52 protein-coding genes (2 of these 52 cut by a window edge) are annotated in these 57671 nt (G+C 57.3%); 17 read left to right on the forward strand and 35 right to left on the reverse strand.

Features of this window, described 5'->3' with window-relative positions; translation table 11 throughout:
* On the forward strand, positions 1 to 143 hold the end of the coding sequence (locus tag ACIQT8_RS22430) for an antibiotic biosynthesis monooxygenase (protein ID WP_400969950.1). 223 nt of this gene lie to the left of the window's left edge; 143 of the gene's 366 nt are visible here — the last part of the coding sequence; its start codon lies off the left edge, out of view; the stop codon is at positions 141 to 143.
* Positions 140 to 1336, forward strand: coding sequence for an MFS transporter (locus ACIQT8_RS22435; RefSeq protein ID WP_400969953.1), 1197 nt, complete (start codon positions 140 to 142; stop codon positions 1334 to 1336). Before ACIQT8_RS22430 ends, ACIQT8_RS22435 begins: the two co-directional genes overlap by 4 nt.
* A gap of 60 nt (positions 1337 to 1396) precedes the next feature.
* Here the strand turns inward: ACIQT8_RS22435 and ACIQT8_RS22440 are convergent, their stop codons facing one another.
* From ACIQT8_RS22440 to ACIQT8_RS22475, 8 genes are all read right to left on the reverse strand, one after another.
* Entirely contained in the window at positions 1397 to 2209 is an 813-nt protein-coding gene (locus tag ACIQT8_RS22440; protein WP_400969956.1) for an inositol monophosphatase family protein, read from the reverse strand.
* Positions 2206 to 3042: a glycerophosphodiester phosphodiesterase gene (locus ACIQT8_RS22445; RefSeq protein ID WP_400969959.1), complete on the reverse strand. Its 837-nt coding sequence runs from the start codon at positions 3040 to 3042 to the stop codon at positions 2206 to 2208. The genes ACIQT8_RS22440 and ACIQT8_RS22445 overlap by 4 nt, the downstream gene beginning before the upstream one ends.
* Complete coding sequence (locus tag ACIQT8_RS22450; protein WP_400969961.1) at positions 3039 to 4079, reverse strand: ABC transporter ATP-binding protein; 1041 nt, start codon at positions 4077 to 4079, stop codon at positions 3039 to 3041. The genes ACIQT8_RS22445 and ACIQT8_RS22450 overlap by 4 nt, the downstream gene beginning before the upstream one ends.
* Before the next feature lie 8 nt (positions 4080 to 4087).
* Complete coding sequence (locus ACIQT8_RS22455; RefSeq protein WP_400969964.1) at positions 4088 to 4912, reverse strand: ABC transporter permease; 825 nt, start codon at positions 4910 to 4912, stop codon at positions 4088 to 4090.
* Position 4913: 1 nt separating this feature from the next.
* Positions 4914 to 5798 carry an ABC transporter permease gene (locus tag ACIQT8_RS22460; protein WP_400969967.1) on the reverse strand — a complete coding sequence of 295 codons (885 nt, stop codon included), beginning with the start codon at positions 5796 to 5798 and terminating at the stop codon, positions 4914 to 4916.
* On the reverse strand, positions 5795 to 6946 hold the full coding sequence (locus tag ACIQT8_RS22465; protein WP_262526486.1) for an extracellular solute-binding protein: 1152 nt from the start codon (positions 6944 to 6946) through the stop codon (positions 5795 to 5797). Before ACIQT8_RS22465 ends, ACIQT8_RS22460 begins: the two co-directional genes overlap by 4 nt.
* A gap of 218 nt (positions 6947 to 7164) precedes the next feature.
* Positions 7165 to 8178 (reverse strand): substrate-binding domain-containing protein, encoded by a 1014-nt coding sequence (locus ACIQT8_RS22470; protein WP_400969970.1) that lies wholly within the window; start codon positions 8176 to 8178, stop codon positions 7165 to 7167.
* A 119-nt stretch (positions 8179 to 8297) separates the two neighbouring features.
* Positions 8298 to 8768: a winged helix-turn-helix transcriptional regulator gene (locus tag ACIQT8_RS22475; protein ID WP_400969972.1), complete on the reverse strand. Its 471-nt coding sequence runs from the start codon at positions 8766 to 8768 to the stop codon at positions 8298 to 8300.
* Positions 8769 to 8874: 106 nt separating this feature from the next.
* Here ACIQT8_RS22475 and ACIQT8_RS22480 point away from each other — a divergent pair, with 106 nt between their 5' ends.
* Together ACIQT8_RS22480 and ACIQT8_RS22485 are read left to right on the forward strand one after the other, a co-directional pair.
* Positions 8875 to 10107, forward strand: coding sequence for an MFS transporter (locus tag ACIQT8_RS22480; RefSeq protein WP_400969975.1), 1233 nt, complete (start codon positions 8875 to 8877; stop codon positions 10105 to 10107).
* A gap of 208 nt (positions 10108 to 10315) precedes the next feature.
* On the forward strand, positions 10316 to 11191 hold the full coding sequence (locus ACIQT8_RS22485; RefSeq protein ID WP_400969978.1) for a diguanylate cyclase: 876 nt from the start codon (positions 10316 to 10318) through the stop codon (positions 11189 to 11191).
* A 130-nt stretch (positions 11192 to 11321) separates the two neighbouring features.
* Here the strand turns inward: ACIQT8_RS22485 and ACIQT8_RS22490 are convergent, their stop codons facing one another.
* From ACIQT8_RS22490 to ACIQT8_RS22515, 6 genes are all read right to left on the reverse strand, one after another.
* Positions 11322 to 12695, reverse strand: coding sequence for an alpha-glucosidase/alpha-galactosidase (locus ACIQT8_RS22490; RefSeq protein WP_400969981.1), 1374 nt, complete (start codon positions 12693 to 12695; stop codon positions 11322 to 11324).
* A gap of 20 nt (positions 12696 to 12715) precedes the next feature.
* Positions 12716 to 14383, reverse strand: a complete 1668-nt coding sequence (locus ACIQT8_RS22495) for an ABC transporter ATP-binding protein (RefSeq protein ID WP_400969984.1) — start codon at positions 14381 to 14383, stop codon at positions 12716 to 12718.
* Between the two features lie 12 nt (positions 14384 to 14395).
* Positions 14396 to 15532, reverse strand: a complete 1137-nt coding sequence (locus tag ACIQT8_RS22500; RefSeq protein WP_400969986.1) for an ABC transporter permease — start codon at positions 15530 to 15532, stop codon at positions 14396 to 14398.
* A gap of 2 nt (positions 15533 to 15534) precedes the next feature.
* Entirely contained in the window at positions 15535 to 16542 is a 1008-nt protein-coding gene (locus ACIQT8_RS22505; RefSeq protein WP_138792698.1) for an ABC transporter permease, read from the reverse strand.
* A gap of 110 nt (positions 16543 to 16652) precedes the next feature.
* Positions 16653 to 18740, reverse strand: coding sequence for an ABC transporter substrate-binding protein (locus ACIQT8_RS22510; protein ID WP_400969989.1), 2088 nt, complete (start codon positions 18738 to 18740; stop codon positions 16653 to 16655).
* 104 nt (positions 18741 to 18844) lie between these two features.
* Positions 18845 to 20311 (reverse strand): alpha-glucosidase/alpha-galactosidase, encoded by a 1467-nt coding sequence (locus tag ACIQT8_RS22515; protein ID WP_400969992.1) that lies wholly within the window; start codon positions 20309 to 20311, stop codon positions 18845 to 18847.
* A 199-nt stretch (positions 20312 to 20510) separates the two neighbouring features.
* Between ACIQT8_RS22515 and ACIQT8_RS22520 the strand changes: the two genes are divergently transcribed.
* Together ACIQT8_RS22520 and ACIQT8_RS22525 are read left to right on the forward strand one after the other, a co-directional pair.
* On the forward strand, positions 20511 to 21398 hold the full coding sequence (locus ACIQT8_RS22520) for an AraC family transcriptional regulator (RefSeq protein ID WP_138792701.1): 888 nt from the start codon (positions 20511 to 20513) through the stop codon (positions 21396 to 21398).
* 87 nt (positions 21399 to 21485) lie between these two features.
* Positions 21486 to 21947, forward strand: coding sequence for a hypothetical protein (locus tag ACIQT8_RS22525; RefSeq protein WP_400969996.1), 462 nt, complete (start codon positions 21486 to 21488; stop codon positions 21945 to 21947).
* 15 nt (positions 21948 to 21962) lie between these two features.
* On the opposite strand, the gene ACIQT8_RS22530 is transcribed toward ACIQT8_RS22525, so the two are convergent.
* The 3 genes from ACIQT8_RS22530 to ACIQT8_RS22540 are packed head-to-tail and all read right to left on the reverse strand — an operon-like array spanning position 21963 to position 26516.
* Positions 21963 to 22871, reverse strand: coding sequence for a DMT family transporter (locus tag ACIQT8_RS22530; RefSeq protein ID WP_400969999.1), 909 nt, complete (start codon positions 22869 to 22871; stop codon positions 21963 to 21965).
* Positions 22868 to 25270, reverse strand: coding sequence for a PIG-L family deacetylase (locus tag ACIQT8_RS22535; RefSeq protein WP_400970002.1), 2403 nt, complete (start codon positions 25268 to 25270; stop codon positions 22868 to 22870). Before ACIQT8_RS22535 ends, ACIQT8_RS22530 begins: the two co-directional genes overlap by 4 nt.
* Before the next feature lie 19 nt (positions 25271 to 25289).
* A complete protein-coding gene (locus ACIQT8_RS22540; protein ID WP_400970005.1) occupies positions 25290 to 26516 on the reverse strand; it encodes an ROK family protein in 1227 nt (408 codons plus the stop codon).
* Positions 26517 to 26758: 242 nt separating this feature from the next.
* Between ACIQT8_RS22540 and ACIQT8_RS22545 the strand changes: the two genes are divergently transcribed.
* The 6 genes from ACIQT8_RS22545 to ACIQT8_RS22570 are packed head-to-tail and all read left to right on the forward strand — an operon-like array spanning position 26759 to position 33275.
* Positions 26759 to 28024, forward strand: coding sequence for an extracellular solute-binding protein (locus tag ACIQT8_RS22545; RefSeq protein ID WP_400970008.1), 1266 nt, complete (start codon positions 26759 to 26761; stop codon positions 28022 to 28024).
* A 15-nt stretch (positions 28025 to 28039) separates the two neighbouring features.
* A complete protein-coding gene (locus tag ACIQT8_RS22550; protein WP_138792706.1) occupies positions 28040 to 28981 on the forward strand; it encodes a carbohydrate ABC transporter permease in 942 nt (313 codons plus the stop codon).
* Positions 28978 to 29820: a carbohydrate ABC transporter permease gene (locus ACIQT8_RS22555; RefSeq protein WP_400970013.1), complete on the forward strand. Its 843-nt coding sequence runs from the start codon at positions 28978 to 28980 to the stop codon at positions 29818 to 29820. The genes ACIQT8_RS22550 and ACIQT8_RS22555 overlap by 4 nt, the downstream gene beginning before the upstream one ends.
* 4 nt (positions 29821 to 29824) lie before the next feature.
* A complete protein-coding gene (gene argH / locus ACIQT8_RS22560; RefSeq protein WP_400970016.1) occupies positions 29825 to 31339 on the forward strand; it encodes an argininosuccinate lyase in 1515 nt (504 codons plus the stop codon).
* Positions 31339 to 32379 (forward strand): ABC transporter ATP-binding protein, encoded by a 1041-nt coding sequence (locus ACIQT8_RS22565; protein WP_400970018.1) that lies wholly within the window; start codon positions 31339 to 31341, stop codon positions 32377 to 32379. Before argH ends, ACIQT8_RS22565 begins: the two co-directional genes overlap by 1 nt.
* Positions 32376 to 33275: a carbohydrate kinase family protein gene (locus ACIQT8_RS22570; protein WP_400970021.1), complete on the forward strand. Its 900-nt coding sequence runs from the start codon at positions 32376 to 32378 to the stop codon at positions 33273 to 33275. Before ACIQT8_RS22565 ends, ACIQT8_RS22570 begins: the two co-directional genes overlap by 4 nt.
* A gap of 12 nt (positions 33276 to 33287) precedes the next feature.
* On the opposite strand, the gene betC is transcribed toward ACIQT8_RS22570, so the two are convergent.
* Together betC and choX are read right to left on the reverse strand one after the other, a co-directional pair.
* The gene (gene betC, locus ACIQT8_RS22575; RefSeq protein WP_400970024.1) at positions 33288 to 34802 is read right to left on the reverse strand and encodes a choline-sulfatase; all 1515 of its coding nucleotides are present in this window, start codon (positions 34800 to 34802) and stop codon (positions 33288 to 33290) included.
* A 16-nt stretch (positions 34803 to 34818) separates the two neighbouring features.
* Positions 34819 to 35772 (reverse strand): choline ABC transporter substrate-binding protein, encoded by a 954-nt coding sequence (choX, locus tag ACIQT8_RS22580; protein WP_400970027.1) that lies wholly within the window; start codon positions 35770 to 35772, stop codon positions 34819 to 34821.
* Between the two features lie 94 nt (positions 35773 to 35866).
* On the opposite strand from choX, the gene ACIQT8_RS22585 reads away from it, so the two are divergent.
* Positions 35867 to 36763: a choline sulfate utilization transcriptional regulator gene (locus tag ACIQT8_RS22585; RefSeq protein WP_400970030.1), complete on the forward strand. Its 897-nt coding sequence runs from the start codon at positions 35867 to 35869 to the stop codon at positions 36761 to 36763.
* Between the two features lie 46 nt (positions 36764 to 36809).
* Here ACIQT8_RS22585 and ACIQT8_RS22590 read toward each other — a convergent pair whose 3' ends face one another.
* The 6 genes from ACIQT8_RS22590 to ACIQT8_RS22615 form a co-directional block, all read right to left on the reverse strand.
* A complete protein-coding gene (locus ACIQT8_RS22590; protein ID WP_400970033.1) occupies positions 36810 to 38261 on the reverse strand; it encodes an aldehyde dehydrogenase in 1452 nt (483 codons plus the stop codon).
* A gap of 17 nt (positions 38262 to 38278) precedes the next feature.
* Entirely contained in the window at positions 38279 to 39001 is a 723-nt protein-coding gene (locus tag ACIQT8_RS22595) for an ABC transporter ATP-binding protein (protein ID WP_400970036.1), read from the reverse strand.
* Entirely contained in the window at positions 38994 to 39722 is a 729-nt protein-coding gene (locus ACIQT8_RS22600; protein WP_400970039.1) for an ABC transporter ATP-binding protein, read from the reverse strand. The genes ACIQT8_RS22595 and ACIQT8_RS22600 overlap by 8 nt, the downstream gene beginning before the upstream one ends.
* On the reverse strand, positions 39719 to 40627 hold the full coding sequence (locus tag ACIQT8_RS22605) for a branched-chain amino acid ABC transporter permease (RefSeq protein WP_400970042.1): 909 nt from the start codon (positions 40625 to 40627) through the stop codon (positions 39719 to 39721). Before ACIQT8_RS22605 ends, ACIQT8_RS22600 begins: the two co-directional genes overlap by 4 nt.
* Positions 40624 to 41496 (reverse strand): branched-chain amino acid ABC transporter permease, encoded by an 873-nt coding sequence (locus tag ACIQT8_RS22610; RefSeq protein ID WP_400970044.1) that lies wholly within the window; start codon positions 41494 to 41496, stop codon positions 40624 to 40626. The genes ACIQT8_RS22605 and ACIQT8_RS22610 overlap by 4 nt, the downstream gene beginning before the upstream one ends.
* A gap of 75 nt (positions 41497 to 41571) precedes the next feature.
* Positions 41572 to 42786, reverse strand: a complete 1215-nt coding sequence (locus tag ACIQT8_RS22615) for an amino acid ABC transporter substrate-binding protein (RefSeq protein WP_262526516.1) — start codon at positions 42784 to 42786, stop codon at positions 41572 to 41574.
* A gap of 136 nt (positions 42787 to 42922) precedes the next feature.
* Here ACIQT8_RS22615 and ACIQT8_RS22620 point away from each other — a divergent pair, with 136 nt between their 5' ends.
* The gene (locus ACIQT8_RS22620; protein WP_400970049.1) at positions 42923 to 43798 is read left to right on the forward strand and encodes a helix-turn-helix domain-containing protein; all 876 of its coding nucleotides are present in this window, start codon (positions 42923 to 42925) and stop codon (positions 43796 to 43798) included.
* A 30-nt stretch (positions 43799 to 43828) separates the two neighbouring features.
* Here the strand turns inward: ACIQT8_RS22620 and ACIQT8_RS22625 are convergent, their stop codons facing one another.
* The 4 genes from ACIQT8_RS22625 to ACIQT8_RS22640 form a co-directional block, all read right to left on the reverse strand.
* The gene (locus ACIQT8_RS22625) at positions 43829 to 44638 is read right to left on the reverse strand and encodes an ABC transporter ATP-binding protein (RefSeq protein ID WP_400970051.1); all 810 of its coding nucleotides are present in this window, start codon (positions 44636 to 44638) and stop codon (positions 43829 to 43831) included.
* Positions 44635 to 45603 carry a FecCD family ABC transporter permease gene (locus ACIQT8_RS22630; protein ID WP_400970054.1) on the reverse strand — a complete coding sequence of 323 codons (969 nt, stop codon included), beginning with the start codon at positions 45601 to 45603 and terminating at the stop codon, positions 44635 to 44637. The genes ACIQT8_RS22625 and ACIQT8_RS22630 overlap by 4 nt, the downstream gene beginning before the upstream one ends.
* Positions 45604 to 45671: 68 nt before the next feature.
* Positions 45672 to 46715, reverse strand: coding sequence for a FecCD family ABC transporter permease (locus ACIQT8_RS22635; RefSeq protein ID WP_400970056.1), 1044 nt, complete (start codon positions 46713 to 46715; stop codon positions 45672 to 45674).
* Positions 46712 to 47722 carry an iron-siderophore ABC transporter substrate-binding protein gene (locus ACIQT8_RS22640; RefSeq protein ID WP_400970059.1) on the reverse strand — a complete coding sequence of 337 codons (1011 nt, stop codon included), beginning with the start codon at positions 47720 to 47722 and terminating at the stop codon, positions 46712 to 46714. The genes ACIQT8_RS22635 and ACIQT8_RS22640 overlap by 4 nt, the downstream gene beginning before the upstream one ends.
* A 255-nt stretch (positions 47723 to 47977) precedes the next feature.
* Here ACIQT8_RS22640 and ACIQT8_RS22645 point away from each other — a divergent pair, with 255 nt between their 5' ends.
* Complete coding sequence (locus ACIQT8_RS22645; protein ID WP_400970062.1) at positions 47978 to 50167, forward strand: TonB-dependent siderophore receptor; 2190 nt, start codon at positions 47978 to 47980, stop codon at positions 50165 to 50167.
* Between the two features lie 47 nt (positions 50168 to 50214).
* Here ACIQT8_RS22645 and ACIQT8_RS22650 read toward each other — a convergent pair whose 3' ends face one another.
* Together ACIQT8_RS22650 and ACIQT8_RS22655 are read right to left on the reverse strand one after the other, a co-directional pair.
* Complete coding sequence (locus ACIQT8_RS22650; protein ID WP_400970065.1) at positions 50215 to 51108, reverse strand: helix-turn-helix domain-containing protein; 894 nt, start codon at positions 51106 to 51108, stop codon at positions 50215 to 50217.
* A 564-nt stretch (positions 51109 to 51672) separates the two neighbouring features.
* Positions 51673 to 52206, reverse strand: a complete 534-nt coding sequence (locus tag ACIQT8_RS22655; protein WP_400970067.1) for an NUDIX hydrolase — start codon at positions 52204 to 52206, stop codon at positions 51673 to 51675.
* 95 nt (positions 52207 to 52301) lie between these two features.
* On the opposite strand from ACIQT8_RS22655, the gene ACIQT8_RS22660 reads away from it, so the two are divergent.
* Both ACIQT8_RS22660 and ACIQT8_RS22665 read left to right on the forward strand, forming a co-directional pair.
* Entirely contained in the window at positions 52302 to 52946 is a 645-nt protein-coding gene (locus ACIQT8_RS22660; protein ID WP_400970070.1) for a DUF47 family protein, read from the forward strand.
* A complete protein-coding gene (locus tag ACIQT8_RS22665; RefSeq protein WP_138792729.1) occupies positions 52946 to 53950 on the forward strand; it encodes an inorganic phosphate transporter in 1005 nt (334 codons plus the stop codon). The genes ACIQT8_RS22660 and ACIQT8_RS22665 overlap by 1 nt, the downstream gene beginning before the upstream one ends.
* 64 nt (positions 53951 to 54014) lie before the next feature.
* Here ACIQT8_RS22665 and ACIQT8_RS22670 read toward each other — a convergent pair whose 3' ends face one another.
* The 4 genes in view from ACIQT8_RS22670 to ACIQT8_RS22685 are tightly spaced (at most 11 nt apart) and all read right to left on the reverse strand, a layout consistent with a single transcriptional unit that may run on beyond the window.
* Complete coding sequence (locus ACIQT8_RS22670) at positions 54015 to 55292, reverse strand: NtaA/DmoA family FMN-dependent monooxygenase (protein ID WP_400970074.1); 1278 nt, start codon at positions 55290 to 55292, stop codon at positions 54015 to 54017.
* 11 nt (positions 55293 to 55303) lie between these two features.
* Positions 55304 to 56128 (reverse strand): ABC transporter ATP-binding protein, encoded by an 825-nt coding sequence (locus ACIQT8_RS22675; protein ID WP_400970077.1) that lies wholly within the window; start codon positions 56126 to 56128, stop codon positions 55304 to 55306.
* Complete coding sequence (locus ACIQT8_RS22680) at positions 56125 to 57207, reverse strand: FecCD family ABC transporter permease (RefSeq protein WP_400970080.1); 1083 nt, start codon at positions 57205 to 57207, stop codon at positions 56125 to 56127. The genes ACIQT8_RS22675 and ACIQT8_RS22680 overlap by 4 nt, the downstream gene beginning before the upstream one ends.
* Positions 57204 to 57671, reverse strand: the 3' end of a protein-coding gene (locus tag ACIQT8_RS22685; RefSeq protein WP_400970083.1) for an ABC transporter substrate-binding protein. The gene runs 609 nt beyond the window's last position; only the last 468 of its 1077 coding nucleotides appear in the window; its start codon lies beyond the right edge, outside the window; its stop codon occupies positions 57204 to 57206. Before ACIQT8_RS22685 ends, ACIQT8_RS22680 begins: the two co-directional genes overlap by 4 nt.

The following is a 57671-nucleotide window of genomic DNA, read 5'->3' on the forward strand; positions in this document are numbered from 1 at the left end:
ACAATGTTGGAGAGTTCTTCTCAGACCCTGTCTTCGTCGAGAAGTTTGCGCGACTGGATACGGTCTCAACCAGCGAATTTCACACTTATAAAGTGGATGACCTCGTGCTGCCCAAGCGGACGGCCAGCGAGGACGCAAGATGACTGATCTCGCTTCCCGGCACGACACACGTGGAGATTCGCATAGCACGAAAGATGCCTTTCCTTTGGCGGCGTTGATCGCCCTGGCACTGTCGGGGTTCATTACCATCCTGACCGAGGCACTTCCCGCTGGACTTTTACCTCAGATATCCAGCGACCTTTCAGTCTCTCAGGCATCCGTTGGTCAGATGGTCACGGTCTACGCGATCGGCTCACTCATCGCGGCGATCCCTTTGACCCGTGTGACGCGAAACATGCGTCGACGCCCATTGCTGGCTGTGACCATCGCAGGCTTTGCATTCGCAAACCTCATCACGGCTATCTCAACCTCCTACAGCCTGACGATGGTTGCCCGTTTCCTTGCAGGTATTTCTGCTGGACTGTTGTGGGCACTGCTTGCGGGCTACGCAGCCCGCATGGTTCCGGACGCGCAAAAAGGCCGCGCGATCGCTATCGCTATGGCCGGCACGCCCCTGGCGCTATCGATCGGGGTTCCCGCAGCGACACTTCTGGGAACTGTCATTGGGTGGCGAACCTGCTTTCTTCTCATGAGCATAACGGCAGTTCTACTCACCCTTTGGATCGCTACTCAGTTACCCGATTTTCAGGGACAGCATTCCAACGACAAGCAGTCACTCGGCCAAACAGCGCGCATACCGGGTGTCCGTCCGATCCTGTTCGTTACGCTGACATTCGTGCTGGCGCATAACATCCTCTATACTTACATCGTTCCGCTGCTGCGGCCTGCCGGTCTTGAGCACCGGGTCGACGCCGTTTTATTCCTCTTCGGGTGTGTTTCACTCATAGGAATTTGGTTTGTCGGCGCATTTGTTGATCGCTGGCTATGGCTGCTTGCTGTCGCGAGTTGCCTCACCTTCCTCCTCGCTTCCGCTGTCATGGGAATATGGCCGACGGAACGGACTGGGGTCTACGCTTCAGTCGGTTTATGGGGGCTCGCCTTTGGAGGGGCCGCGACGATTTTCCAAACGGCCATGGCGCGGAGCGCAAGAAAGCAGACGGATGCGGCACAATCGATGCTGGTTACTGTCTGGAACATTGCCATAGCCGGCGGCGGACTGCTGGGCGGTGGAATTCTCAACCATCTTGGCGTGGAAGGCTATGTCCCTGTTACCCTTGCACTCCTGTTTCTTTGCCTCGCCGTGACCGTGGTTTGCCGCAACGCCTTCAGATCGTGACTGTGCAGGCCGCGCACCGTTTGGTAACGCGGCCTGTAATTTTCGATCAAACAACGAAAGTTAAGAGGCGGGGTTTTTCGGCGGCGCGCTGCGCAAATTGTCCAGAAGATAGGCATGGGTGGCAGGATTGGCGACGATCAGGGTGCCGGTCTTTTCGTAAACATCGGCCCCACGTCCCCACCAGTCAGTGACAATGCCTCCTGCCTCCTCGACAAGCAGGATGCCTGCCGCCGTATCAATGAAACCAGTTTCCTCATAATACCCCGTCAGCCGGCCGCAGGCTACGTAGGCGCAGGAGTTCGCCGCACTCCCTACTATGCGCACCGCACCGATGGGTGCTCGGATTGCGTCAAGACGCTGATAGGCTCCCGCATGCAGCGAGAGATTTGGGGTCGGCAACCCGGTACCAACGCACATCAGGGCGACGTCCTCGCTGGCACTGACCTTGAGCCGCACCCCGTTCAGATAGGCGCCCTCCCCCTTCATTGCCGTGAACATTTCGTCCGCCACCGGATTATAGACCAGACCGCAGATTGTTTCGTTGCCGCGGCGAAGCGAAATCGTAATCGTATAGTGCTGCCCATAGATAAAATTCGTTGTGCCATCGATAGGATCGACCAGCCAGCGATGATCGTTATTCGAGCCGTCGACAGGGGCAAACTCCTCACCCGTCAGTCCCCAGGGGTACTGGCTCAGCAAACGATCGCGGATCAGTGTCTCAGACTGCATATCCGCATCCGAAACAAAATCGCCAGGGCCCTTGATGCCGATTTCAATATCCCGGAAGCGCTTGAAGTGCTCAAGGGTCAATGCACCGGCTTCGCGCGCCGTGGCAACCATGTGATCGAGGATCGTACTGTAGTTGATTGTCATGGATTGAAGACCTTGGCTAACCCTTCCGGGTCGTCTGTTGTTATTTGGTCGACCTTCAGCCGCAATAGCCTCTCGATCTGGGGGATTGTCTGTGGTGATACTTGGTTGATCGTCCAAGCATCGACGCGACGTCCCGATGCGTGAACGGGCGCGATGAGGTCTACCCCGGCGTCCTCGGCATGAAGGACGATGCGGTAATCGAGATAGATCATTCGAGCATCTGGAGCAGTGTTCAGCGCTTCCTCTATGAAGCGCATGTAATCACCGTCAGCCTGCAATCGTTGGAGGCTCTCCCCATAACAAGGATCATAACCCGTCGCGATCCCTGGGGCGGCTTCCGCAAGGACTGAGATCGCATCAAAGTCGCCACCAGATAGGATCAAAGACTTCGCTACTGGGAAAGAACACTTTGCGAAATTTGCAATAACCTCTGGATTGAGCGCCTGAAGGTCCTGCTTGAAGTCGAGTTGCAGCAAAGCATCGGGGTGAGCCCCTTGCCTGGAAAGCAAGGTGCACAGGTCTTCAAGGAGCATGACGTTTTCATCGATCGGATGACCATCGTTGTCGCGCAGGAAGAGGCCACGCAGATCGTCGGCAGATTTAGCTTGCACCTTTCCTCGGCCCGTCGTTTCCCGCTCTAACGTTAAGTCATGCAGGACCGCAAAGCCCGCACCGCCGTGCACAACAAGATCCACCTCGACACTCGCGCCGAGTTGCATTGCCTCGATGATGCGCTTTCCGGTGAACACGGGGTCACTGGCTTTCCGGCGTCCACGATGCCATTTTATCCAGGTTCTATGACCATTACGTTCGATATGGAGAGGCGCGCTCACACTTCGCTCCGATGGATTTGCTGGTTGTTTCGATAGGCCGCAACTGCGCGCGGCAGAAGCTCCACACCTTGCCCGGCCCGGAAAAGATCGGGATGGCCCACCATGGATTTCAGCCTCGTCCCATCGGCAAGATCGATATCGACGAGACCATGCGAACCGTAGTCGGTGACGCGATGGACCTTAGCCTTCGCATGTTGCGAAACCTCGATATCAAGCGCTTCAGGGCGGATCGCAAGTGTGGCCGGACCGTCTCCCACGGGTACCCTGACTGCAAGGTCTGCACGCAGGAAGTGGCCGTCCGCCACATGACCCTCGATCAGGTTCATCGTACCGATGAAACCGGCCACAAACGGCGTCTGTGGATCGCGGTAGACGGTATCTGGCCGGCCAATCTGCTCGGTCTTGCCATTGGCCATAACGACGATCCGGTCCGCCATGGACAGCGCCTCATCCTGACCGTGCGTCACAAAAAGGGTCGTGATGCCGAGACGTTGCTGGATGTCACGAACCTCTTCTCTCAACCGCTCACGCAAGTGCTGGTCAAGACTGGCAAAAGGTTCGTCCAGCAACAGGATCTTTGGCTCGAGGACAAGTGAGCGTGCGAGTGCAACGCGCTGCTGTTGACCGCCAGAAAGCTGGGTGGTCATGCGTTCGCCGTATCCGGCAAGCCCCACCAACTCAAGGACGGCCTCAACCTTTTCCTTGATTTCGGCATGAGGCATCCGCCTCAGTTTGAGACCAAAGGCGAGGTTCTTGAAGACGTTCATATGGCTCCACAGCGCATGGCTCTGGAAAACCATCCCGGTGGGCCGGCGCTCTGGCGGAAGGTGGGTAACGTCCTCACCATCGATGGTGATGCGCCCCCCTGTCGGCTGTTCAAAGCCGCCAACCATGCGCAACAGCGTGGATTTTCCCGACCCGGATGGGCCAAGCAGGCAAACCACTTCACCATCGGCGACATCGAGCGAAAAGCTGTCCACTGCCTTGGTGCCTCCGGAGAAGCTTTTCGTAACCTTGGAGATTTGAAGTACAGACATGATAATTCCTAACCGCCGAACCCGCGGGCAAATGCACCACCACCGATGATGCGGCGCGCGAAGATGAGGGCGACGAATGATGGGACCCAGAGCAGGACCGAAAGAACGGCGCCATACTGGATGACCATCTGATTGTTGATGTAGCTGATCATCAGCACCGGCATGGTGCGGATAGCTGGAGCACCAATCAGCCAGGCGCCTTCGGTTTCATAAAACGTCCCGACAAAGCTGAGGAGAATAGCGGCAGCAATGGTAGGACCTGCCTGCGGAAGGGTAATCGACCAGAAGACCCGCAACGGGCTGGCGCCAACATCACGCGCAGCCTCTTCCATACGCCGATCAACCGCCTGAAACGCCGCAACCGGTATCCAGATCATGAACATCAGCGTACCGACGAGCTGGATGAGGACCACGCCCCAGAACGTTCCAATCAAATTGAGCTGTAGAAAAATGGCCGCAATCGCGACGAGTAGACCGAATTTCGGGAATGCGTGGCCGGCGAGAAACGAGAAGAACAGGATGTCGCGGCCTGGAAACTGCATGCGTGCAAAGGCGTAGGCAGCAGGAAGGCAGATCAACGCAGACAGAAGCGTTACGACTGTGGACAATTGCAGGCTGAGGGTTAGCGCATTCCAGACATCGGGGCGCCCGAGAGTTTGTCCCCAGAAGCGGAAACCGAATTGCTGCGGAACGATGTTGGGATACCGCCAGACCTCGGTGAAGGCCCAGGTACCGACAACAAGAAGCGGCCCAACGATGACCATGGTCAAAACGGTCGCAAATAGAAACCCCGACCAGTCAACATGGCGGCGCGCGGGAGCTAAAGTCGACATCTCATTTTCCCCGGTTACGCGCCACGGAGCGCACATAAAAAAGGCCGAACAGGATGCAAAAACCAAAGGCGACAACAGCCTGGGTCATGGCACCTATCGGATCCTGAACATCGCGGAGCGTGCGTTGCATGAAAGGTCCAATCATTTCGGGCGACGCGGGACCAAGCAGATAGGGCAGCGTGAATGAAGAAAAGATCCCCAACACCGAGAAGGAAAGAGCGACGAGAATGGAGTTGGAAATTTTCGGCAAGATGATGTGCCAAAAGACGCGCAATGCGTTTGCGCCAACATCGCGTGCGGCTTCGATCGACTGATTTGCGACGCTACCCAGACCGGAAAGCAGGATCAGGACAGTCAGTGGAATATTGTCCCAGACAAGACCGATCACCGGCCCCCATGGTGTGAGATAGGGCGTTCGGATCTTGGGTAGTCCAACGGCATTCAAGAGGATGTCGAGCATTCCGTTCGGCCCAAGGACACGGATGAATGCAAACGCCAGAATGATCGATGGAACGAACATCGGCAGAATGGCGAGCGCCTGAACGTAGGCGGGCAAGCGACCGTGCGAAAAGCGCAGATAAAGCGCAATCGGAAGGCAGATCACCAGCAACAGCAGCGCACAGACGAGCGTGGTCCAGAGCGTTACGACGAGATTGTCGAGGCTGTAGCGGTCCGAAAAGAAGAATGCATAGCTTGAAAGGTCAAAGCCTACTCGCCCATCCGCGTTTGTGCGCCAGACTGTGCGACTGATGGCATTGATCGCTGGCCAGATAACAAGCCAGATCACCAGAAAGACGGGTATGGCGACGAGCAGGAGACCAATCGGCCTCCTGCTTGCTGCCGTTTGTTCACGCGGTGTGTCCGCTTCGTCGAGAGCCTGTGTCACGACTTGCGATCGATGCTCGGAGCAACGTTGCGATACCAGCCGTCATTGATGGCTGCTTCCCACTTGCCGCCCGGGAATGTCGGGATGCTTTGCGGAATGATGTCGGCGAATTTTTCGCGCAGATCAGCCGAGACGTGATCCCAGGAAACGCCAGGAAAACCGCCAAGTTCGGTGAGGATGGCGCTCTGCATCTCTTCCGACAACATGAAGTCGGCAAGCTTGAGCGATGCTTCGTGGTTTTTGCCGTTTGCGATCACGACAGAGCGGGTAAAGCCGCCGCACAGTGCCAGATCCTGCAACTGAACGAGGCCAGTTTCCTTTGGTAGAACACCCTGGTCAATCGCTTGCAGCACTTGGTCAGACCAGACCGGGATCATGGTCACAACGCCCTGAGAAAGCAGTTGCAAGGATTGCGTGTTGCCGGATGAATAGGCTCCCTTGTCGTAGAGCGACGGAGCGATATCAGCAAGAAGCTTCCATGCCTTGCCCAGAGCATCATCGCCAAATTCCTGGGTGTAGTTGTCGACCTTGAAGTGCTTGGGGTCGAGACCATTGGCCTGGTGAATAGCGCGGCGAACGAAGTTACCGCCCGAGCCGCCCTTGTCGGGACGATTATAGATGAACTGACCCGGATTTGCCTTGATCCAAGTTACCAGTTGATCCCAGGTTTTGGGAGCGTCCGCGGGTTTCAGTTTCGTCGTGTCATAGGCAAGCAGAACCTGGGAACCGCGATACGGAAGGCTGTATTCGCTCTCGATTGCCAGCGGATTGACCTTCGCGTAATTTTTAAGGCCAGCTTGCTTGAGGTTGGTGTAGACGCCAGCCTTGATTGCGCCGGCCGGAAGAAGGGCATCGGCGGATTCGAAATAATCTGCCTGCGGATCTGCATTGGTCTGCTTCGCAGCAATGGCGCGCTCACCAATTGCAATAACACCGGCGCCATCACCGGCATCCACCAGATTGAGCTTGATGCCCGGGTTGGCGGCCTCGAAGGCGGGCTTCACTGTATTGGTCCAGAAATCCAGAATATTGGTGTCTGAACTGGTGTACCAGTCGATCGTACCCTCAGCAGCAAAACCCATCCGTGGCGCAAAAGCGAGGCCCGCAGTTGCGGCGGCTGCGGACATCATAAAAGTACGGCGTTTCATTGTTGTCTCCGATTCAGTCGGCGCGTTGACGTTTTCAAGCGCGGACCCGATTAGCTGGAGATCAAAGTCGGCGCTGGCCGCTGGTGCTACACACGTGTGCATGCCTCCCTCGTACCTGAAGCGCTTCTAAAGCCGCTACGTAACGCTTTAATGACAGCTATCGGATTGATCACGTGTGCAACATCGGTGCACAGGATCCAGAAATAGGCAGGATCGATCTATCGTGTGGATGGTCTTACCGAATTTCGCCATACCGGCATGGGTTCGAACACACGGCGTTCGTCGCTCGCAAGTGCCGATTGAGCAATAAGTGCAACGACGTGCTCGGCCATTTCTGTCAACGGCTGGGAAAAGGTCGTCAACCGATAAGCCCGCCAATCGGATTGAGCGATGTCATCGAATCCGACGACGCAAAGATCGCGGGGAATATCGAGGCCGAATTCATCCCTCGCGCCATCCATGAACCCCAACGCCAACAAATCGGTCACGCAGAACACACCGTCTGGCGCTTCGGACCGACCGAAGACGCGGCGCGCCGCCTCCAGACCGGAGGCGTAGCTCGTCGGTCCGGCTGCTATGACCGAAACCGGAATACCTGCTGCCTCCGCTGCTTCGGTAAAGACATGTTCTCGCTCCAACAGGCTCGCTGTGCGGGCCGTTGATGTCACGACACCGAGGCGTCTGCACCCTGCTCGTTTCAACAGGAAAAATGCTTCTCGCCCAGCGAAGCCATTGTCCACACCGAGATTGTGTCCGCCAGACAATGGGTCGTCGCGATTGATCAGGACGACTTGTTGTCCGTTTGCCAGGCAGGTCTCGATCAATGACGCGGAGGGTGTACCGGAGAGAACCACGGTCGCGTCGGCGCGATAGTTCAGAGTCATTCCCAAGGCCGCCGACACGCTATCGGTATCCGTCTCTGTGTTGATGACCATCGTAATCTTTCCAGCGGCCTGGAGCTTACGGGTGAGTTCATCGATGAGCTTTGCGCGGATCGGCGTCGCGATATCCGCGACCACAAGGCAGACGATATTGCTGCGTTCGCGCAAACCACGTGCGAGATGATTGACGTGGTAACCGAGAGCCCGTGCTGCTTCGAGAACCTTACGGCGCGTTTCCTCCGATACGCTCGCCCCATCGGTAAATGTCCGGGACACTGCGGAGCGAGAAACGCCAGCCCGCTCCGCGACCATGCGGGCGCTGATAAAAAGACGACGTTCGTGTTCACGCATGGGAAGTATCACCTGGTTAGCAGTCGTTCACGATAGTGGCGAAGACGAGGGCTCGGTCAAGGGAGGAAAAGCGGCGTTACAACGGGACCGTTGTTTAGCAGATACGGCCATCGTCCGCCTCAAGCGAAAGGCTGGCATTTTGCATCGTTGGCGTGGCGGACCTCTGTATCATCCCATGCAAGGGAGCGACCGTCGGCAGAGCGCACCTCCAGACGCGCAATCTTTTCACCCTCTTGCCTGTCCACCAGATGCGAGCGTTCTTCATTAGCCGCGAAAAGATGCCCCTCTCCCCACTGACGTAGAGCAACAATCACCGGGAACAACTCCTGCCCTTTGGCTGTAAGAACATACTCGCGGTATGCGGTGCCATCCGAGGCGGGCGCTGTCACGAAAATTCCGCGTTTCACCAGATCCCGCAATCGGCTCGCCAGCACACCCTTGCCGATACCCAATCCTGTCTGGAACTCGCCGAAGCGGCATGCGCCATCAAACGCGTCGCGGATGATCAGCAGCGACCACCAGTCGCCGATCACATCCAGCGCCCTCGCCACTGGGCAGCCGGCATTCCAAAGGCTGACGCGTTTCACCATCTGCGCGGGTCTCCATTTATCTAAACCGGTTCTAACTTGGAACTAGATTTGCCACAACCCGGATGGTCTTGATGAAACGGCAAATGACGACATCAAGGATTGAGACATGGACATCGGTTCCAGCCGCGCTTCTCAGGAAACTGAACTGACCGGCCTTTCGACAAAACAGACAATCATGCTTGCGACTGCAGCAGGCCTGAGTGTTGCCAATATCTATTACGCCCAGCCTTTGCTAGACCTCATGGCCAAGGATCTTGAGATATCCCAGGCCTCGGTCGGCCTTATCGTGACACTCACTCAGGTAGGCTATGCACTCGGCCTGATCTTCATCGTACCACTGGGAGACCTGATCGATCGCCACCGCCTGATCGTCACTCAGGGTCTTCTAGCTGCGATTGCACTCGCTACCGTCGCTACAGCAAAAGCACCTATCGTCCTTCTCGTCAGCATGATCGCGGTCGGCCTGCTTGCCGTTCTCGTACAGATCCTTGTGGCCTACGCCGCGTCCTTGGCAGCGGCGGCTCAACGCGGCAGGGTCGTCGGCACAGTCACAGGCGGTGTCGTCACAGGCATCCTTGCAGCCCGTTTCGTAGCCGGAGTGGTCGCCGATCTCGGTGGTTGGCGCGCCGTATATCTGACATCTGCCCTGCTGATGGTGTTGATGATTATTGCCCTGACGTCGAGCCTGCCGCAGCAGCCAGCAAGGCGAAAACCCGAGCCCTATTTCGATGCACTTATTTCGGTTCCGCGCATGTTTTGGAGTGAGCCCGGACTTTTGTTGCGCGGGTTGCTCGCTTTCTCGATCTTCGCTTCCTTCAGCACATTCTGGACTGCACTTGTGCTTCCCTTGAGCGCACCGCCATTGTCCTACTCCCACAGCAAGATCGGGCTATTCGGCTTGGTCGGTGTCGCTGGCGCTTTTGCCGCAACCTATGCAGGAAGGCTCTCAGACCGTGGCTTTGGAACATGGGTCACTGGGATCTCGCTGGCCCTATTACTGGCATCGTGGGGACTGATTGCCTTTCTTCCCGTTTCTCTGGCCTTTTTGTTAGCTGGTGTCCTTGTTCTGGATCTCGCGATCCAGGCCATCCACGTCACGAACCTCAGCGTCATTGCCACTGAGCACCCTGATATGAGCAGCCGGCTGATCGGCGGTTACATGGTTTTCTACTCCATTGGCAGCGCGACAGGTGCCATCTGCGCGACATCTGCATATTCCATGTCTGGATGGCTGGGCGTTTGCATTCTTGGAGCAACATTCAGTGCAGCAGCGCTAGTCTTATGGCTGGCCCATTTGATGCGGTTCACAACAAACAACCTACGAAAATGCACCGAATGAAAGGAGGTTACTTCAAGACGCTGGGCGACGCTTGCAACAGAACTCGACATTTAGAAAAATGAAATGCAGCTGTGCTAAAGTGGAAGAATCAGACGGCTGATCTAGAGGCCCAACCTGCCACATGTGCTTTGGCATGCATTGGGTTTATTGGATCAGGGCCGGATCGTCAGGTAACGCAGGTAGTGATTCTTTGTTTACGCAGCAACAGTTGACGTCAATTCTGTCATCCTTGCCAGACCCTGCTTTCATCCTAACGCGCAGCGGCCGCTACGCTGCCGTCTTCGGCGGAAAAGACATCCGGCATTACCACGACGGCAGCGGCCTTGTCGGGCTGAGCATGTTTGACGTGCTCAAAGAGGAAAAGGCACGCTGGTTTGCGGCCGAGATCGAAAAAGCGCTGCAAACGCGCGCGCTCCATATCGTTGAATATGAGTTGAGTGGAAGCGACGTAAAGGGTGCGGGCGATGGTCCAAGTCACTCGATCTTTTTTGAGGGGCGTGTTCAGTCGCTCAGCTTCCAGGTTGATGGCGAGGATGCTGTGGTCTGGGTCGCAAGCAACATCACGGACAAAAATGAAGTCCAGAGGAAGCTGCGCCAACTCAGTGAAACGGATGCGCTGACAGGACTGTATAACCGCCGTAAACTGATCGAAACACTCGACGAACGACTGGATGTTTTTGTCCGAGAGCAAACCCAGACGTCTGTGCTGATTTTCGATCTCGACAATTTCAAGCGACTGAATGATGAGATGGGCCATCATGCCGGTGATGCAGCATTGGTCGAAATAGCCCGTCTATGCCGGGAGAACCTGCGTCAAAGTGATGTGGTTGCTCGATTCGGTGGCGACGAATTTGTTGTCGTGATGCCCGAAACCCGCCGCGACGACGCGGTTGAGATTGCAGAGCATCTCAGAAAACACGTTCCAATCACCCTCAGACAAACCCTCCGTTACGAATCGACAATCAGTGGCGGCATCAGCGAGTTCGGTTCACCGGACCGTTTCTCAAGTGACATCCTGAGGCGTGCAGATGAGGGCATGTATCTGGCAAAACGCGCCGGGCGAAACCGGGTGTCGGTTCTCTAAAGCCAATCCGTAGGAAGCCAGGATCGTCCACAGCAGATGACCACAGTTCCCGCCGGTACGGACGCGGTAGCTTCCAAGACCGAAATGGACCAGCGCCGACAGATCGACGCTGGTTCTTTCTCAGGTGCCGTCAGACCGCGCGTGCGCGCTTCACTTCAAGCTGCGTCCAATCCGGCAGCCAGTCGCGATGTGCAAGCAGTAGATCGTCAACCATCGACCAGATCTGATCGAGATCAAGTTCCGCAGCCGTATGTGGGTCCATCATAGCCGCATGGAAGATGTGCTCACGGTTCTGCGTCATCAGTGCCCGTACAGTAAGCTCCTGAACATTGATATTGGTCCGCATCAGGGCCGTGAGTTGCGGCGGCAGATCGCCGATGAAGGTCGGCTGGATACCGTTGTGGTCAACAAGGCAAGGAACTTCTGCAGCGCAATCGGCCGGCAGGGAAGTGATGCAGCCGTTGTTGCGTTGATTTCCGTAGATCACCGAAGGCTCGCCCGTCCAGACCGAATTGATGATCGATGACGCATATTCCTTCGACTGCTTCACCTCGATCTTCTCGGCCGAGCGGTAGGCTTCTGCCTGCCCTTTCCAGCGCTCGATCTGCTCGATGCAACGCTTTGGATATTCATCGAGCGGGATGCCAAACTTCTCGATCAAGTCCTCACGTCCCTCCTTGATGAAATAGGGCGTGTATTCGGCAAAATGCTCCGAGCTTTCGGTCACGAAATAACCGAGCCTTGTGAGCATTTCGTAACGCACTTTGTTTGGGCAGCGCGGGTTCCAGCCTGGCTTCGGCGCACGCCCTTCGCGATAGCCACGCACGAGGTCAGGATAAAGATTTTTGTAGCTGCCATCAGCCTGACGATGCTCGAACTCAAGGAAAAACGCCATGTGGTTGATGCCGGCCGAGCGGTAGCGGATTTCCTCGTACGGGATGTCTAGGTCATGGGCCAATTCCATTGCGGTACCCTGAACCGAGTGGCACAAGCCGACTTGTCGGATTGTTGGATATTTTTCCGCGATCGCCCAGGTGTTGATAGCCATCGGATTAACATATTGCAGCATGATGGCGTCGGGGCAGACGGCCAGCATATCCTCGCAGATCTTCCAAAGATGCGGCACCGTGCGCAGGCCACGCATGATACCCCCAACACCCAGCGTGTCGGCGATTGTCTGTCGCAGACCATATTTGCGCGGCACCTCGAAGTCGGTCACAGTGCAAGGCTCATAGCCACCGATTTGGAACGCGACCACGACGAAATCCGCACCGGCTAGTGCCTTTTTCTGGTCCGTGTAGGTCTCGGCCTTTGCCTTCGCGCCGAGCGTCTGGATGAGCTTGTTGACGACGATTGCGCTTTCCTCGAGACGTTCCTTATTGATGTCCATCAAGGCGATGGTGGCACCCGAAAGCGCCGAGCGCTGCAGCACATCGCCGACGATGTTTTTCATGAAGACGGTCGAGCCTGCGCCGATAAATGTGATCCTGGGATTTCTTGCCATTTTTTCCTCCGGCAGTGAATTCAAGCGATTTCGAAGGCAGCCCTGACGAGCCGCTGGGTGTATTCGGTCTTGGGATGGGAAAGAACGTCCTCGACGGCGCCCTCTTCCACGATGCGCCCGTGCTGCATGACGATAACGCGGTGGCAAAGCGCCCTGACAACCTTCAGGTCATGCGAGATGAATAGATAACTGAGACCGCGTTCATCCTGCAGTTTGCGCAAGAGATCGATGATCTGTGCCTGAACCGAAAGATCGAGGGCCGATGTTGGCTCATCCAACAGGATGAATTCCGGTTCGAGTGCTACAGCGCGTGCAATGGCAATGCGCTGGCGCTGGCCGCCGGAAAATTCGTGCGGGAAGCGCGAGAGAATGTTGCCCGGCATACCTGCTGCTTCCAATGCGTCGCGGACACGGTCAAGCCTTTCAGCCTTAGTCTTCCCGAGGCCGTTAATGACCAAGCCCTCTTCGATGATTTGGCCGATCGTCATGCGCGGATTAAGCGATGCGAAAGGGTCCTGGAAGACGATCTGCATGCGTGAGCGAAGCGGGCGCATCTCGGCCCTTGAACGGCCATCTATCTTCTGATTGTCAAAAATGATGGCGCCAGCGGCGGGTTCATTCAGCCTGAGCAATGACTGGCCGAAGGTGGTCTTTCCCGACCCGGATTCGCCGACCAGTCCCAATGTTTCATGCCGTTTGAGGGACAAGCCGAGACTGTCGACGGCAACGAGTTCCTTCAGTTCGGGCTTGAACAGGCCGCCGTAGCGCATCATGAATGACACGCGCACACCGCTGGCGGTCAGCAGCACACCGGAATTCTCCGGCAAGGGCTTCGCCTTGCCATGCGGCTCCGATGCAAGGAGCTTTCGCGTATAGGGGTGGTTCGGTGCAGCAAAAAGCTGTTGCGTCGTATTGTGTTCACGCATCTCGCCATGCTGCATGACGTATACGTAATCGGAGAACTGTTTGACGATCGTCAGATCGTGTGTGATGAGCACCACCGCCATGCCCCGCTCCTTTTGAAGCGAGCGGATCAGGTTCAGAATCTGGGCCTGCACCGTCACATCGAGCGCGGTTGTCGGCTCATCGGCAATCAGCACGTCCGGGTCGTTTGCGAGAGCCATCGCAATCATGACACGCTGGCGCTGTCCGCCTGAGAGCTGATGGGGATACTGTTTCAGGCGGGCTTCGGGTTCAGGGATCTGCACCTGCCTCAGAAGGTCGAGCGCCCTCGCTTCCGCCTGCTTTCGGTTCATTTTCGAGTGAACGCGGATCGCTTCGACGATCTGGCTCCCGATTGTGTAGATCGGGTTCAGCGAACTCATTGGCTCCTGAAAGATCATGGAGATACGATTGCCGCGAAGTGCGCGGCGCTGACGTGTCGAAAATTTCAGGATGTCGTCGCCATTGAAGCGGATTGTCGAGGACTTCGAAACGGTCGCCCGTTTGGTCAGCAACCCCATGACAGTGCGTGCGGTAACAGATTTTCCCGATCCGGATTCTCCGACAATCGCGATGGTCTCGCCCTTGTAGAGCTGGAATGAGATATCCTTTACGGCATCGACCGTGCCATGTTCGACCTTGAAGGTCACGGCGATGTTGCGGGCGTCAATGATGGCCTCGTCATTACGGTGTTCGGCATCGTAGCGCTTGGCTGGCGCATAAGCATTCATGTGAGCAACAGTCATGGTTTGCTCCTCTCAATAAGGATCGACAGCATCACGCAGGCCGTCGCCCAGCGCGTTGAAGGCAAAGACGGTGACGAGGACAAAACCGACCGGTGCCAGGATCCAGGGATAGGAGCCGATGACCGAATAGGTGGCCGTGTCCTGCAGCATCAGGCCCCAGGAAATCAGCGGCGGCTTGACGGCAAAGCCAAGGAAACCGAGGAAGGATTCCAGGAGGACGACACTCGGAATATGCAAGGTGACGGCAACGATCACATGGCTCATCACGTTCGGAAGGATGTGCTGGAATATGATGCGCCGGTCTGTGGCACCGACCGCCATGGCCGCACGAACGTAATCAATACGAGCCAGCGCAAGTGTCTTTCCGCGCACTTCTCTCGACATCTGGGCCCAGCCGAGCGCGGACATGACGCCGACAACGAAGATCAGAAAAATCGTCGTTGGTGCGGTTACGGGGATGAGTGATGTCAACGCGAGATAAAGTGGCAATTGTGGAAAGGCGAGAACCACTTCCACGAAGCGCTGGACCCACGCGTCCAGCGGACCGCCGAAATAGCCTGAAATCAGCCCAACGCTCGTGCCGATGACGGTTACGATGGCAACAACACTCAAGGCAATGGCAAGGGAAATGCGTGAGCCATAGATCGCCCGTGAGAGGACATCACGCCCGAATTTATCCGTGCCGAGGAAATGCACCGGCTGACCATCCGTCGAGCCGAAGAAATGGCGGCTTGCAGGGATGAGGCCGAACAGCCTGTATTCCGCTCCCTTAACAAAAAAACCGAGATAACGAGGGTTCTCATAGTCGGGACCGACAATCGGTTGAAAGGTAATCGGATCAAGTTCTTCGGTCTCGGCGGTAGCATAAACACGCGGCCAGATCCCGAAATTCCCTTCCTTGTCCGTGAACCGGACGACCTGTGGCGGTGAAAAGCTTTCGTGCGTTTCAAGCGGGTTCATGGGAGCAAAAAAGTCAGCGAAGATCGAGACGAGCATCAGCAGCCCAACCAGCACCAGACCGATCATGCCGGTGAAAGATCGTCTCAGCCGCCGCCAGACCAGCGCGACATAGCTTTCGTTGACATGGTGGGGTTCGCGCACTTTCGAGGTCACGTCGACGTCCTGTTTGGTGTCTTCGAATGCCAGCATTGTTATGCCCTCCCGAATTCGCGGACGCGCGGATCGAGCATGGCAAGCATCATGTCAGCGATGATGTTGCCAATGATGAGTGTCGCCGCGAGCACCATCATGAAGGTCGCGGTTACATAGACATCACCAACCGCCATGGAGCCGACGATCGCCGGACCAACGGTTGGCAATGCAAAGATGATTGCGGTCTCGATTTCGCCACTCAGCATGTAGGGCAGCACGACACCCTGATACATGACCAGCGGATGCACGGCGTTGGGGACTGCGTGACGCATGATGACCGCGCCTTCCGACAACCCCTTGGCCCGCGCCGTTTCGACATATTGTGCGTTCAGCGTGTCGAGCAGATTACCGCGCATGACGCGCATATTGTAGGCAAGTCCGCCGAACACCGCGATCGCGACAACCGGCCAGACATGACTGACGAGATCGAGGAATTTCGCCCAGGACCATGGTGCTCCACCGTATTGCGGCGAGAAGAAACTGCCGATTTCAGAGACATCGAAATGGAAAACCATCAGGTAAACCAGGATCAACGCCATCAAGAACCGGGGAATGGTCATCCCAAGAAAGGAAATGGCCGAGAGAAGATTGTCGACCCAGGAATATTGGCGCGTCGCCGCCCATATGCCAAAACCAATGCCCAGCAGCGATGCGAGGATATGGCATACGAGTGCCAGCACGATGGTGCGTGGCAGACGCTCTCCGACCACATCGGCAACGGGCTTGTTGTAATAGAAGCTGTAGCCGAAATCGCCTCTGGTAACGATCCCGCCAATCCAGTTGAAATACTGCACCACAAGCGGCTTATCGAGACCATGCTCGATGCGATACGCCTGGGCTTGAGCCTGCGCCTGTTCGAACGACGCCCCGCCCTGGTTCATCAACTGCGAGCGAATGTAGTCGGCGTAGTCACCAGGCGGCGCCTGGATGATGGCGAATGTCACCACGCTCAGGATCAGCAACACCGGAATGGCGGAGCTGATGCGTATCATCAGGAATCTCAGCATCGAACGGTCTTCCTCCGTTTGGGCAAGCCGTGACGGATCACGGTTTGCCGGGTGCCTGCCTCCGGCCGCGCTTCACGCGCGACCGGTCTAGGTTTCTCCGGGAGGAGCTCTTAATTGATCGGACCGCCTTCACCCGGCTTTCCGGGAAGCTGCTCGGGATAGAGTTCATATTTGCCCTGCTTGTCAGCAGCCACCCACAGCCGTTCGCGGATAATCGCGTCCTCAGCCCAGTTGAACATGAAGATCGGCGTGCCTTGCGGCACATTGGAGAAGCGCTTGTTGACGATCAGCGCACCCGGATATTCAGTGAGACCGATCGTGTAGAGGTTCTGGGTGTAGACCTTCTGGTACTGCTTCATTAGTTCTGCCCGCTCGGCATTGTCCTGCGAGGAGATGAATTTGCGGACGAGATCAGCCATTTCCTTTTCGAATGGCATGAGGTCCAGTTCCTTGCCTTCGGGTGAGCGGTGGTTCCAGCTTGTGCGCGGACCGACTGGAGCCAGTTGCTCCGTGTTCTGCACGACCGAGGATAGCTCAGTGGAATTGCGCCGGACCAGCCAGTCGAACTGGCCGCCATAATGGGCGGCATCGCGCTGGTTGGAATCCAGGCTGTTCAGGATGATGCGCAGCCCGAGTTTCGCCATCTGTCCGACCAGGCCTTCTGCAATACTCTTGTCGGTCGCATAGCCATTGTTGACGAGAAGAATGATCTCCACATTACGCCCACCAAGCGTTTCCTTGGGAAAATTCAAAATACCATCGCCATCCGTATCTTTCAGACCAATCTCGGCGAGTGCTGCTTTGGAAGCTTCAAGGTCGAAAGGATAATAGACAGTCGAATTGCGGTCGTAGAAGCTCGTCCCCGAGGAGATCCCGCCTGGATAGATTGCTGTGAACGGACCTTTCACGAGGGAATCGCCGATTGCCTTGCGATCGATCGCGGACGTTACCGCCTTGCGGAAAACTTCGTTTCGATTGAGCTCGCGGATCGCTTGCCCCCGTTCGTCCGGGTTACCCCAGCCGTTGGCAGAGAAATTCATCTGCAGGTTATAACCGATGAGCCTTGGACCGAAGGCAAGCCGGGCCGGTGCGTTGGGGTCGGCAGCGCGCTTCAACGATGCCACGAAGTTTTCCGGCTGCTCGAGGTTGGAAATGTCACCGGATCCCGCCACTGCCTGAACGTCACGGTCGGCCCAGGTCGAGAGTTTGTAGTGAACCTCATTGAGATAAGGCAGTTGCTGACCTTTCTCGTCGACCTTCCAGTAATAGGGATTGCGGCGCAGGACGATAATATCATCGGGCCGATATTCGACAGGCACCCAGGCGCCCATCACCGGCATGTTCATATATTCCGGCGGAAAGGCGTTCTTGAACTGGTTGTAGGTGTTGCCGGAATATTTGGGGTGCTGGGGCTTCAGGATATGAGACGGCCCGGGGCAAAAGCTCGGATAGGCCATTGTGTAGAGGTATTGCTTCGGGAAGGCGCTCTTGAACGTCCATTCCACCGTATAGTCATCGATTTTCTTGAGCGTCGTTCCCTCGCCGAAGGCTTCCGGCGACGCCCCGCCACCCAGAGGCGAAACATTGGGATCGATCACCGCATCTTCCCAATAGAACATCACGTCATCGGCGTTGAAGGCCTCGCCATCTGACCATTTTGCACCCTTGACCAGATGCATTGTCAGCGTGTGACCGTCCTCGGACCATTCCCAGCTTTTCGCGAGATTGGGGAGCGGCTCTGTGTCCTTGGCATCGACCTGAAAGAGAGGTGCGGTTCGCGTCAGGCATTCGGAAAGCGCAATGTCGATACCGCCCCACCCCTGGCTCTGACCGGCGATATAGTTCCATCCCTCCGGCCGACCGCCAACAACGTGGCGCATGGTATCGCCATAGACACCCATACCGTCGGGAAGATTACCGGACTTGTAGACGAGCGGCTCCTCCGGCAGGCGATCCTTGAGCGGCGGAAGCTTGCCGGTCTTTTCGAATTTTTCGGCGACCCAGTCGGGCTGGCTGTAAGATGGCAGCGCCTTGAACTCCAGGATCGAATCCCGCGAAACGTGGTTGATCTTGCCCTCTGCCGGAAATTGCGGCGGCTCTGGCGGCGTTGTCGTCTCGAATGCATTGGCACCGAGCGCGATCATCGAAACGCCCAGGGTCAAGGCAGCGATGGTGGCAGTCTTACGTCGAAGTTGCATCGTCATTCCTCCCAAATGGCAGCGCGTCCCGCGTCTGCCTCTTCTCCACGGCGACGGGTGCGTCGCGAACTCCCTATCGCCACGCACCACGCTTATGCATCTGTTCAGACAGCTTTCTTCAGCGCCGACTTTTCGGCTCTCAACTCCTCAATGGAGCGGACATTGCGGCGGGCCGCACCTGCCCAGTCGCGGGTCTTGACGCTCGATTTGGCAAGACGTTCTTTCGCGGCCGGTATGGCGTGCGTATATTGCGGAAGCCAGCGTGCCTGCGCGACCACCATCTCGTCCACCATCTGCCAGACCTCCTCCGGCGTTGCGACAGCACCGACCAGCGGATCGTGCAGGACGGCGAGCTTCAAAAGATCGATGTCGCCGCTGATTGCCGCATGGACCGACATGCGCTGAACGTTGATGGATGCAAGGCAAGTCGCAGCGCACGCTTCCGGTATCGTAATTCCGGAGACCATGTTGATCCCGAAACGATCGACGAAGCCGGGCGATTCGATAATCGCGTCAGACGGCAGATTGCTGATGACGCCATTGTTCTTGACGTTGAAATGACCCCGGTAGACGCGCCCTGTCTCGAGAGCCTCGAGAATATGGCTTGCATGCTCGTTCGAGCGCTTGGCCGGATCGATCGGCTTTGCTGCCGAGGCAAGAAACTGCGGAAACTCCGTCTCAAACCAGTTTCGAGTTTCCGTCGAGTGGCGCAGATATCCGCCTGTCTCGCCATGAATCCAATCCGACATGTCGATCCAGCGGGCGATTTCATCAGGACGCTTGCGATACCAGGGAAGATATTCGGAAAGATGGCCGTTGCTTTCGGTCGAATAGACGCCGAAACGCTTCAAGACGTCGATACGCAGCTTTTCCTGCTGCGAGAAGACAGGGTGAGCCTCGAAGGCCGCAACGAGCTCATCTTTTTCAATCTTTCGCCCGTTCAGCCTGAGATCGATGAACCACGTCTGATGGTTGATCCCCGAGCAGATGTAATCGAGCTCGGACACGGATTTGGCGCCGAGTATCTCTGCAATCTGTTCAGCACCATGCTGAACGCCATGGCAAAGCCCGACAGTATCGACCTTGCCGTATTCAATCGCCGCCCAGGTGTTCATGGCCATGGGGTTAGCGTAATTGAGGAATTTCGCACCGGGTGCAGCAACCTCACGGATGTCCTTGCAGAAGTCGAGTATGACCGGGATGTTGCGCTGGCCGTAAAGAATCCCTCCGGCGCAGATGGTGTCTCCGACGCACTGGTCGATGCCATATTTCAGTGGAATGCGGATATCGTCTGCGTAGGCTTCGAGCCCACCGACACGAACGCAGCTGATGATGTATTTTGCTCCCTCGAGAGCTTTTCTGCGCTCGGTGTGCGCGGTGATCTTCACGGGCAGCGCGTTCGCCTCGACGATCTTGTCGAGAATTGCCTTGATCATGTCGAGATTGTGCTGGCTGACATCGGTCAGCGCGACTTCGATGTCGCGAAACTCTGGAACGCACAACAGGTCCGTGAACAGCTTTTTCGTGAAACCAACGCTGCCGGCACCAATTATAGCGATTTTGAAACTCATAACGTCACCTCTGTTGCAAATCGAACGGGTGAAACGGACCAAAGGGCCTCAAAATAGCGATCGACCACCACAAAGTTCAGAAGCGCCCAAAAAATAAGCGTTATTTCCAAACTTTCCTCCCGATCGTCCCTCTGACTGTCTCCTCGGATCGGGATTATGCGTATAATGATTGTCATAACCAGAGAAGGATTATGCTTTCATGGGTAATTTTGTGCTGCAGGATTTGATTGACCAGGGACCTGGTATGCGCACGGTCTCGCTGCCGCGCGGGCGCCAGACATTGCACACCATGCCGACGAGCAGCGGTTATGAAATCCGTCGTGACCGTGGCTACGACTGGGACGGTCGCAAACGCGGACAGACGCCCTTTACCGTTCTCCAGCACTCCATCGCCGGACAGGGTAATTTGCGCTACGAGAACCGTGTCTACACCGTCAAACCGGGTGAGACGCTGCTGCTCCTGATCCCTCACAATCATCGTTACTGGCTGGAAGATGGGCGGGAGTGGGAGTTCTTCTGGATTTCGATGAATGGCGAGGAGGCCTTGCGCATTCATCGCAACATTCTCGCCGTCACAGGGCCGATCCTCAAGTTGCAGGCATCGACGATCGACCATCTTGCCTCATGCTGCTCTCGGCTCGTCAACGGTGCGGAAACTCCAGGCGCTGCGTCCGCTGTCGCCTATGAGGCGGCCATGATCCTCTATGATGACGTCTTCGGCTCTCACCCTTCCTTCAGTGGTGAATACCGCACGATGCAGCAGGTCCTAAGCTATATAGACAGCCATCTCGGCGACCGTCTGTCGGTCGGCGATCTTGCGGCAGTCGCCGGCCTCAGCCGAGCGCATTTTTCACGGATCTTTGCCGCAAGCGAAGGCATGCCTCCTGCAGAATTCGTCCTCGCGCGGCGTCTCAGGCGCGCTGCAAAACTGTTGACGACGGCCGAGACGATGCCGATCAAGGAGGTCTCTGTGCTATGCGGCTTTGACGATCCCAACTATTTTTCGAAAGTCTTCAGACGCCTTTACGGAACCAACCCAAGCGATTTCCGCACGACTGGCATGTATGCGAGCATCAGACACACGTGAGCGCGTGATCAAGACTTGCTTTTGCCACGTTTGAGGCGGCTAACAAGAGCAAAGCCAAGGCAATGCCGAAGATGGAGACAGCTTGAAATGAAAAGGACGTTCTGGCTGATTTTCTCAATGCCAATTCGGGCGATCATTGTCATAGTGTCTTTCATCGACGTGATCTTTCGCCCACTTTACCGGCCCGTGGTGAAGGCGATCTCGTCGATGACGGTATTCAGGCGTATCGAGGCTCAAATCGCCAGCCAGGCGCGACTGGTGATCCTGCTTCTTCTTGCTGTGCCTTTTGCAATTGCCGAACCGATGAAGGTCGCCGGCTTGGTCGTTATGGCGCACGGACACGTCGCATCCGGTCTTACCATGGTCATTCTTGCGCACCTTGCCACGTTCCTCATTGTCGAGCGCATCTATCATGCCGGCCGAGACAAGCTTTTGACTTATGCCTGGCTCGCCTGGGGCATGCGCTATGTTGGCATGGCCAAAGCGTTCTACGATCGGATCAGGGTTGCCGTACTGAACTGGGTGCGGTTGCGTGTCCTTCTGTCCTGAGGTGCGCCACGGAAATTATGCTCGGCCGCGCCATTTCGCGCGTCTTTCAAACAGGGCGGCGACCTGGAGTGAGACAAGTATGATCGCAACGCCGGCGCCTACGCGTGCCTCTGGCACTTCCCCAAATATGAAATAACCGACCGCTGTCGTAAAAAGCAGCGAGAGATAACCGACCGGCGCAAGAAGGCTCGCGTCCGCCATGCGATAGGCTCGAAGGAAGCAATATTGCCCGAGCTGTGCGAGAAAGCCGATTGCCAAGAGCGGCAACCAATCGAAGGCTAGAACCGGTTGCCACGTCCACAACGCCGGGACCGCTGTGATGGCAGCGAGACCGACCGTGTAGAAGACCATCATCACAGTGGTGTTTTCCTCGCGCAGCGCACGGGTCTGAATGATCGCCAGCGCTCCGAAGATGACCGAAACGAGAACGACCAGCACGCCAGCGTTAAAATCGGCTGTCCCCGGCGCAATGACAACAAGAACGCCCATAAACGCCATGATCGCCCCCGCCCAGCGAATGCGGCTGACATATTCGCCGAGAAACACGACTGCCATTGCCATGGTCACCAACGGCCTGGAAAAGCCGACTGCATTGACCGTCGCGAGGGGCAACATGGTGATCGCAAGAAAATTGCTCGTCAGCGCGATCGCGTTGCAAGCGATGCGGAATAGATTGCGGAGCGGATATTTAACACTCAGCATTTCCCCCCGGTGACGCCAAATCAACGGCAGGATGAACAAAAGGCCGATCACTGCACGAATAAAGACGAGCTGAAACGCCGGATAGGTCGCACCTTGCGCCTTGACGAGGGCCGTCATTCCGCCCGCCACCAGTGTCATGTCAAGCAGCAGCCAGCCGACACCGGCGCGGGCATTGGAGCCTTGCGTCTCCAATACCGTTACGCTGTCATTTTGCGCGTTCACGCCGGCTGCACAAGGTTTGCCATCAGACGGAATGCGCCGGGAACCAGTTTGTCCATCTGGTGATGGAGGACCAGACTGGTGTGCGTGTGGCGTCCTTTGCCGAAACGGCCCGAAATCAACGCGCCTTTCAGAGGCTGTTCGTTGACATCATGCATGGCAAGCAATGGTTCATAAGCATCATCCCACCGTGCCGCAAAATAAAGGCCTCTCTCCTTGTCCCATCCGGCCCAATCCTCATCACTGATCACGTTCGGCCCCACAAGTAACGGATGATCCGGCGAAAGTACCGTCACCTCGGCATGCGGATCCGTCACGCGCCAACGCAACGACGGTTTTCCGATCTCAAGCCGCCTGACGGGTGTCGACTGCGGGTCCCATCCATCGCTTGGCCGATGATAGAGCGTGACAAGATGCCCTCCCTGTTCGACAAATCGATGCAGCTTGGCGGTTGCTGCGGCGAGATCGCTTCTAATTCCAAAGGCGAATATGCCGACGACAATCGTCGTATAGGACGTGAGATCGCCGCTGAGCGCCTGCGCATCGAGCTCAGTCACATCGAGGCCCATGCGCCCGAGCCAGGAACCGACGTTGTCTGCGCCACCACCGACGTAACCCACTCGTGCTCCGGCAGGCAGCTTCATGTCGAGCGATAAGATTCTGAGTTTGGACGGCGCCAGAAACCTTGCCCGGCCAATATGAGGATAGGCAATCGGCGTCACCTGAAACGCAGCATGGGATCCGGTGTGTGCATCGAGTGAAACAAGCCCGGCAACAGCTTCTCCTGTGCGCTCCACAACCCAGTCGTCGCCTGATTTACGCACCTTCCATCCGTCCGTGGCCTTGAAGGAAAGAGCCGTCTCGTCGCCCCGTGCGAGCGCCTTGAAACCCAACTGCGGTGCCGAAGCGCCAAGAGGAACAAGGAGCGCGTCGGGCGCAAGTGTCAGCGAAAGCGCAGGAGAGATGAAAAACGGCTCCTCGAGATCGAAGCTGGCCGTCACGGTCCGCGCCCCGATCTTCGCTGACACCCGAACAGACGCATGACCATTGCCACCCATGGCATTCCAGACCGGCTGGTAGAGCCCTGATACGGATACATCCTTTTCGGCCAGCAACGAGAACACCGTCGCCTGACCGAGCGTTTCGACGGAGGATGAGACGCCGGATGGAAGAACAGGCGTGACGTCGACCTCGTATGTGGAGGGTGACGCCGAAAATTCGACGTGCAAGAAAGCTTGTCCGCCCGGCCTCATCTCGGCTGGCTCCACATAGGCGCGCTCAAAAATATCGATTGCTGTCAGGATCGCTGCGTCGAGCTGCGCGCGTTTACGCATGATCCGATGCCCGTGAAGGTCACGGAACTCCTGTCCTGCCGTTTCGTCGACATGTTGCAGGAGGGTCGCTGCCTCAAGAAGTGACGCCTCAATTAATTGCCTCGCCGGGAAGGCCGAAATCGCGCTGGCAATTGCCTCATCGGCTTCACGCAATGCCTTCACCAGATCGGGATCAAGTCCCGGATGCTCCGCGAGGTCCAAGAGTGACGCTGGAAGATTGTCGGCAATGGTTGCCTCTTCGCGATCACCGTTCTCGCCTGTCTCAAGGTGCAACTGCCAAAACACCTGCGGATCCTTCGGCCAGTGCCCCATCCCCTGCGAGGCATGATAATACCTGGACCATTCACCGATACGGTCGTATTGCGCACCAGTTGCCTGTTCTTTTCCCTCTGCGGCGATGACGAGTGTCGTTTCGGGTGGAGGAACCTCGTCGTCATAGGTATCGCCACCGCCCGACCAGGCAGGCAGGTAAAACTTTGCCACTTTCCACGGTGTCAACCCTTCAGAAAAATGCTCCGGAAAGGCCGATGTATCTGCAGCCAGAGAGATCGCAGTCTTGGCAGCGCGTGTCATGGCGCGGTGATGGCCATGCTGGCCCGGTACATCGAGGAAGGTTGGAATGACGATATCGGGACGTTCCTTGCGATAGGCACGGACGAGCCGTTCAACGATGCGCGCTTCTCCCCACCGGTCAAACGTCCGGTCGCCATCCTTGGAAAAACCGAAATCGTGAATGAGGTCGGCCGGTCCATGCCCGAGCCAGTGGACGTCGGCATCGATGACGCGAGCGGCCTCCTCTAGCTCACGGGATCGTATGACGCCAAGAGCACCGAGGCGTTCTGGCCCCAGAGCATTCTGGCCACCTTCGCCACGCGTCGAGCAGGCGATAATGACCCGCATGCCCAGCTCCATCCTGAGATAGGCAAGCAAACCGTTCTGCTCGTCATCGGGATGCGCACCGGTTTGCATCACCGTCGCGACCGATTTCAGGGCACTCAGCCGACGGTGCATGCGCACAAACCATGGGGCGGCCATCTGCCGTTCGATGCGCTCTCGTGGGTTCAGCATTGACAGTCTCCTCCAGAATTCAGGCCTGTGCAGCCCCAGTCGCCGCAATCGACGTCTCGAGTTTCGGTGTGACGATATCGAAAAGGGGTAGAGCTGCAGCGCCAAGGGCCGCCGTCAATTGCCCGGATGTCCCATGGATCACGCGTGGCAACTCGCGCTGCCGGCGGCTTGCAACCGATGTCGGCAGGCTTCCCATGCGGGTGATGATTTCGCGGATGACAGGCTCCGGCAGTGCGCCACCGAGAATGATTGTCTGCGGATCAAGGATGTTTTCGAGCATCGCGACGATCGGCGCCAGATGATCGGCTGCCTCATCGATCCACCCCATCAGGACGGGATTGGATGCATTGAAAAGCGCCTCAAGGTCATCGAGTTCGGTATCGGCAATGCCGATGGCCTGCAATTTCTCCTTGAGCACATAAGCCGAGGCATAGGCCTCCAGGCAGCCTCTCTGTCCGCAGGACGGGCACGGCCTGCCACGCGGAGATACGGTCACATGGCCGATTTCACCGGCGTTTCCAAAAGCACCGCGGTAAGGGGCGCCTTCCTGGATCATTCCGAGACCGATACCGACCCCGAAATAGATCATGCAGAAATTCGGGATGCTGAGACCCTGACCGAACAGCCGCTCGCCGACGGCGGCCGCGGTCGCGTCGTTTTCAACCACGACCTGCTGGCCGCACGCATCGCTGAGCATTTGACGGGCATCGATCCCCACCCAACCCGAAAGGGTCGTCGGGCCGACCGAGGTCATCCCGTCGATCTCGAAGGGCCCGGGCATGACCACGCCGGTCCCAAGCAGCCTGCATCCCAGGGCTCCTGCGACAGCGGCGTGCTCTGCGGCAAAGGTCTTGAGGATGTAATCCGGTTTGGTGTTTTTCAGGCGCGTGACGCGCTCAGCGCGCAAGACACCGGCCAGATCAAGCCCGACAGTAACCATGTGGTCAGCGGCAATCTCAACGCCGATCGTCGCACCGCCGTCGGGATTGACGGCAAACTGGATCGGCGGCTGGCCACGGCCGGTGCGCCGGCGTCCAAGCTCCTTCAGGAGCTCTTCACCCATCAGCTCTTCGACAATATTGGCAACTGCCTGCGGGGTCAGATGGGTGATCTTGGCAATCTGGGCGCGACCAAGGGAGCCGTGCCTGCGAACAAGATCGAGAACGACTCGCCTGTTATGTTCGCGGCTGCGCTCGGGATTTTTGCCAATTGCGACCGGATAGGCATCCAACGTGTGCACCGTCATCTCTTCAACTTCCCGTATCGTAGAAAATTCATAGCGTCGAAATCACGATAAGCGCAATATAATAATTCAAGTAAATTATCTTATTGACAAACTCGCTCCTTCAGAGAACCGTAGAGGCCGACCGGGGGTCCGGCTCAGCGTGTTTCAGGGGTTAGCCAACCCTCCTGTAGCGAGCCGATAAAGTGCGCGCGAAAGCGTGGATAAAGGGAACTCACTCCGCATCTGCAAAGCAGGCGGAGACAATGGAGGCTTACATGCGCAGGGCAACTTTGTTCGCCGGCTTGGTCGCCGGTTTCAGCACATTCGCATTCAACGCAGCACAAGCTGTCGAAATCGAATATTGGCAATATGTCTTCGACACACGCGTAAAGGCGATGGACGAGCTCATCGCAGAATTCCAGAAGACAAATCCTGACATCACAGTCAAACAGGTAACCTTCCCATACGCCGACTATCAGACACGCGTCATTGCCGCCAACATGTCCGGCAATGGCCCCGATGTCATGCAGCTTTTCTATGGCTGGCTGGACAAGTTCGCGGCAGGCGGGATCTTGCAGCCGCTGCCAACCGATGCGTTCCCGCACGACAAGATCGAAAGCGACTTCTTCCCGATCGTCAGCGCCATGAAGCGTGGCGATGACTATTACGGCCTTCCGACAGCGGTTCGCTCGCTTGCCCTTTTCTACAACAAGAAGCTGTTCACGGAAGCAGGCCTCGATCCTGCCAACCCTCCGAAAACACTGGATGAATTTGTTGCTGCTGCAGAAAAGATCGCCAAGCACGATGCAGCAGGTAACCTCACCGTCGCAGGTTCGACGCTCGACATGGGTGGCCAGGATCACCAATGGTGGCGTGAGGTGTTGATCCGCCAATATGGTGGGGAACCCTACACCGACAACGACCAGAAGGTTACCTACAACAGCGAGGCCGGTGTTCAGGCGCTTAAATTCTACACGAGCCTCCAGCTTGAAAAGAAGATCGGTCAGGCCGGTTTCATGGATGAAGGTCAGGCCGCCTTCCGGGCCGGAAAAGCGGGGATGACGATCGACGGGACGTTCCGTCTTGGCTCCTTCCGGACCATCAAGGACTTCGAATGGGGCGTCACCGAGCTTCCCACCAACGACAAGAACATCCGCTCTAACTACGCCAGCTACTTCGCAAACGGCATCAGCGCCAAAACGACCGGCGAAGAACTGGAAGCCTCGAAGAAATTCCTCGCTTATATCTCATCGCCCGAGGCCATGGCGATCTGGCTGAAGACCGTGGGGGAACTGCCTGCCCGACGTGAAGCGGCGTTGACCGAGCAAAACCTGAGAGACCCGGTTTATGCGCCGTTCCTGAAGGGTCTTGAATACGCGCACACCACGCTCTTCAAGGACGAGGCTGCTCAACGCCAAAACGCGATCGACATGACGAACCGCGTTTTGCTGGAGGGTCAGTCGGTTGAGGATTCCATCAAGGCGGCCGCAGAGGCCGAACAGGAAATCATCGACGCGGCCAAACCCTAAGCTGAAGGTCAAGTCATGACAGCGATCGACCAACAGGGGGCGGCATCCGGCCGCCCCGGCGGCTCCTTTGGAGATCGCCTTTCCATGCGCACCAAACGGCTTATCTGGATCTGGAGCTTCCTGGCGATCCCGATCCTCTTTTACAGCGTCATCCGCTTTTATCCGACGCTGCAGGCCTTCTGGCTGTCTTTCACCAACTGGGATCTGCTGCGGCCGGCCAAGTTCATTGGCGTTGCCAACTATGTGAAACTGTTCAAGGACCCGCAGTTCTGGAAGGTCTTCAAGAACACGTTCACCTATCTCATCATCGGCACACCGATCAGCCTGGTTCTGGCCTTTGTCATCGCCTTTTATCTCGACCGTGTCCGCGTTCTGCACGGCTTTATCCGTGCGCTCTATTTCCTTCCCTATCTGACGACAGCTGCGGCAATGGCCTGGGTCTGGCGCTGGTTTTACCAACCACCACCGATCGGCATCATCAATGACGTGCTGGGCCTTATCGGAATTCCGCAGCAGCCTTTCATCCGTTCGACCGACCAGGCGCTCTTTTCGATCATGGTGACGGCCATCTGGGCAGGGCTGGGTTTCCAGATCATCATCTTCATGGCCGGGCTGCGTGCCATTCCGACAACGTTTTATGAGGCTGCGCGCATCGACGGCCTTGGCGAGTGGGCGATCCTGCGCAAGATCACCCTGCCACTCCTCAAACCAACCACGGTCTTTCTCGTGGTATTCTCGTCGATCGGATTTTTGCGCATCTTCGACCAGGTCTACAACATGACCACCAACGACCCGGGCGGTCCGCTCGGATCAACGAAGCCGCTTGTGCTGATGATCTACCAGACAGCGTTCAACTCCTATGCGATGGGCTATGCGGCCGCACAAACGGTCGTCCTGTTCACCATTCTCCTTGCCGTATCGCTGATCCAGCTCTGGGTGCTGAGGGAAAAGAAATGAGCGAAGCACAGCCACTTTCCCACGCCCGTATCCGTCCTGGCCGCATCATCGCATGGACGCTGCTCTTTATTGGCGGCCTGATCATGGTGTCACCGCTGCTTTTCATGTTCTCGACATCGTTGAAAACGGCAGATCAGGTCTACGACCTCAGACTTATTCCGGCGGCGCCAACGCTTTCGAACTATGTCACCGTGATGGCTGACGGACGCTTCCTGCGGTGGTTCTTCAACTCGATGCTGGTTGCGATCATCGTGACCCTCTCGAACTGCTTTTTCGACAGTCTGGTTGGCTACACGCTGGCAAAATTCGAGTTCCGTGGACGCTATTTCATCTTCATTGCTATTCTTTCGACTTTGATGATCCCAACGGAGATGCTTGTTATTCCATGGTATCTGATGTCGAGCCAGCTCGGCTGGCTGGATAGCTACTGGGGCATCATGTTCCCGGGCATGATGACGGCATTCGGCACCTTCCTGATGAAGCAGTTCTTCGAGACGGTCCCGAACGATTTCATCGAGGCTGCCAGGGTCGATGGACTGAACGAATTCCAGATCTGGTGGAAGGTTGCCATGCCTTTGGTAACACCTGCGCTCTCAGCACTTGCCATCTTCACATTCCTTGGCAACTGGACCGCGTTTTTCTGGCCGTTGATCGTCACCACCAGCAAGGAACTCTACACCTTGCCTGTCGGCCTCTCGAGCTTTGCTGTCGAGCAGCAGATCCAGTGGGAAATGATCATGACCGGGGCCGCCATTGCGACCATTCCAACATTGATCGTCTTCATCGTCCTGCAACGCTACATCGTCCGCGGTGTGATGCTGGCGGGCCTGAAAGGATAACATCATGGCCGATACGAACCCGCGCCTTTCCGATACCAGCAAGTTTCCAGACGCCGTTTACAAGGAAACAGTGCTTCGCCCCCTGTTCGATGGCGCAAAAAATCATCACGTCGATGGTTTTAGGCGCATTGACCGGGCCCATCTGGTCATGCTGCGTGAAACCGGCATTCTTGACGCTGAAACCGCCGCAAAAATTGCTGGCGCCCTTGAAGATATCGACAGATCCATCGATCCCTCGAGCCTCATCTATACCGGCGAGGTCGAGGACTTCTTTTTCCTGATCGAGAAAGAACTGAAAGCAAGGATTGGCGTCGATGTGGCCGGGCGACTGCATACGGCCCGCTCTCGAAACGATATCGATCACACACTTTTCAAACTCGGCCTGAAAGAAAAGATCGATGCCCTGATGATCAAGGCACGTTTTCTTCTGGAGGCACTGATCGACGCCGCAGAGCGGAATGAAAATACGCTGATCGTCGCCTACACGCACGGACAACCGGCGCAACCGACGACGTTCGGCCACTATCTTTCTGCGGCGATCGAAGTCTTGACCCGAGACATCGACCGCTTTGCAGAAGCCCGCCGGATTGTCGACCTTTCACCGATGGGCGCTGCGGCAATCACGACGTCGGGCTTTCCAATCGACCGGGCGCGCGTTGCAGAGTTGCTAGGTTTTTCGGCCCCGCTGCGCAATTCCTATTCCTGTATCGCTGCGGTCGATTATACCACAGCGACCTATTCGGCCATGGAACTGATGTTCCTGCATCTTGGGCGGCTTATCCAGGATTTTCAGTTCTGGACGAGTTTCGAGGTCGGCCAGATATACGTTCCGAATTCGCTCGTGCAGATTTCCTCGATCATGCCGCAAAAGCGCAATCCCGTTCCGATCGAGCACCTGCGCCATCTCGCAAGCCAGACATTCGGCCGGGCACGCACCATGCTCGACGTGATGCACAACACGCCGTTTACCGACATGAATGACAGCGAAGGAGAAACGCAGGGCGTCGGTTATGAGGCATTCGCCTCGGCTGGGCGTGTGCTTGATCTCCTTGCAAGCCTCATCGGCAAGATCAGCATCGATCCTGAACGGGTCGATCGGAACATCCGCCGCTCCTGCATCACCATCACCGAACTTGCAGATTCACTCGTGCGCATTGAGGGCCTTTCCTTCCGCCAGGCTCATGAAATTGCTGCTACGGTCGCCAAAAGTGTCGTCGCCTTGAAGGGCGATTTGCCAACTGACGGCTATCCTCCATTCCAGAAAGCCTTCAGGGAGCTGGCAGGTCACGATACGACGGTCGACGAAACGACATTCAGAAACATCGTATCGCCTGAGCACTTCGTCGCCGTTCGCAGCCGTTTCGGTGGCCCGGCCCCGGCCCCTATGCGCGAAGCAATCGCGGTCTATCGTGAAAAGCTTGGCGCGCTTGCTGCAGAGGCCCAAACGTTCGCAGACCACGAAGCGGCGAAAGCCACTGAACTCACCGAGAAATTTACTGCCCTGACGGGAGCGCGATAATGGCGACAATCGAACTCAATCAAATCGTAAAGCGCTACGGCAAGGTCGAGGCGGTCAAGGGCATTGATCTTGCCATCGAGGATGGGGAATTCGTCGTTTTCGTCGGTCCATCCGGATGCGGAAAATCGACGACGCTCAGGATGATTGCCGGGCTCGAAGAAATTTCTGCGGGAACGCTGAAGATCGGCGGCAATGTCGTCAACGAGAAGGAACCCAAGCAGCGCAATATCGCGATGGTGTTCCAGAATTACGCGATCTACCCGCATATGACCGTGCGCCAGAACATTGGCTTCGGCCTTTACACCTCAAAGCTCGACAGCGCGGAAAAAAACCGGCGCATCGAAGAGGCCGGACGCGTTCTCGGCCTTGAAGCACTGCTTGATCGCCGGCCCGCCGCGTTGTCGGGCGGCCAAAGGCAACGTGTGGCGATCGGGCGTGCCATGGTGCGTGATCCCTCTGCCTTCCTGTTCGATGAGCCACTGTCCAATCTCGATGCGCAACTCAGATCACAAATGCGTATAGAGATCAAACGCTTGCATCAACGTCTTAAGACGACCACCGTCTATGTGACACATGACCAGGTCGAGGCCATGACGATGGCCGACAGGATCGTTGTGATGAAAGACGGGCATATCCTGCAGGTCGGTACGCCATCTGAACTTTACGAGAAACCGGTCGATGTCTTTACGGCGCGGTTTATCGGCAGTCCGTCAATGAACCTGCTGCAGGGGACGCGCAAAGCCGACGGCATGACGCTTTCAGCCACGGGTGACCTTCTGATCGGCATACGCCCTCATGATCTTCTGGTTGGTGACAACGGTGAGGTGGAGAGCGCGTTTTCCATCGAGGGTACGGTCACGGCGGTCGAGCCTCTCGGCCCTGAAACGCTTGTCCATCTGGATACATCGACCAGTTCGGTCATCGCGACAGCCCGCGGCAAATCGATACCTGCAGTCGGCAGCCAGCTCCTATGCCACGCAGAAAAAGGTTCTCTTTATCTGTTCGATACCAAAACGGAAAAGCTTCTGGACCGTGCATGATGGCGAGTGTCACACGTAAGTCTGCGATTATCAGTGTTGGTCGCATCTATTGCGACCTTGTCTTCACCGGGCTCGATGCGATGCCTGTTCTTGGCAGGGAGACATTTGCAAACGATATGGAGATGGCGGCCGGCGGCGGTGCATTCATTGCCGCGGCTCATTTCGCACATATTGGCCGCGACGTTGCGTTACTGGCAAGGCTCGGGACCGATACCTTCTCCAGCGCCATCGGCAAACAGATGGCCGATCACCGCATCGACGTGCAATTCCTGGAGCATGCAGCGGACGCGGGTCCGCAAGTGACTGTTGCGACGGTTGTCGGGCATGACCGGGCATTCCTGACGCATCGTGCAGGGCCAGCACGGCCATCGACCCTCAATGCCGCATTTGCCTGGGAAAAGGCATGCCATCTCCACATTGCCGAGTTCGCAACCCTCAACGAAATCCCCGATCTCGTTGCGCGCGCCAAGGAGAACGGCCTTACCGTCTCGCTCGATCCGAGCTGGGATGCCTCACTGATCTATAGCAAGGGCCTCGTTGCGGCCTGTGACGGCGTCGACGTCTTCCTGCCGAACCTTGAGGAAGCAGAAGCCATCACGGGAAAAGCCGACCCTCGCGAGGCAATCGATGCCCTATCATCCGCATTTCCCGTTGTTGCGCTGAAAGGCGGCGCTCAAGGGGCATGGCTGTCATCGGATCGCAGTGTTTCCCATGCCGCCGCCCGCAACGTTCCGGTCATAGACACGACCGGCGCCGGTGACGCCTTCAATGCTGGCTTCCTTGACGCCTGGCTCAGCCGTGAAAGCCCGCAACAATGCCTCGAAGCCGGCATCGAGGCCGGCAGCCTCGCGGTTCAGGCCATGGGAGGCGCACCGAGGGTCCATCCCGCGGCCTGATTGTCTGACCGCTTATTCTCCGCGTGGAAAACGCTGATTTTCTTCCAGCACGTTGAGATCCATGTGGTTGCGCATGTAGCGTTCGGATGCCTTTTGCAACGGCTGGTAATCCCAGGGGTAATAGGCACCGTTTCGCAACGCCTTGTAGACCACCCAGCGCCTTGCCTGGCTTTCCCGTACCGATGCGTCGAAGGATGCAAGGTTCCAGCGTTCGTTGATCTGTGAGCTAATCTTCTTGACGACCGCCGCATGTTCCGGTTCATCGGCAAGATTGACCCGTTCGTCGGGGTCCTGAATGAGATCGAACAGCAAGGGCGGATCGGCCTCACAGACCGTGAGCTTGAAGCGACCGTCCCGGATGGCAACAAGCGGTGCGATCGATCCTTCTGCGGCATATTCCATCGGCACCGGACCACGCACGTCCGTGCCAGCGACGACGCCGGAAAGGTCTTCGCCGTCCGTCCATTGTTTCAGCGAAGCCATATCGAGGCCAGCCAGCCCGCACAGCGTCGGTGTGACGTCGAGCGTTGAAACCGGTGCATCGATGAGCGCAGGTTTCCATCCGGGAGCCGCGACCATCAAGGGCACCCGCGAAGATCCCTCGAAAAAACACATCTTGAACCAGAGGCCGCGCTCGCCAAGCATATCCCCGTGATCGGAGAGGAACAGGATGATCGTGTCGTCATCCATGCGAGTGCGCTTCAATACATCAAGGATATCGCCGATTTTCTCATCGACATAGGAGATATTGGCGAAATAACCACGGCGTGCCCTACGCACCTGCTCGTCCGTAATGTCGAATGCCGAGTGATCGCAGGCTTCGAGCAGGCGCTTGGAATGCGGGTCCTGCTGCTCGAATGGCAATGCACCGGCCTTCGGATCGAGAGCGGGGCAATCTTCATAGAGATCCCAGAATTTCCGCCGCGCGACATATGGGTCATGCGGATGCGTGAAGCTGACTGTGAGGCACCACGGGCGGTCATCAAGCTTACGCGAGAGGTCATAGAGCTTGCGGGTCGCGTGATAGGCGACCTCATCGTCATATTCCATCTGGTTGGTGATTTCGGCGACCCCTGCCCCCGTCACCGAACCGAGATTATGGTACCACCAGTCGATCCGCTCGCCGGGCTTCGTATAGTCGGGCGTCCAGCCAAAATCCGCCGGATAAATGTCCGTTGTCAGACGTTCTTCAAAACCATGTAGCTGATCAGGTCCGACAAAATGCATCTTTCCCGAGAGCCCGGTGTAATAACCTGCGGCCCGCAGATGATGTGCGTAGGTCGGAATGTCTGAGGCGAATTCGGCTGCGTTGTCGTACACACGGGTGCGGCTCGGCAACTGCCCGGACATGAACGAGGCGCGCGCCGGCGCGCACAACGGGCTTGCCGTATAGGTGTTGGCGAAACGCACAGAGCGTTCCGCCAGGGCCTTCAGATGCGGGGCATGCAGAAAATCGGCCGGCCCGTCAGGGAACAATGTTCCGTTGAACTGGTCGACCATGAGGATCAGGATATTCGGACGCGTCATGAAATGATGGTTCCTGTCAGAGGCCGAGCTTGGCCTTGACCGCGTCCGCGCCCGGCTTGCCATCGAGCGTGGTAACACCCGTCATCCAGCCGTCGAGCGCCGTCGCATTGGCTTTGAGCCAGCTTGTCGCAGCAGCCTTTGCGTCTTCACCGCCGAGGATCGAACCCATCAGGGTGTTTTCCATTCCGATTTCGAATTTCAGATTTTTGAAGAGGCTCGCGGCATTCGGGCACTGCTGTGCCCATCCGGTCCTCGCCAGCGTATAGACTTCAGCGCCGCCGAAATTCGCTCCGAAATAGGCATCGCCACCCGAGAGATAGGAGATCTCGATCTTCTCATTCATGGGATGGGGCGCCCAGGCGAGGAAAACGACACCCTTCTCCTGTTTGCCGGCACGCTCGACCTGGGCAAGCATGGCCTGCTCTCCGGATTCGACCAATTGCCAGCCCTTCAGACCGAAATCATTGGCATCGATCATTTTCTGGATATTCTGGTTAGCCGGAGCACCCGGCTCGATGCCATAGATCTTGCTTTCGAACTCGTCTGCGTGTTTGGCGAGGTCGGCAAAATCTTTCACACCCTTCTTGGCCATATAGGCGGGGACCGCGAGCGTAAACTTTGCACCTTCGAGGTTCTTCGTCATCACCTCGGCCGCTTTTGCAGCGCTCAGGTCATCAACGAAGGATTTCTGGGCCGGCATCCAGTTGCCCAGGAAGACGTCGATCTCGCCGTTTTTCATGGCCTGACAGCCGATCGGAACCGAGAGCGTCTTGACATCGGCTTCATAGCCGAGCGCCTCCAGAAGAACCGCTGCAACACCGTTGGTCGCGGTAATATCAGTCCAGCCTGGATCACTCATGCGGACCGTCTTGCAGGCAGCATCGTCGGCGGCCTGAACGGTCGTGGAGAAAGCAGCCACACAGAAAAAGACACCCGTGGCAATCCTGTTCATGCGAGAGATGGTTTTCATTGGAGTTCCCCAGTTATTAGAGATATTTATTGAACAACAGCAGCGAACTTGCTGTGAAGCCAGTAATTTTCGATATTTCACATAAGGATATTTTATGTCAGAGAGACCGCTCGATCTAGGGTGGATGCGCATCTTCTGCGAAGTCGTGCGCCGCGGCAGTCTGACATCGGCGGCCGAAAACCTTGGATTGACACAGCCTGCTGTCAGTTACCAGATCCGCAAGATCGAGGACGAACTGCAGACAGGGCTTCTTAGACGAAAGCATCGCGGCATAGAACTGACCGCAGATGGCAAACGTCTTTTCGAGATCGTTTCGAACAACGTCGATGCCGTCGATCTCTTTACGCAGCAACTGCGCCGCAAGAGCGAGCGGCCATCGATCCGGGTCCACACCGATTACGCCTTTTCCTCACTCTGGCTCATTCCCCGCATGCACGCCTTCCGCGCCGTCGATCCAGATATCAATATCCAGATCGTCGCGACCCAGAATCCGCTGCGACAGGGAAAGGAAGACGGCGACGTGATGGTGATCTTCGGTTCACGCGCCGAAGCCGGTGAAGGTGCGGTCCTGCTTGTCTCGGAGAAGATCGCACCCGTCTGCGCTCCTGCCTATCTGCAGAAGGCAGGGGCTGATACGGATCCGCGAGCTCTTTCTCGCCACAAGCTCATCCATCTGGAAAACACCTCGCCAACACAGTGGTTCGACTGGAGAACCTATTTTGGCCATTTCGGCGTCGAACGGCAGGCCGCCATGGAACAGGGCGACCTGACCTTCAACAACTATTCCATGGTGGTACAGGCGGCGGTCGGCGAACAGGGATTGGCGATCGGATGGGCGGGACTTGTCGATCCCCTTGTTGATGCAGGCGTTCTCGTTATTGCAGGCCCTGCCCTTGATGCGCCTGACCGGGGATATTGGCTCGTAAAACCGAAACGGCAGGATGGACCTGTCCGGACCTTGACGAACTGGCTCGTCGGCCAGGCGCGATAACGCCGCTCCCCGTCCAGGAGCGGCGCCTCTTGAATGTTTCTCATTTTCAGATGGGGTAGTGCAGCGGCCCGTCCTGAAGCGTGACCCAGCGCAGTTCAGTGAATTCGGCAATGCCGGCAGTCCCACCAAAGCGGCCGTAACCGGATGCCTTTACGCCACCGAACGGCATCTGTGCCTCGTCGTGCACGGTTGGACCGTTAATATGGCAGATGCCGCTTTCGATCCGCCCGGCGATCTGAAGGGCCCTCGCCTGGTCGCGACCAAAAATTGCGGCAGAAAGACCGAATTCCGTTTCGTTTGCGATACTGACAGCTTCATCAACGCTTGTGGCACGAATGATGGAAACGACCGGACCAAAGCTCTCTTCCGAGTAAAGCCGCATTGCTGGCGTCACACCGTCGACGGCGAGTGCATCGAGCATCGTGCCGCTTCCGCTGCCTCCGGCAACGAGTTTCGCCCCCTTGGAAACGGCATCGTCAACGAGGGTGCGAATACGGGCGGCGGCCTCAGCGCTGACGAGCGAACCGAGCGGCGTCTTGCCTTCACGCGGATCGCCCGCCTTCAGCGTCTCGACCTTCTTGGCAAACGCACTGACGAATGTGTCGGCAACGGAATCGAGCACGATGATACGTTCCGTCGACATGCAGATCTGCCCTTGGTTCATGAAGGCACCGAAGGCAGCAGCGGCGACGGCAGCATCGATATCGGCGTCATCAAGAACGATGAAGGGCGCCTTGCCGCCAAGTTCCAGAAGTGCAGGTTTGAGATAACGGCCGGCAGTCTCGGCAATGACGCGGCCGACGCGAGTCGATCCGGTAAAATTGACCCGTCTGACAGCTGGATGAGCGATCAGTGTTTCGACAATCTTCGCAGCATCTTCGGGTGCGTTGGAGACGGCATTCAAAACACCCTTCGGCAGTCCGGCCGAAGCTACGGCCTCAACGATCAGAGCGTGGGTGCGCGGGCACAGTTCCGAGGTTTTCATGACCACGGTATTTCCGCATGCAAGCGGCGTGGCGAGTGAGCGAACACCGAGAATGACGGGCGCATTCCAGGGTGCCATCGAAAGGACGACGCCAACCGGCTGGCGCAACGCCATCGCCATAGTCCCTGGCCGGTTGGAGGGAATGACCTCTCCCTTGATCTGCGTTGTCAGGCTCGCTGCCTCAACCAGCATGTCACTTGCGAGCTTAACGTTGAAGCCTGCCCAGGCATCCGTCGCACCAATTTCTTCCTTCATCGCGTCGGTAATGGCGGGTCCTGCAGCGCGAAGAGCCTCGGCGGCAGCCAGAAGCAGGCGACGGCGTTCACCGGGAGGCGTTGCCGACCAGACAGGAAAGGCGGCCGCAGCCGCGTCAGCCGCAAGCGCCGCATCATCAAGGGTTGCAGCGGCCGCACTGGTCGCGATGTCACCGGTGATGGGGTTGGCCCGCTCGAAGCGTTTGCCGTCACCTGCAGGGCGATGTTCGCCAGCGATGAAGAGATTGATGGATTGCATAATCATTCCTCCTGAATTCAATTGACAGCGGCGGTCGTACCGCCAAGAAACGCCCGCTGGACCGCCGGGTCGGCAGAGAGGCTTTCGGCCGAACCAGCTCCGACAACACGTCCGGCTTCGAGCAAATAACCGCGATCGGCAAGGGCAAGGCTCTCACGCACATTCTGCTCCACAAGAAGGATCGCCAGCCCGGTGGCACGGATCTGGGCAAGAGCTGCGAAAAGCTCCTGTGTCACGATTGGCGCAAGACCGAGGCTTGGTTCATCAAGCAACAGGTAATTGGGAGATGACATCAGCGCGCGACCGATCGCCACCATCTGCTGTTCGCCACCGGACATCGTTCCGGCGATCTGGCCACGGCGTTCTGCAAGCCGCGGAAAGAGTGCGAAAACGCTGTCACGTGTTTTGGCCTCAAGGCCGCGGGCATGTGAGGGATTGGCGCCAAGGCGCAGGTTCTCCTCGACCGTCAGAGCCGGGAATATGCCCCGCCCCTCAGGCACGACTGCGACGCCGTGGTCGACAATCGCGTGGGCTGAAATGGTGGCGAGCGAGTTATTGTCGACGCGAACATCACCGGAGGCCGGTTTGACAAGGCCGGCAATTGCTTTCAGCAACGACGACTTGCCGGCACCATTTGCGCCGAGAAGTACGACGGTTTCCCCCCGCGCAACGCTTAAACTTACCCCGTCCACGGCAAGATGTTTGCCATAACGGATTGTCAGGGTGTCGATCTCAAGCATGGGCCACTCCGAGATAGGCTGAAATCACGTTGGGATCGTCGAGGACGGTAGACGTCGGACCATCTGCAATCTTGCGGCCTGCCGCCATGACAACGGACCGGGGGCAGAGTGCGCGCACGGCCGCCATGATATGTTCTACAAGCAGGATGGTCGTTCCTTCACGCGAGAGTTGACGGATCAGTTCAATTCCCTCCGTCAGTTCTGTCGGATTAAGGCCAGCAAGCCATTCATCGAGCAACAGCAACTTCGGCTCGCCTGCAAGTGCGCGCGCAAGTTCCAGCCGTTTCTGATCGATATAGGTCAGGTCGCCGGCGTTGATGTGCTCGCGGCCCGCAAGGCCTATCCGCTTCAGGCATTGACGGGCAACATCCTCTGCGTCGGCTCTGGAAAGCTGGCGCGGACCGAAGACGGCGGAAACGGCGACATTCTCCAGCAATGAGAGGGACGGCAGCAGTCGCACGAGCTGGAAGGTGCGTGCCACGCCTGAGCGGGCAATCAGATCCGGTCGCATACCACCCGTCTCCTTGCCGTCCAGACGGATCGAGCCCTCCGTCGGCTTCAGAGCGCCAGAAATGAGGTTCATCAGCGTCGTCTTGCCTGAACCATTTGGACCGAGCAGCCCGACAACCTCACCCGGGGCGATGGAGAAGCTTAGCCCGTCCACGGCTTTCAGCCCGCCAAATGTCTTGCGTATCTCTTTTATCTCGAGAACGGGCGTCATGCGCGCGCCTCCTTCCTGCGGATTTTCTCTATCGCAGCCAAGACGCCATCGGGCAGAGCAAAAACGATGATGATGAAAAGGAGGCCGAGAATGATCGAGAAGTGGTTCGGGAAGTTTGCCCCTAGCCATTCGAACAGAAGGAAGAGTGGAACCGCACCCAGAATCGGTCCCCAACGACGGTTTGCGCCGCCAAGAAGCGCCATGATGACGGTCAGGAACGAGACCTGCGGGTTAAAGACGATGGCTGGCTCGATGTAGACCCAGCGCGGTGCCTGGATCGCACCGACCAGCGTAATGATCGTCGCGGAGAGCACAAAGAGGGTCAGCTTGGCTCGCGCCAGATTGATGCCAGCATGCTGGGCAACCACCTCATCATCACCGATTGCTTTGAGGGCAAGACCAAGCCTGCTGCGTTCGATAAGAGCTGCAAGGAGGAGGGTCACAACGGCGAGCGCAAGAAGCTGCCACAGGACATGCTGGGGTTCGATCGGCAGGAAAATGTAGCGGCCGAGCGTACCGGTCAGATTGACCTCATACCAGGTGATGAGCTGACGGATAAGTTCGGCAAGACCGAAGGAGAAAATCACGAAATAGATTCCTGCAACACGAAGCGTCGAAAGGCCGACGACCAGTGCGAGCCCTGCCCCAACGAGCGCGGCGCAAATGAGAACGAGTGGCCAGGCAAGCACTTCGCTCAGAACAGCGACCGTGTAGGCGCCGACACCGAAGAAGGCGACGGTGGCAAGGGAGACGTAGCGTGTCGGGCCGGAGAACATGGCCCAGGCCGAAGCGAGCGTTGCGTAACCGAGGAGACCGACGATCACACCGACACCATAGGCATCGAAGAAGAAGGGTGAGAGAGCGAGAAGGGCAACAACTATGGCGGAGATGGCGAGCGCGATCATTTGCCTCTCCTTGCAAAGATGCCTTCCGGCCGCCAGAGCAGGACAGCAAGGAACAGAGCGTAAGTTGCGGCAAGTGTCAGCCCGGGATCGACATAAACAAGCACGAAGGTTTCCACGAGACCGAGCAGCAGACCGGCAACAAGCGCACCAAGCAGGTTGCCGACACCACCCATGATAACCACGACGAGTGCTTTCATGGTGAAGACCACGCCATAGGAGGCAGAGAACGTCTGGTACATCGAAATCATGACGCCGCCTGCAACCGCCAACGCGCCACCAAGCGCAAATCCGGAACGAGCGATACGGTTGACGTCGATGCCGACAAGTGGCGCAGAGCGCGGAGCAAGGGCGACGGCGCGCAGGTTCAGGCCCCAGCGGCTATGCGTCAATGCGAGATAAAGCCCCCCACCGATCACCACGGACAGAACGAAGGACAGCACCCTGTTGAGGGCAACAGTTGTTCCGAAGATGTCGACGCCTTCAGTCAGATAGGAATAGGAGTGATAATTGCCGCCAAAGACGACGAGCATGACGCCCTGGATGACAAACAGCAGGCCGAAGGTTGCCAGAATGGAATCGACTTCGAGGCGGCCGCTCCCGCCTGAGCGGTGCACAAGCGGACGCATCATGACCTGATAGACGGCAAACGAAAATACGTAACCGGCCGGGGCTGCGATCAAAAGCGCGATGAGGGGCGAAATACCGAAGCCGGAAAAAAGGACGAAAGTCAGGAAGGCGGCGGCAATCAGGACTTCGCCATAAGCGAGGTTCATGATGCGCGCGATGCCATATTGCAGCGAAAGTCCAAGCGCGATGAGCGCATAGGTCCCGCCCAGCATCAAGCCGAAGACGAGGGTGGATAAAAACACGAGAAATTTCTCCACTATACAGGAGTAGCGGGCATCGGGAGCCGGTGCTTGAAGACACCGGTTCACGGTAAAAGATTACCAGTTGGGCTTCGGAACGACCGGTTTTGCGGCACCGGTTCGATCAGTGGGCGCGATGGCGACGAAACGGTCACCCTGCCACTGTCCGGCCCACCAGAGTTGGCGAAGCTGGTTGTCCTCAAGCTTGACCGGACCGATGACCGTATCGAATTCGCCGGTCGACAGTTCTTTTGCCACCGCAGCCTTGTCCAGGCCGACACGCTTTACCGACTGCGCGAGCATTTCGAGGCTGGCATAGGTGATGGCACTTGCCCAGCTATCGGGTTTCGCACCGATGAACGCTTCATGGCGCTTGAAGTAATCGGCGATCTTGTCGCTCGTTCCGTCGACACCGCCAATGCTGATAACGCCTTCATGTTTTCCGTCCGAAACTTTCGGGAAAATCGGGAAGGCACCACCAACACCAACGTAGAAAACCTTGGGATTGAATTTGTTGGTCTGCGCCTGCTTTGTCACCGCAAAGCTGTCCGGCGGGTATGAAAAGGCAATGAAGCTATCTGCGCCACTTGCGGCGGCTTCATTGACGAGCGCCGCGAAATCCGACGTGCCGACCGGGTATGTCTTGTCGTAGGCCAGTGTGAAACCCGCCTCCTTCAAGGCCGGGCGTGCCGCCTTGATAAGATCGATCCCGAAACCGTCAGCAACAGAAATCACCGCGACCTTGTCGTTGATCTGTCCCGCATCGCGCGCTGCCTTGAGAACGCCCGCGAGCGAATTGGCATAGTCATGCCCGCCGCCAAGCATCCAGAAGCTTTTCTTCCAGCGTGCGGCAAACTCAGGCGCCTTGTCGGTCACGCCGGTGACCGCAAGCTGCGGGTAACCAAAGCGATCATATAGCGGCGCCACAGCGAGGTTAAACCCTGTCCCCCAGGGCGGCAGCAGAAAGTCGACCTTGTCCTGGCTGGCCAGACGCTCGGTCGAACGAACCGCATCTTCGGCAGAGGAGCGGTCATCATATTCGACGACCTCAATGGGAAGACGTGATCCGTCGGGAAGCGTCAAACCGCCCGCATCGTTCACTTCCTTGACCCAGAGCTTGTAGTTCGGAATGGTCGTAATGCCTGCTCCGGTCGCGTTGGCACCACTTTTAGACACGGCATAACCGATCTTTACAGACGTGCGGTCTTGCGCGTGGCTCAGCGACGGCGTGATGGCCGAAACGGCAATACCGGACAGCAGGCAGAACAGCGTTCTGCGCTTCAAAATAGTCATGATTTTCCTCCCAAGCGCGTCTCTGAAGGTGGCCGGCTCCTCCCCGGCATCCTTGTGCGCTGATCAAAGTTTAACAGCGACAAGGCGATATAAAATGCATTAATGTATCCCATTATTGTACTTTTGGAGCTACACGATGCCAACATCGCTCCCTATGCCGTCGCTCCGGTCACAAATGATCGAGGCCAGAATTCTGGCGCCTGCACTGAGGATTTCGGAATTTCGCCTCGAGGCAAATGCAGCCCACCTTCTGATCCTTTCATCAGGAGAAGCGGAGATCATTCGTGACGAGGCGCAGATGACGGTCCAGGCCTCCGAAATGATCTGGCTACCCTCTGGCGGGGCCGGCCGTTTAAGGCTTAATGCGGGGAGCAGAGGCACGTGGCTGAAGGCAACGGAAATCGGGCTTGCCCACGCAATGCCAACTGGCACCAGCGCCATGGCGGTGCGCGAAACCTTGCAGCGTGTGCTGAAACAGAGCCTGTCCGACAAAGACCGGCGAGAACTTACAAACTATCTTGAGACGATCTCGACGGAAGGTTTTCAACCTGCAACCGGATCAGACAGTATCATCACCAGCCTCTTGAGTGTCATTCTTATCCGCCTCTGCCAGCAGGCGATTGTCAATCTCACCAGTGCAACGACGTCGACGAGCAGTATTGTCGAGCGTTTCGTATTGCTTGTGGCGCAACATAAGCGCGATCAGTTGACGGTCGAAACCTGTGCAGAAAAGCTTGGCACCAGCCGCGAGCGGCTCGGCGCTGCCATCCGTAAGGCGACGGGCTTATCGCCGCAGCACTACATTCACCGCGAACTGCTTTTGGAGGCGAAAGACCTTCTCGTCAATTCATCACTCCAGGTGACGGAAATTGCCTTCCGGCTGGGTTTTCAGGACCCTGGATATTTCAACCGTTTCTTCACCCGCAACGAAGGCACATCACCGGGGCGTTTTCGTCGCAATGCAAGGCGCGCCCAGGACAAGGCGGTTCAGTCCTACGCCGCCTGGCCATGAAGGATATCTCACCTTGTCACGGAAAAAGGTTCAAATCCCTTCCCGTGACGCGCGATGGCGGCCGATCGGCAGCATCATCGGTTTGCCCGATGTCGGATCGATGATGACGCGGCTTTCAATACCAAATACGTGACGGACATTGTCCTCCGTCAACACATCTTCTGGCCTGCCGGAAACGTGCAGGCGTCCCCCGCTCATGGCGACCAGGAAATCAGCGTAACGGGCGGCCAGATTGAGATCGTGCAGGACCATGACAACGGTGGTTCCGCGTGTCTGGTTAAGATCGGTCAGAAGGTCCAGCACCTCGACCTGGTGATTGATGTCGAGAAAGGTCGTGGGCTCATCGAGCAACAGGATATCTGTCTCCTGGGCAAGCGCCATGGCGATCCATACCCGTTGGCGTTGCCCACCGGACAATTCGTCGACAGGCCGGTCGGCGAGATCTGCGGTTTTCGTTGCCGAAAGTGCTGTTGCGACAGCTTCATCGTCCTTTCGCGTCCAGCGCGAGAACACGCCGTGGTGGGGATGGCGCCCGCGGCTGACGAGATCGGCCACAAGAATGCCCTCGGGAGCGATCGGTGACTGTGGCAAAAGCCCCATGGTACGTGCAAGTTCGCGTGAGGGTGTGCGATGGATCGATTTGCCGTCCAGCAATACGTGGCCGTGTCGCGGAGAAACGAGCCTGGACATGGCGCGTAGCAGGGTCGACTTTCCGCATGCATTGGCACCGACAACAACGGTCACCTTGCCTGGCGGCACGACGAGATCGAGGCCCTCCAGAATAACAGTGTCGCCATATCCCGCCGACAATTGGCTCGCGGATAAAGAATGGATCGTCATAATGAGGCTCCGCCGCGATTAACGCGCACGATAAGATAGATTAGGTAGGGAGCACCGAGCGCACCGGTGACGACACCGACCGGGTAACGGCCGGGCAGGACAAACTGGCCGCAATAATCTCCTACGAGCACAAGCACCGCACCGATGAGAGCGGAGGGAACAAGCAGCGATCCGTTGTTTCCCATGACACGGGCAGCAATCGGACCGGACAGGAATGCCACGAATGCGATCGGTCCTGTCACGGCTGTTGCCGTGGCAATCACGCCAACCGCTGAGACGATCACGATGATGCGGGTTTTCGCGACACCGACACCAAGTGCTGCGGCTGCATCGTCTCCGAGGCGCAGTGCTTCAAGGTCACGGGCACGGCTGAGTAGGAGACCGCCGAAAACGAGGAGCGCACTGGCAAGGGGTGCAGCCTGATCGAGCTTTGCACCATTGACGCTGCCTGTCAGCCAGCGCATCGCCTCCTGCAATGTCCAGGCAGGTGCTGCCGACAGGATGTAGGCGACAAAGCTCTCCAGCATGGCCGAAACACCAATGCCGACAAGGATCAGGCGGGTGCCGGCGACGCCATTGCGGAAGGAGAGGCCATAAACGAGAAGCGCGATGCCCAGACCGGCGATCACCGCAAAGATCGAGACGGCAGGACCACTCAACGACAGGACAACGATGGCAAAAACCGCGGCGGCGCTTGCTCCGGCGCTGATGCCGATAATGTCGGGACTGGCGAGCGGGTTGCGCAACATCGTCTGGAAAGCGACCCCACCAAGACCAAAGCTGAGGCCCGCCAGGATTGACAGGACTGCACGTGGCAAACGCAACTGGCCAACGGTGAAGCTGACGCCTGCGATGTTTTCACCGAGCAACACACGCATCACCTCTCCCGGCGGCGTGAAGGATTGCCCCAGCATGAGCGTAAGGAGAAATGTGGAGACGAGTGTCAGAACGAGAACGCCGATCACCACGTTTCGCCGGTACGCACGATGGCGCCGGTTTTGAGTAACGGAGGAAATGATAGGCTCGAGTGTGGTCACAGTTCACGAACCCGCTGACGTCTGACGATCCAGATGAAGAACGGTGCACCGATGAAAGCCGTGACGATACCGACATCGAGTTCGGATGGCCGGGCGATGATCCGCCCGCCGACATCGGCAGCCAGAAGCAGGCATGCGCCGCCAAGGGCCGAAAACGGCAGCAGCCAGCGATGATCGACGCCAGCCAGCAGACGGCAAAGATGCGGTACGACAAGACCGACAAAACCGATCGGCCCACAGATTGCTGTCGTCGCGCCACAAAGAAGGATCGCACCGAAAGAGGCAACACCACGCGCGAGCGCGACGTTTTCGCCGAGCCCCGCTGCAAGCTCATCACCGAGTGCGAGGGAATTGAGTTTTCTCGCTGATAGAAGGCTGATGGCAAAACCGATGAGGAGGAACGGCAAGACGGGAAGAATGCGATCGAGCGTTGCGCCGCCAACGCCACCAATTTGCCAGGCGCGTATTCCCCCGGCGATATCATTGCGGGGAAGAACGACGGCGATCACCAGCGAAGAAAATGCGACTGAGGTCGCGGCTCCAGCGAGTGCGAGTTTCAGCGGGGTTGCACCACCTCGCCCGAGCGAACCTATGACATAAACGAAAACCGCAGACGCCCCTGCCCCACAAATGGCAACGAGAATGAAGGCATTGGCAGACGCGATATCAAACCATGCCACGGCCACGACGACGGCAAGCGACGCGCCCATATTGACCCCGAGAATGCCGGGATCAGCAAGAGGATTGCGGGTCACGCCTTGCATGACAGCACCCGCCAGACCAAGGGCTGCGCCAGCAAGAAGGGCGAGCAAGGTTCTCGGCAATCTGGCCGCCACTGCTGCCTGGGCAACATTGTCGATCTGACCGCCAAGTGCGGCAAAGATATCGGTGAAGCTAACAGAACGTGTTCCGACGGATACGGAAAGCGCGCACATGACAAAAAGAAGGACTGCAACGGCCATCATGGCAGACCATCTGACCTTGCTCGACTGGACAGCGAACGGCTTACTCTCGTCCCGCCCCGTATTTGCAGAGATCATTGCGATTTCCCGGCAGATTTGGCCGCTGCCTTGGCAAGCAGGTCGGCATAGTCTTTCAGGACCCAGGAAATCGACAAAGGCGTCGGGTTTGATGCGGTCCCGAGCGGGTTTCGTCCGAGCATGACAATGGAATCGTTTGTAACGGCAGGCATGCGCGACAACAGCGGATCGGCGCGCATGGCGTCGAGCAATGGCTGGCTGCCGTAGGTGACGACAATATCGACATCATCGAAAGCATCGACCCGCTCTGCACTGACACCTGCTGCAAACTGTCCGGGCTTTGTAGCGTCGACAACGCTTTTCGGTGATGTGAGGCCGAGGTCGGCGAAGAATTTCACGCGGCTGTCATTGGCCGTATAGAAGTTGACGATGCTGAGATTGGTCGCATCAAGATGTGTGACGAACATCGCCTTTTTGCCCGCAAGTTGCGGATGCCCCGTTACGACGCTTGCGATTTCCTTTTCGATACGAGCAATCAGCGCTTCACCTTCCGCCTTCATGCCAAGCCCCGCACTATTGAGACGGATCATCTCACGCCAGTCGGTCGACCATGGTGCATCGGGATAGGCGACAACAGGTGCAATCTGGCTCAACGTATCGTAGTCGGACTGGCTAAGACCGGAATAGGCCGCAAGAATGACATCCGGTTGCATTGCGGCCACCGCCTCGAAATCGATACCGTCACCTTCATCAAAGAGGACGGGCTTTTCGGCACCGAGTTCCTTGAGCTTTTCGGCGACCCAGGGGAGCAGGCCGTCTCCATCGTCATCCCCGAAATTTGCAGCCGCAAAACCGACGGGGACGATGCCCAGCGCCAATGGTACTTCGTGATTGGCCCATGCAACGGTCACGACGCGCTCCGGCTTTTTCGCGATTGTCGTGGTCCCCAATGCGTGCTTGATGACAATCGGATAGGTCGTGCCTTCATCCGCCATCACGGGCGTCACTCCCGCAAATGACAGGCAGATTGCGATCAAGGGCACAAGGCGGCGCAGCAAGCGGAACATTGGTGGCACTCTCGAAACGTTAAAAGTGGACTTCAAGTCTCAGCTTAGTCCCTGGCCGTCAAGCGCGATGTGGCAACCTGCGCGGATCAGGCGTGAAGTTTCCGTGGTTTCCTACAAAGGAGACAAAATCTACAATACTGGATAAATAGGCTCAAGTTAGTAGCGCTATAGGGGCATATCTGATCAGGTCACCTTCCGCAGGCAGGAGGCGTTCCAGGGAACCCTGACTATTTTATTCTGTTGGAAGTTGGACATATGAATATCGACAGATCAGGCAAACCTTCATTGAACGCACTTATTCGCTCAAGGAGCATGGCGCTTCTCGGCTGCACAGCGCTTGCCGCCTTCGCACCCTCTCTCTCATTCGCTCAGGACGCCAGCCAGTCCACCTCTGGAACGACGCTCGCGCCGATCGTTGTTCGGGGTAACGGCAGCGCTGCAAAACTCGATACCAGCAACGACTCGAAATCGATCGTGGCGACGGAGACGACTGGCGTCGGCAAAATGGCAACCGATGTTCTCGTCGCACCTGCATCGGTGTCGGTTATTACCTCGAAGGAAATCGAGGAGCGTGGTGCCGACAGCGTTGAAAAAGTCGTGCAGTACACTGCTGGCGTCGTAACCGACTTCTACGGCGGCGATGACCGTTTTGACTATGTGGATATTCGCGGCTTCACGCCGAACACCTATCGCGACGGCCTGGTTGTCGGCAGAACGTTCGGCGGCACCAAAGAAGAGCCTTACGCCTTTGAGCGGATCGAGGTTTTGAAGGGCACGAGTTCGTCCGCCTTCGGTGCAGCTGAACCCGGCGGCTCGATCAACTATGTGACGAAGACGCCGAAAAGCGGCCGTTTCGGTGAAGTCTATGGGACCACCGGTTCTTACGCTCACAAGGAAGCCGGTTTCGACTTCGGCGACAACATCACCGCCGACGACACGCTCTCTTACCGCCTGACGGGTAAATTCCAGCGCGCTGACGCCGAGTACGATTACTCGAAGAATGACGAGAACTTCATCATGGGCGGCCTTACCTGGCGTCCATCCGACATGACGAGCCTCACATTCGTCTATGACCACCTCGACAAGCAGGGCGTTCCGGGTAGCGGCGGTCACCCGCTTGGAACAGACTTCGACCGTAGCGTGTTCTTCGGCGAGCCTGACTATTATTTCAACGACATCAACCGCAATACCTACAGCCTGATGTTCGATCATGATTTTGGCAACGGTTTGAGTTTCCGCTCGAACGCGCGCTATGTCAGGTCTGATCTTGACTTCGGAAGCGCCTATATCGCCAGCACCAGCACCAACGGTTCGAATACGGCCGGCCGCTACTTCTTCGGAAGCGACACCTCGACCGAGCAATTCGTGATCGATGCGAACCTGATTTACGAGACGACGTTCGACAATATCGAAAGCCGCACGCTGGCAGGTGTCGATTACAACCATTTCCAGTCGCAGAACTACGGTCTCTATTACGGTCCGGCTGGTGTCTCCGGTGGCACGACGCCGCCGATCAACTGGGTCAATCCGGTCTATACGGGTGGCCCGGCGTCGCTTGCCGCGACCTCAGGTTCAAAGAGCGATCAGAAGACCAACGCCGTCTATCTGCAGCAGGACCTGACGTTTTCGGACCGGCTGACTGTGAGCCTTGGGCTTCGCAACGACTGGCTGGATCTCAGCCAGACGAACCTCTTTGCGCCCTACACCACGCAGACAGCCGATCACAGCGAGTTCACGACCCGTTTTGGCGCGAGCTACAAGATCACCGAGGAACTGGCCGCCTATGCGAGCTACGCGGAATCCGCTGCACCACCGGCTGTCGGGATCAACCCGGCGACCGGCGGTCAGATTGAGCCGACGACCGGCAAGCAATACGAGTTCGGCGTCAAGTACCGCCCGGAAGCCTTCCCTGCCCTCTTCACCGCATCGGTCTATGATCTTTCGAAAGAAAACATCACCGTCTACGACCAGGTTACCTATATTCCTGCAACGGTAAAAAAGGTCAGACATCGCGGTCTGGAACTCGAAGCCAAGGCTGAACTGACGGATAACATCAATCTTATCGCAGCCTACAGCTACATCGATTCCAAAATCGATGAACCGGGTGGTGTCAACGACGGCAACCGCCTGATGCGCGTTCCGAAACATCTTGCTTCGATCTGGGGTACTTACACGCTCCAGGGCGAAGGCGCCCGTGGCGACATGACGTTCGGTGTCGGAGCACGGTATACCGACTCCTATTTCACCAACATCACCAACACGATCTCATCTGACAGCGCTGTGATCTTTGATGCGGCCTTCACCTACAAGATCAAGGAGAACACGACGTTCCAGCTGAACGTCAACAACGTGTTCGATGAAAAGCACATGGCAAGCCGCGACGCCGGTGCGCTCTATTACAATCCTGGCCGTACCGTCTACGCGACGCTGCGCCAGACCTGGTAACGACGACATCCGGCTGGCCTGCTGCCGGCCGGACCATATAGCACTCTTCAGCCTGTCTGCCGCATGCGCCGCCATGCGGCAGGCGTGTCACCGACAACCTGGCGAAACGACTTGGTCAAATGAGCCTGGTCGGAAAAACCGAGCTGGGCGGCGATGTCGGCGACGGCGAGGTCGCCATTGAGCAAAAGCTTCTGGGCGACATCTATCCGCTTTTCCAGTTGCCATTGCAGGGGCGTCTTGCCCGTGGTCTGCTTGAAGACATTTGAAAACCAGCTCTCCGATAGACCGACGATCGCGGCCATCTCGGCCACGCTCATGCGACCATCGCAGCGCCCGTCAAAACGGGCGTTCAGCTTCTTGATCTGTGCCTGTGTCAGCCTGCCACCGGAAGGGTCAGCCGTCTGGTCGGGGATCTCAAGAAGACCCGCAACAATGGAGCCGACAAGGCTTTCGGCATAGACGGCGTGTTTCGAGGGTTCGGACACCTCGTCGACCAGGAGGCCGGCGAGCGTCTCGATGGCTCCGAGGTCCTGGATTTCGACAGGCCGGCGCATAGCCGCCATCGCTGCGGATGATCCGACCGACGGCGACAGAAACCGCATTACCCGGTCCTTGTGCATGTGGAGATTGAGGTGCGAGAAGCGATGGGTGGCACTGCTCGATGTCCACAGCGGAACACCCGCCGGAACGTAGACCGCACGTGACATCGGCCGGGAATTCCCCGGAAATTCGCTGTTTTGATTGGAGATCTGAACGCGCGAGGAGACATCATTGAAGAAGATCATGATGCGCGGATCGTCAGCGAGATAATAACCACTGGCGCCTGCCTGGCTTTCCGCCTGCCAATAAGCGCTTACAAGACCGTCGAGGCACCGCCACTTGACGGGAGCCGTGAGGCGTATGCCCTCGGTGTGCCATGTCATGGAATGCCAAAAACTCAATGTCTGTGTCCGCCCGCTTTTAGAACGACGATGGTGCTGAGATGGCGTTGCGATGATCCGGCCTTCAAATGCTTGCTGTCGTCAGCCGCAAATGAAGTTGCGATATCTCCGCTAGAAGGTGATGCCATAATATGAGTACTTTTATCATCTTACTCATCTGGAGCAAGATGGTAAAATCCTGAGACATGTTTCACCCCGCATGGCACGAAGAGAGCCTTGAATACGAGGCGCCTGGACGTTTCGATTCAAATTGCAGGTAATTTATCGGGCTATATGCCACACGGAGTCGGCAGTAATGTTTGTCTGTCGCGTGTCCCCTGAAACAGGCAAGCGGCATTGAAGCCCGGCGCGCACAGGACGCGACGGGCTTCTTTTATAAAATGACGGGTAAAATATCGGCCGTCTCTGAGCCCATCAGTTCATCCGGCGTTCATTTTGGGGAATGCAAATTCCGCCCACCACACCGCCATATGTGGTTTCAAGAGGCCCGTATTTTTCCCCCAGCCCGTACGGGCCTCTTGTTATGGCTTTTCGCGCCGACTGATCCAACAAACGCAAGGCCGTTCAGCTATCCGACTTGCTGTTTTTGCGGACCGGTTTGAAGTCGACGATCAATGATTTCAGCTCGATTTCTCGCACACGCCGCGCTGCCTCGACGGGAGAAACCCAGTCGATCCTTCGCTCGCCCCGTTCCTTGAACTTACCATCGACCTCCGTCACCTCGATCTGGAACACATCTACGATGCAGGGCGTGACATCGCCATTGTCGAGCATTTTGAGGTAGGTATAGCGGCCGACAGGTTTCTTCCTGGCCCGGCCACGTACGCCCGCTTCTTCCCACGCCTCGATCTCGGCCGCCTCGTGCGGCTCCTTTCGCTTCATGGGCCAACCCTTCGGGATGATCCATCGTCCACTGTCACGAGAGGTCACGAGAAGGATCTCGGCGTCCTTGCCGTTTGAGGCATAACGAAAGCACAAGGCGGCATATTGCTGCTCGAATGCGCCTCGAAACAGCTTGTCTGGAACCTGGGCAAGTTGCTGCAACAACGTCCGTGGTCTGGTTGGCGGGGCTTTACTGGCTTTTTTCGGACGCTTCATAACGGTTGATAGTGCTTATTTTCCGGGTTGCATCAACGGCCGGGCTGGTTTTATGACAGTTTTATGACAAGCAGCGCCAAAGAAGGCAAATTCGCATGATGAGCATATTCCGCAAGCTGATGCCGCGTGAAGACCGTTTCTTCGACATGTTCAACAAACATTCGGAAACCGTGGTCACCGCAGCACAGGCACTGGACCGCCTTTTGAGCGGCGAAAACGTCCAGGCAAACTGCGATCTGATCGTTACCCTGGAAGACCAGGCCGATGACATCACGCGCGACGTGCTCCTGGCCGTCCGCCGCAGTTTCATCACACCTTTCGACCGCGGCGACATCAAGGACCTGATCCAGTCGATGGATGACGCGATCGACATGATGCACAAGACCGTCAAGACAATCAGGCTGTTCGAGCAGACGAGCTTCGATCCCCTGATGCAGCAGATGGGACATGAGATCGTCAAGGCCGCAGGTCTGATCGCTGAAGCCATCCCGTTGCTTGAAAAGGTCGGCACGAACGCGCAGCGTCTTTCCTCGATCGCCGAGGAGATTACGCGCGTCGAAGGCCGTTCAGACGATCTGCACGACCAGGGCCTCAAGGACCTGTTCAAGCGCCACGGCGCTGCAGGTGACGCAATGGCCTACATGATTGGTAGCGAAATCTATGGTGAGCTCGAAAAGGTCGTCGACCGGTTCGAAGACGTCGCCAATGAAATCAGCGGCATTGTAATCGAGAACGTCTGATGGATGTCTCCCTCGCCTTGCCGCTTCTGATCGGCCTTATCGGGATAGCGCTGTTTTTCGACTTCCTGAATGGCCTCCATGACGCGGCCAACTCCATCGCCACGATCGTCTCCACCCGTGTGTTGCGGCCGCAATATGCGGTTGCCTGGGCTGCATTCTTCAATTTCATCGCATTCCTGTTTTTCGGTCTGCATGTGGCCGAGACGCTCGGAACTGGCATTATCGATCCCGCGATCGTCTCACCGTCAGTGATCTTTGCGGCATTGATGGGTGCGATTGTCTGGAACATTGTCACCTGGATTTTCGGCATTCCCTCGAGCTCTTCGCATGCACTGATTGGCGGCCTCGTCGGCGCCGGTCTTGCAAAGGTCGGCTTCAGCTCGATCGTCTTTTCCGGACTGCTCAAAACTGTCGGGGCGATTTTCATGTCGCCGGCCATCGGCTTTTTCCTGGCTCTGCTGCTCGTCCTTACCGTCTCCTGGCTCTTCGTTCGTCAGACACCTTTTGCTGTCGACCGCACGTTCCGCGTCATGCAGTTCATCTCTGCATCGCTTTATTCGCTTGGCCATGGTGGCAATGACGCGCAGAAAACCATGGGTATCATTGCCGTGTTGCTATTCAGCCAGGGACACCTTGGTGAAAGCTTCTACGTTCCGTTCTGGGTGGTTATTTCCTGCCAGTCGGCAATGGCGCTTGGCACGCTGTTCGGCGGCTGGCGCATCGTGCACACGATGGGATCGAAGATCACGCGCCTCAACCCGATGCAGGGCTTTTGTGCCGAGACAGGCGGTGCCCTGACATTGTTTGGCGCAACCTGGCTCGGTATTCCCGTCTCCACGACCCACACGATCACAGGTGCGATCGTCGGCGTTGGTGCGGCGCGCCGTGTCTCTGCGGTACGCTGGGGCCTTGCGGGCAACATCGTGATTGCCTGGATCGTGACGATGCCGGCCGCAGCGTTGATATCGGCTTCGGTCTACTGGCTGACATCACTGTTCGGTTGAAACCTCACCCGATAAGTCATTGCCAATTCCCGGGCCAAAATTGGCCCGGGCACGCTGGAAAGCGTTATGCAGCATTCCGGCTTCTGACGTCCTCGTAGCTTGACGGATAAACACCGCGTCGCTGAAGGATGGGGACGACTTCGTGGACGAAGGTCTCGAGATCACCGGGCAGATAAAGTGCCGAAATCGTAAAGCCATCAGCGGCTCCAGATTGCCACCACGATACGAGATGATCGGCAATTCCTTCAGGTGTCGCAATCAGGCCCGGAAGTTTCTCGACCTCGGCAAGCCCGCGCAGGGAAAGGCCATTGTCGAGGGCGACCGCACGTTTTGCCCTGACGACACCGATCGGAATAACGCTTTGGGAGACATCGCCGAAGTCTGCAGGCGAAAGCACTTTCTCTGCATCGGTTCGCTCTAGATCGATACCGAGCAGCTTCGCCAGCCGTTCGATGTCTTCACCTGTGACCGGCGCAGCGTCGAGCTTTTCGCGCTTAAGCGCTGCAACTTCAGCTTCTGTCGAGCGGACAATTGGCGAGATGGCAGGCATCAGACGAGGCAGCTGGTCGCGACGACGGCCAAGAGCCTGAGCGGCCTCTCTCAACTCGGTACGGAATGCACGCGAGCCCTCAAGAGAAGCGCTCGGCGCATAAACGTAATCCGCATACCGGGCCGCGAGCGCCACGCCGTCGCGAGACCCACCGGCCTGAACGATCTTTGGCCGGCCCCAGGAAGGAGCCGGCAGATTGAGCGGGCCTTCAACATCGAAGTGTGCGCCATGATGGTTGATCGGCCTGACGTCACCATAAAAGGGTGACTGGCCTTTTTCGCCGCCATTCCAGGGATAATGCCAACTGTCCCACAGGCGATGGACGACATCGACAAACTCTTCGGCGCGTTCATAGCGGGCCTTGCGATCAGGCAACCCTTGCGCTGAAAAGTTTGCAGCAATCTCTGGGTGCCAGCTCGTCACCACATTCCAGCCGATGCGCCCTCTGGTGAGGAGATTGAGGCTCTGAAGCTGCCTTGCGAGCGTGTAGGGATCGCCGTAGGTCGTCGAAGCGGTCACAATCGCGCCGATGTCCGGCACCTGAGAGAGCACGGCCGCAAAGAGGACGAAGGGATCGAAGGTCTGTTCAGGCCGCGTGTTTTCGCTGATCAACAACTGCGGTCTGTCTGACATGAAGATATTGCTGAAGACGCCTCTATGCGCAATGCGCGCGTTTTCGACGTAGTAGTCCAGGGTGAAAATGCGATCGAGCGGCAGATCGGGGCGCTTCCAGGAATCGTTTGCCGAACCTGAAGAATTGATCCAGGCGTTAAGCTCTAGGTACTGTGTCATATGATGCCCCATTAGGCAGAAAGTTGATGGAGTGGTGGTTCAGCGTGCTGGCACAATGCCTGTTCCTTGACTTCGTCATCCTCGACGGGTCGCACACTCGGAATGCCATCGTGACGACTGACGTCGACAGGCAATCCAAAGACATTGCTCAAAACATCCGCATCGAAAACGGTGCCCGGTGGGCCGTCCGCAACCAGGCGGCCTTCCGATATGATAACGGCCCTATTGCAAAAGCGGGCCGCGTGATTGAGATCATGAACGGCCATGAGCGCAATGCCACCGGCCCGCGCAAAATCGCGCACAAGGCGCATTGTCTCGACCTGGTAACGCAGGTCCAGCGCACTGGTTGGTTCATCAAGGAGCATCACGCGCGTTCCCTGCGCAAGTGCGCGCGCGATCATGACACGCTGCTGCTGGCCGCCGGAGAGTTCGTTGACATAGCGGTCTGCCAGACCTGACAGGCCAAGCTTGTCGATCGCCGACGTTGCAATTGCATGATCCTCATCACTGAAGCGGATACCCATGTAAGGGCTGCGCCCGAGCATCACCGCGTCGTAAACCCTCAGATCGAACGGGATTGGTGAAGACTGCGGAACATAGGCAATCCGCCGTGCCCGTTCGCGCCGCGAAAGCGCGAGCAGGTCCTCATCCCACAGCCTGACAGATCCCGCCGAAATTCCGGCTAGCCCCAGAAGCGCTTTGGTCAAAGTCGATTTGCCCGATCCGTTCGGCCCAAGAAGCGCGCAGAAATCGCCCTGTTCAAGCTTGAACGATACGTCGTGCAGCACCTGCCTGCGGCGGTAATGCAGGCTCAGGCTTTCAACATTGAGGGTCATAACGTGTTCCTCTTGCGGAGAATAAGGTAGATGAACAGCGGCGCACCGACGAGTGCGACGACGATGCCAACCGGAATGACGCGGGGTGGAAGGATCGTCCTGCCAACCGTGTCGGCGAGCAGCAAAAGCGCACCGCCCGTCACCATCGAGAACGGAAACAGGAAACGATGGTCCGATCCGACAATGAGGCGGGCGATATGTGGACCAACCAGGCCAACAAAACCGACAACACCGATGAAGCTGACAACCAGGCTTGAGCCACTCACGGCAAGGAAGATCAGTGAAATTCTCAGGAGATTGACGTTGACGCCGAGACTTTTCGCCGTGTCATCGCCTGCAAATGCAAGACTGTTTACCTCGCCTGCCTTCAGCTGAAAATATGGTGTCAGCACCAGGATCGTCACCGCCAGTACACCGACATGCGTCCAGCGCGCCTCGTTGACAGAACCAAACGTCCAACGCGTGATGGCCGCAAGGGCCTCGTCATTGGCGATGTATTGCAGACCTGATGTCAATGCGCTGAAGATTGCTGTTAGTGCCGTTCCAAGGAGGATCAGAACTGTGATGTTCATCGATTTGGCCGTGGCAAGACCGAGAACAATCAGCGAGCAGGCCAACGAGAAGGCGATGGCACTGAGACTGACCGTGATGCCGACACTGGTGCCGTTGCTTTGCGCGACCAGAATGGCAACAGCAGCCCCAAAGGCCGCCGCAGGAGAGAGGCCGAGCGTATAGGGACTGACAAGCGGGTTGCGCAACAGTCCCTGCATCGCAGCGCCCGCCAGTGACAGGATGGCGCCGGCAAGGATTGCCAGGAGAACCCGCGGTAGCCTGAGGTATAGCAGAACATTTGCGATCCGCTCGTCGTCGCGTGGGAGATCGATGCCCCAGATCTTTGCGTAGGCGAGACGATATAGTTCGCCAATCCCGTAGCTCGACGTCCCCGACAAGGTTGAATAAACGGCAAGGGTGATCAACAACACGATCGAGACAGCGATAAACAAGGCAGTCCGCCGGTGACGGCTGATGCTGTCGCGTGACAGCACCGCGCCCTTCTGGCATGCAGAAGCGTAATTCATTGCCCCGCTGTCCCGGCCTTAACGAAATAAACCCGTTCATCGCCCTTGAACGGCACTCCGAGGAACTCCTCATCCCAGCGGCGCGCGACATCTTCCGGGCGGAAATCCTTGAATGCATCGGGATAGAGCCATGCTGCGACATAGAGCGATGTCAGAGTTTTGGCCTGTTGACCGAGATGATAGGCGTTGACGATGTAGATGTCGTTGCTTTGAGACGCCTTGAGATTGGGCCAACCCGGTCTTGCCTGAAGTTCTTTCCATTCGCCATCAAAGACGTCTTTTGCCGAGCCGGTATAATTGTTTCCGAACTCACGTATGATGAGGTCAGGGTCACGTGTCAGGATTTCCGCAGCATCGATGGGTGTCTTCCAGACTGTGCCCTGCGTATGTCCGCCCTGCCCGAAGACGACATCTTCAAATATGCTACGACCGCCACCTTTGACGATCGCTTCATAAAAGCCAGA

Source organism: Agrobacterium sp. NPDC090273 (assembly GCF_044772305.1).
In the GTDB taxonomy this organism is placed as follows: domain Bacteria; phylum Pseudomonadota; class Alphaproteobacteria; order Rhizobiales; family Rhizobiaceae; genus Agrobacterium.

Excerpts from the sequence above, each read along its gene's own strand:
- ACIQT8_RS22435 (WP_400969953.1), top strand. The coding sequence starts at position 140 with ATGACTGATCTCGCTTCCCGGCACGACACACGTGGAGATTCGCATAGC.
- ACIQT8_RS22440 (WP_400969956.1), bottom strand. The coding sequence starts at position 2,209 with ATGACAATCAACTACAGTACGATCCTCGATCACATGGTTGCCACGGCG.
- ACIQT8_RS22450 (WP_400969961.1), bottom strand. The coding sequence starts at position 4,079 with ATGTCTGTACTTCAAATCTCCAAGGTTACGAAAAGCTTCTCCGGAGGC.
- ACIQT8_RS22455 (WP_400969964.1), bottom strand. The coding sequence starts at position 4,912 with ATGTCGACTTTAGCTCCCGCGCGCCGCCATGTTGACTGGTCGGGGTTT.
- ACIQT8_RS22465 (WP_262526486.1), bottom strand. The coding sequence starts at position 6,946 with ATGAAACGCCGTACTTTTATGATGTCCGCAGCCGCCGCAACTGCGGGC.
- ACIQT8_RS22470 (WP_400969970.1), bottom strand. The coding sequence starts at position 8,178 with ATGCGTGAACACGAACGTCGTCTTTTTATCAGCGCCCGCATGGTCGCG.
- ACIQT8_RS22475 (WP_400969972.1), bottom strand. The coding sequence starts at position 8,768 with ATGGTGAAACGCGTCAGCCTTTGGAATGCCGGCTGCCCAGTGGCGAGG.
- ACIQT8_RS22480 (WP_400969975.1), top strand. The coding sequence starts at position 8,875 with ATGGACATCGGTTCCAGCCGCGCTTCTCAGGAAACTGAACTGACCGGC.
- ACIQT8_RS22490 (WP_400969981.1), bottom strand. The coding sequence starts at position 12,695 with ATGGCAAGAAATCCCAGGATCACATTTATCGGCGCAGGCTCGACCGTC.
- ACIQT8_RS22495 (WP_400969984.1), bottom strand. The coding sequence starts at position 14,383 with ATGACTGTTGCTCACATGAATGCTTATGCGCCAGCCAAGCGCTACGAT.
- ACIQT8_RS22500 (WP_400969986.1), bottom strand. The coding sequence starts at position 15,532 with ATGCTGGCATTCGAAGACACCAAACAGGACGTCGACGTGACCTCGAAA.
- ACIQT8_RS22505 (WP_138792698.1), bottom strand. The coding sequence starts at position 16,542 with ATGCTGAGATTCCTGATGATACGCATCAGCTCCGCCATTCCGGTGTTG.
- ACIQT8_RS22510 (WP_400969989.1), bottom strand. The coding sequence starts at position 18,740 with ATGCAACTTCGACGTAAGACTGCCACCATCGCTGCCTTGACCCTGGGC.
- ACIQT8_RS22515 (WP_400969992.1), bottom strand. The coding sequence starts at position 20,311 with ATGAGTTTCAAAATCGCTATAATTGGTGCCGGCAGCGTTGGTTTCACG.
- ACIQT8_RS22520 (WP_138792701.1), top strand. The coding sequence starts at position 20,511 with ATGGGTAATTTTGTGCTGCAGGATTTGATTGACCAGGGACCTGGTATG.
- ACIQT8_RS22525 (WP_400969996.1), top strand. The coding sequence starts at position 21,486 with ATGAAAAGGACGTTCTGGCTGATTTTCTCAATGCCAATTCGGGCGATC.
- ACIQT8_RS22535 (WP_400970002.1), bottom strand. The coding sequence starts at position 25,270 with ATGCTGAACCCACGAGAGCGCATCGAACGGCAGATGGCCGCCCCATGG.
- ACIQT8_RS22540 (WP_400970005.1), bottom strand. The coding sequence starts at position 26,516 with ATGACGGTGCACACGTTGGATGCCTATCCGGTCGCAATTGGCAAAAAT.
- ACIQT8_RS22545 (WP_400970008.1), top strand. The coding sequence starts at position 26,759 with ATGGAGGCTTACATGCGCAGGGCAACTTTGTTCGCCGGCTTGGTCGCC.
- ACIQT8_RS22550 (WP_138792706.1), top strand. The coding sequence starts at position 28,040 with ATGACAGCGATCGACCAACAGGGGGCGGCATCCGGCCGCCCCGGCGGC.
- ACIQT8_RS22555 (WP_400970013.1), top strand. The coding sequence starts at position 28,978 with ATGAGCGAAGCACAGCCACTTTCCCACGCCCGTATCCGTCCTGGCCGC.
- argH (WP_400970016.1), top strand. The coding sequence starts at position 29,825 with ATGGCCGATACGAACCCGCGCCTTTCCGATACCAGCAAGTTTCCAGAC.
- ACIQT8_RS22565 (WP_400970018.1), top strand. The coding sequence starts at position 31,339 with ATGGCGACAATCGAACTCAATCAAATCGTAAAGCGCTACGGCAAGGTC.
- ACIQT8_RS22570 (WP_400970021.1), top strand. The coding sequence starts at position 32,376 with ATGATGGCGAGTGTCACACGTAAGTCTGCGATTATCAGTGTTGGTCGC.
- betC (WP_400970024.1), bottom strand. The coding sequence starts at position 34,802 with ATGACGCGTCCGAATATCCTGATCCTCATGGTCGACCAGTTCAACGGA.
- choX (WP_400970027.1), bottom strand. The coding sequence starts at position 35,772 with ATGAAAACCATCTCTCGCATGAACAGGATTGCCACGGGTGTCTTTTTC.
- ACIQT8_RS22585 (WP_400970030.1), top strand. The coding sequence starts at position 35,867 with ATGTCAGAGAGACCGCTCGATCTAGGGTGGATGCGCATCTTCTGCGAA.
- ACIQT8_RS22590 (WP_400970033.1), bottom strand. The coding sequence starts at position 38,261 with ATGCAATCCATCAATCTCTTCATCGCTGGCGAACATCGCCCTGCAGGT.
- ACIQT8_RS22595 (WP_400970036.1), bottom strand. The coding sequence starts at position 39,001 with ATGCTTGAGATCGACACCCTGACAATCCGTTATGGCAAACATCTTGCC.
- ACIQT8_RS22600 (WP_400970039.1), bottom strand. The coding sequence starts at position 39,722 with ATGACGCCCGTTCTCGAGATAAAAGAGATACGCAAGACATTTGGCGGG.
- ACIQT8_RS22605 (WP_400970042.1), bottom strand. The coding sequence starts at position 40,627 with ATGATCGCGCTCGCCATCTCCGCCATAGTTGTTGCCCTTCTCGCTCTC.
- ACIQT8_RS22615 (WP_262526516.1), bottom strand. The coding sequence starts at position 42,786 with ATGACTATTTTGAAGCGCAGAACGCTGTTCTGCCTGCTGTCCGGTATT.
- ACIQT8_RS22620 (WP_400970049.1), top strand. The coding sequence starts at position 42,923 with ATGCCAACATCGCTCCCTATGCCGTCGCTCCGGTCACAAATGATCGAG.
- ACIQT8_RS22625 (WP_400970051.1), bottom strand. The coding sequence starts at position 44,638 with ATGACGATCCATTCTTTATCCGCGAGCCAATTGTCGGCGGGATATGGC.
- ACIQT8_RS22635 (WP_400970056.1), bottom strand. The coding sequence starts at position 46,715 with ATGATCTCTGCAAATACGGGGCGGGACGAGAGTAAGCCGTTCGCTGTC.
- ACIQT8_RS22640 (WP_400970059.1), bottom strand. The coding sequence starts at position 47,722 with ATGTTCCGCTTGCTGCGCCGCCTTGTGCCCTTGATCGCAATCTGCCTG.
- ACIQT8_RS22645 (WP_400970062.1), top strand. The coding sequence starts at position 47,978 with ATGAATATCGACAGATCAGGCAAACCTTCATTGAACGCACTTATTCGC.
- ACIQT8_RS22655 (WP_400970067.1), bottom strand. The coding sequence starts at position 52,206 with ATGAAGCGTCCGAAAAAAGCCAGTAAAGCCCCGCCAACCAGACCACGG.
- ACIQT8_RS22660 (WP_400970070.1), top strand. The coding sequence starts at position 52,302 with ATGATGAGCATATTCCGCAAGCTGATGCCGCGTGAAGACCGTTTCTTC.
- ACIQT8_RS22665 (WP_138792729.1), top strand. The coding sequence starts at position 52,946 with ATGGATGTCTCCCTCGCCTTGCCGCTTCTGATCGGCCTTATCGGGATA.
- ACIQT8_RS22670 (WP_400970074.1), bottom strand. The coding sequence starts at position 55,292 with ATGACACAGTACCTAGAGCTTAACGCCTGGATCAATTCTTCAGGTTCG.
- ACIQT8_RS22675 (WP_400970077.1), bottom strand. The coding sequence starts at position 56,128 with ATGACCCTCAATGTTGAAAGCCTGAGCCTGCATTACCGCCGCAGGCAG.
- ACIQT8_RS22680 (WP_400970080.1), bottom strand. The coding sequence starts at position 57,207 with ATGAATTACGCTTCTGCATGCCAGAAGGGCGCGGTGCTGTCACGCGAC.